The organism is Caballeronia sp. LZ032, assembly GCF_031451315.1.
In the GTDB taxonomy this organism is placed as follows: Bacteria; Pseudomonadota; Gammaproteobacteria; order Burkholderiales; family Burkholderiaceae; genus Caballeronia.
Genome location: NZ_JARUXP010000002.1, coordinates 1,169,502 through 1,224,916, shown reverse-complemented (window position 1 = coordinate 1,224,916; position 55,415 = coordinate 1,169,502). Strand labels below are relative to the sequence as shown.

The 55,415-nt window shown below is 63.1% G+C and carries 58 protein-coding genes (1 of these 58 only partly in view); 36 read left to right on the top strand and 22 right to left on the bottom strand.

What is annotated here, in order from left to right:
• Positions 1–430 carry the 3' portion of a Crp/Fnr family transcriptional regulator gene (locus QCE69_RS21205; RefSeq protein WP_309815229.1) on the top strand. 302 nt of this gene lie to the left of the window's left edge, so only the last 430 of its 732 coding nucleotides appear in the window; its start codon lies off the left edge, out of view; its stop codon occupies positions 428–430.
• Positions 431–544: 114 nt separating this feature from the next.
• Here QCE69_RS21205 and QCE69_RS21200 read toward each other — a convergent pair whose 3' ends face one another.
• Positions 545–1,738 (bottom strand): GNAT family N-acetyltransferase, encoded by a 1,194-nt coding sequence (locus tag QCE69_RS21200; protein ID WP_309922760.1) that lies wholly within the window; start codon positions 1,736–1,738, stop codon positions 545–547.
• A 270-nt stretch (positions 1,739–2,008) separates the two neighbouring features.
• Positions 2,009–3,436: an MFS transporter gene (locus QCE69_RS21195; protein WP_309932765.1), complete on the bottom strand. Its 1,428-nt coding sequence runs from the start codon at positions 3,434–3,436 to the stop codon at positions 2,009–2,011.
• Positions 3,437–3,737: 301 nt separating this feature from the next.
• On the opposite strand from QCE69_RS21195, the gene QCE69_RS21190 reads away from it, so the two are divergent.
• Positions 3,738–4,772: an alpha/beta hydrolase gene (locus QCE69_RS21190; protein ID WP_309932763.1), complete on the top strand. Its 1,035-nt coding sequence runs from the start codon at positions 3,738–3,740 to the stop codon at positions 4,770–4,772.
• 7 nt (positions 4,773–4,779) lie between these two features.
• On the opposite strand, the gene QCE69_RS21185 is transcribed toward QCE69_RS21190, so the two are convergent.
• Positions 4,780–5,622, bottom strand: a complete 843-nt coding sequence (locus QCE69_RS21185) for an EamA family transporter (protein WP_309932761.1) — start codon at positions 5,620–5,622, stop codon at positions 4,780–4,782.
• Between the two features lie 106 nt (positions 5,623–5,728).
• On the opposite strand from QCE69_RS21185, the gene gcvA reads away from it, so the two are divergent.
• Complete coding sequence (gcvA, locus tag QCE69_RS21180; RefSeq protein WP_309932759.1) at positions 5,729–6,640, top strand: transcriptional regulator GcvA; 912 nt, start codon at positions 5,729–5,731, stop codon at positions 6,638–6,640.
• Here gcvA and QCE69_RS21175 read toward each other — a convergent pair.
• Genes QCE69_RS21175 through QCE69_RS21165 form a run of 3 tightly spaced genes read right to left on the bottom strand, consistent with a single transcriptional unit; the run spans position 6,637 to position 10,318 of the window.
• Positions 6,637–8,157 (bottom strand): glycosyltransferase family 39 protein, encoded by a 1,521-nt coding sequence (locus QCE69_RS21175; protein WP_309932757.1) that lies wholly within the window; start codon positions 8,155–8,157, stop codon positions 6,637–6,639. The two genes, gcvA and QCE69_RS21175, sit on opposite strands and share 4 nt — an antisense overlap.
• A gap of 13 nt (positions 8,158–8,170) precedes the next feature.
• Positions 8,171–9,178: a trans-3-hydroxy-L-proline dehydratase gene (lhpH, locus tag QCE69_RS21170; protein ID WP_309922747.1), complete on the bottom strand. Its 1,008-nt coding sequence runs from the start codon at positions 9,176–9,178 to the stop codon at positions 8,171–8,173.
• Positions 9,179–9,196: 18 nt separating this feature from the next.
• Positions 9,197–10,318, bottom strand: a complete 1,122-nt coding sequence (locus tag QCE69_RS21165; RefSeq protein ID WP_309922745.1) for a branched-chain amino acid ABC transporter substrate-binding protein — start codon at positions 10,316–10,318, stop codon at positions 9,197–9,199.
• Between the two features lie 250 nt (positions 10,319–10,568).
• Between QCE69_RS21165 and QCE69_RS21160 the strand changes: the two genes are divergently transcribed.
• The 4 genes from QCE69_RS21160 (at position 10,569) to QCE69_RS21145 (ending at position 13,649) form a co-directional block, all read left to right on the top strand.
• Positions 10,569–11,294 (top strand): haloacid dehalogenase type II, encoded by a 726-nt coding sequence (locus tag QCE69_RS21160; RefSeq protein WP_309922743.1) that lies wholly within the window; start codon positions 10,569–10,571, stop codon positions 11,292–11,294.
• A gap of 10 nt (positions 11,295–11,304) precedes the next feature.
• Positions 11,305–12,030: a haloacid dehalogenase type II gene (locus tag QCE69_RS21155; protein WP_309932756.1), complete on the top strand. Its 726-nt coding sequence runs from the start codon at positions 11,305–11,307 to the stop codon at positions 12,028–12,030.
• A 34-nt stretch (positions 12,031–12,064) separates the two neighbouring features.
• Positions 12,065–12,562 carry an Lrp/AsnC family transcriptional regulator gene (locus QCE69_RS21150; protein WP_309932754.1) on the top strand — a complete coding sequence of 166 codons (498 nt, stop codon included), beginning with the start codon at positions 12,065–12,067 and terminating at the stop codon, positions 12,560–12,562.
• A 67-nt stretch (positions 12,563–12,629) separates the two neighbouring features.
• Complete coding sequence (locus QCE69_RS21145) at positions 12,630–13,649, top strand: alcohol dehydrogenase (RefSeq protein ID WP_309932752.1); 1,020 nt, start codon at positions 12,630–12,632, stop codon at positions 13,647–13,649.
• Between the two features lie 25 nt (positions 13,650–13,674).
• Here QCE69_RS21145 and QCE69_RS21140 read toward each other — a convergent pair whose 3' ends face one another.
• The gene (locus QCE69_RS21140) at positions 13,675–14,211 is read right to left on the bottom strand and encodes a YbaK/EbsC family protein (RefSeq protein ID WP_309932749.1); all 537 of its coding nucleotides are present in this window, start codon (positions 14,209–14,211) and stop codon (positions 13,675–13,677) included.
• A 72-nt stretch (positions 14,212–14,283) separates the two neighbouring features.
• The gene (locus QCE69_RS21135; RefSeq protein ID WP_309922728.1) at positions 14,284–14,664 is read right to left on the bottom strand and encodes an NUDIX domain-containing protein; all 381 of its coding nucleotides are present in this window, start codon (positions 14,662–14,664) and stop codon (positions 14,284–14,286) included.
• Positions 14,665–15,294: 630 nt separating this feature from the next.
• On the opposite strand from QCE69_RS21135, the gene QCE69_RS21130 reads away from it, so the two are divergent.
• Positions 15,295–15,777, top strand: coding sequence for an SLATT domain-containing protein (locus QCE69_RS21130; RefSeq protein WP_309922726.1), 483 nt, complete (start codon positions 15,295–15,297; stop codon positions 15,775–15,777).
• Between the two features lie 3 nt (positions 15,778–15,780).
• Here QCE69_RS21130 and QCE69_RS21125 read toward each other — a convergent pair whose 3' ends face one another.
• A complete protein-coding gene (locus tag QCE69_RS21125; protein WP_309932747.1) occupies positions 15,781–16,593 on the bottom strand; it encodes a CHAD domain-containing protein in 813 nt (270 codons plus the stop codon).
• Positions 16,594–16,739: 146 nt separating this feature from the next.
• Here QCE69_RS21125 and QCE69_RS21120 point away from each other — a divergent pair, with 146 nt between their 5' ends.
• A complete protein-coding gene (locus tag QCE69_RS21120; RefSeq protein WP_309932746.1) occupies positions 16,740–16,937 on the top strand; it encodes a hypothetical protein in 198 nt (65 codons plus the stop codon).
• On the opposite strand, the gene QCE69_RS21115 is transcribed toward QCE69_RS21120, so the two are convergent.
• Positions 16,889–18,559, bottom strand: coding sequence for a fibronectin type III domain-containing protein (locus QCE69_RS21115; protein WP_309932744.1), 1,671 nt, complete (start codon positions 18,557–18,559; stop codon positions 16,889–16,891). The two genes, QCE69_RS21120 and QCE69_RS21115, sit on opposite strands and share 49 nt — an antisense overlap.
• A gap of 161 nt (positions 18,560–18,720) precedes the next feature.
• Between QCE69_RS21115 and QCE69_RS21110 the strand changes: the two genes are divergently transcribed.
• A complete protein-coding gene (locus QCE69_RS21110; protein WP_309932742.1) occupies positions 18,721–19,461 on the top strand; it encodes a DUF2278 family protein in 741 nt (246 codons plus the stop codon).
• On the opposite strand, the gene QCE69_RS21105 is transcribed toward QCE69_RS21110, so the two are convergent.
• A complete protein-coding gene (locus QCE69_RS21105; protein ID WP_309932741.1) occupies positions 19,462–20,406 on the bottom strand; it encodes a cysteine synthase family protein in 945 nt (314 codons plus the stop codon).
• A 105-nt stretch (positions 20,407–20,511) separates the two neighbouring features.
• Between QCE69_RS21105 and QCE69_RS21100 the strand changes: the two genes are divergently transcribed.
• Positions 20,512–21,474, top strand: coding sequence for a helix-turn-helix domain-containing protein (locus QCE69_RS21100; protein ID WP_309932739.1), 963 nt, complete (start codon positions 20,512–20,514; stop codon positions 21,472–21,474).
• Positions 21,475–21,508: 34 nt separating this feature from the next.
• Here QCE69_RS21100 and QCE69_RS21095 read toward each other — a convergent pair whose 3' ends face one another.
• From QCE69_RS21095 to QCE69_RS21075, 5 genes are read right to left on the bottom strand one after another with little or no spacing between them, the layout of a single operon-like run.
• Positions 21,509–22,759: an MFS transporter gene (locus tag QCE69_RS21095; protein ID WP_309922710.1), complete on the bottom strand. Its 1,251-nt coding sequence runs from the start codon at positions 22,757–22,759 to the stop codon at positions 21,509–21,511.
• 22 nt (positions 22,760–22,781) lie between these two features.
• Positions 22,782–23,738: an N-carbamoyl-D-amino-acid hydrolase gene (locus tag QCE69_RS21090; protein WP_309932737.1), complete on the bottom strand. Its 957-nt coding sequence runs from the start codon at positions 23,736–23,738 to the stop codon at positions 22,782–22,784.
• A gap of 29 nt (positions 23,739–23,767) precedes the next feature.
• Complete coding sequence (gene hydA, locus QCE69_RS21085) at positions 23,768–25,267, bottom strand: dihydropyrimidinase (RefSeq protein ID WP_309932735.1); 1,500 nt, start codon at positions 25,265–25,267, stop codon at positions 23,768–23,770.
• 22 nt (positions 25,268–25,289) lie between these two features.
• Positions 25,290–26,030: an amino acid racemase gene (locus QCE69_RS21080; RefSeq protein ID WP_309932732.1), complete on the bottom strand. Its 741-nt coding sequence runs from the start codon at positions 26,028–26,030 to the stop codon at positions 25,290–25,292.
• Entirely contained in the window at positions 26,027–26,692 is a 666-nt protein-coding gene (locus QCE69_RS21075) for an aspartate/glutamate racemase family protein (protein WP_309922697.1), read from the bottom strand. Before QCE69_RS21075 ends, QCE69_RS21080 begins: the two co-directional genes overlap by 4 nt.
• 165 nt (positions 26,693–26,857) lie before the next feature.
• Here QCE69_RS21075 and QCE69_RS21070 point away from each other — a divergent pair, with 165 nt between their 5' ends.
• The 16 genes from QCE69_RS21070 (at position 26,858) to QCE69_RS20995 (ending at position 43,042) form a co-directional block, all read left to right on the top strand.
• The gene (locus QCE69_RS21070) at positions 26,858–27,808 is read left to right on the top strand and encodes a LysR substrate-binding domain-containing protein (protein ID WP_309932731.1); all 951 of its coding nucleotides are present in this window, start codon (positions 26,858–26,860) and stop codon (positions 27,806–27,808) included.
• A 95-nt stretch (positions 27,809–27,903) separates the two neighbouring features.
• Positions 27,904–28,566: a GntR family transcriptional regulator gene (locus QCE69_RS21065; RefSeq protein ID WP_309815137.1), complete on the top strand. Its 663-nt coding sequence runs from the start codon at positions 27,904–27,906 to the stop codon at positions 28,564–28,566.
• A gap of 147 nt (positions 28,567–28,713) precedes the next feature.
• Entirely contained in the window at positions 28,714–30,045 is a 1,332-nt protein-coding gene (gene argG / locus QCE69_RS21060) for an argininosuccinate synthase (protein WP_309815133.1), read from the top strand.
• Positions 30,046–30,257: 212 nt separating this feature from the next.
• A complete protein-coding gene (locus tag QCE69_RS21055; protein WP_309932730.1) occupies positions 30,258–32,591 on the top strand; it encodes an ATP-binding protein in 2,334 nt (777 codons plus the stop codon).
• A 9-nt stretch (positions 32,592–32,600) separates the two neighbouring features.
• Positions 32,601–33,335, top strand: coding sequence for a methyl-accepting chemotaxis protein (locus QCE69_RS21050; protein WP_409021223.1), 735 nt, complete (start codon positions 32,601–32,603; stop codon positions 33,333–33,335).
• Positions 33,332–33,868, top strand: a complete 537-nt coding sequence (locus QCE69_RS21045) for a hypothetical protein (protein WP_309922685.1) — start codon at positions 33,332–33,334, stop codon at positions 33,866–33,868. Before QCE69_RS21050 ends, QCE69_RS21045 begins: the two co-directional genes overlap by 4 nt.
• A 58-nt stretch (positions 33,869–33,926) precedes the next feature.
• On the top strand, positions 33,927–34,292 hold the full coding sequence (locus QCE69_RS21040) for a response regulator (RefSeq protein ID WP_309932727.1): 366 nt from the start codon (positions 33,927–33,929) through the stop codon (positions 34,290–34,292).
• Positions 34,293–34,376: 84 nt separating this feature from the next.
• Positions 34,377–35,234, top strand: coding sequence for a LysR family transcriptional regulator (locus QCE69_RS21035; protein WP_309932726.1), 858 nt, complete (start codon positions 34,377–34,379; stop codon positions 35,232–35,234).
• Between the two features lie 196 nt (positions 35,235–35,430).
• Positions 35,431–36,315, top strand: coding sequence for an alpha/beta hydrolase (locus tag QCE69_RS21030; RefSeq protein ID WP_309932725.1), 885 nt, complete (start codon positions 35,431–35,433; stop codon positions 36,313–36,315).
• A gap of 139 nt (positions 36,316–36,454) precedes the next feature.
• The gene (locus QCE69_RS21025) at positions 36,455–37,816 is read left to right on the top strand and encodes an amidase (RefSeq protein WP_309932724.1); all 1,362 of its coding nucleotides are present in this window, start codon (positions 36,455–36,457) and stop codon (positions 37,814–37,816) included.
• Positions 37,817–37,835: 19 nt separating this feature from the next.
• Positions 37,836–38,717, top strand: coding sequence for a polysaccharide deacetylase (locus QCE69_RS21020; RefSeq protein WP_309815111.1), 882 nt, complete (start codon positions 37,836–37,838; stop codon positions 38,715–38,717).
• Positions 38,718–38,743: 26 nt separating this feature from the next.
• The gene (locus tag QCE69_RS21015; protein WP_309922672.1) at positions 38,744–40,117 is read left to right on the top strand and encodes an MFS transporter; all 1,374 of its coding nucleotides are present in this window, start codon (positions 38,744–38,746) and stop codon (positions 40,115–40,117) included.
• 13 nt (positions 40,118–40,130) lie between these two features.
• Positions 40,131–40,886 (top strand): SDR family NAD(P)-dependent oxidoreductase, encoded by a 756-nt coding sequence (locus QCE69_RS21010; protein WP_309922670.1) that lies wholly within the window; start codon positions 40,131–40,133, stop codon positions 40,884–40,886.
• 24 nt (positions 40,887–40,910) lie between these two features.
• Positions 40,911–41,669: an SDR family NAD(P)-dependent oxidoreductase gene (locus QCE69_RS21005; protein WP_309932838.1), complete on the top strand. Its 759-nt coding sequence runs from the start codon at positions 40,911–40,913 to the stop codon at positions 41,667–41,669.
• Positions 41,670–41,687: 18 nt separating this feature from the next.
• On the top strand, positions 41,688–41,990 hold the full coding sequence (locus tag QCE69_RS21000; RefSeq protein WP_409017889.1) for a hypothetical protein: 303 nt from the start codon (positions 41,688–41,690) through the stop codon (positions 41,988–41,990).
• Entirely contained in the window at positions 41,987–43,042 is a 1,056-nt protein-coding gene (locus tag QCE69_RS20995) for a GTP-binding protein (protein ID WP_309932723.1), read from the top strand. Before QCE69_RS21000 ends, QCE69_RS20995 begins: the two co-directional genes overlap by 4 nt.
• Before the next feature lie 53 nt (positions 43,043–43,095).
• Here QCE69_RS20995 and QCE69_RS20990 read toward each other — a convergent pair whose 3' ends face one another.
• A complete protein-coding gene (locus QCE69_RS20990; protein ID WP_309932722.1) occupies positions 43,096–43,224 on the bottom strand; it encodes a hypothetical protein in 129 nt (42 codons plus the stop codon).
• Between QCE69_RS20990 and QCE69_RS20985 the strand changes: the two genes are divergently transcribed.
• Positions 43,219–44,262 (top strand): extracellular solute-binding protein, encoded by a 1,044-nt coding sequence (locus tag QCE69_RS20985; protein WP_309932721.1) that lies wholly within the window; start codon positions 43,219–43,221, stop codon positions 44,260–44,262. The genes QCE69_RS20990 and QCE69_RS20985 overlap by 6 nt on opposite strands.
• Before the next feature lie 75 nt (positions 44,263–44,337).
• Positions 44,338–45,360 (top strand): GntR family transcriptional regulator, encoded by a 1,023-nt coding sequence (locus tag QCE69_RS20980; RefSeq protein WP_309932719.1) that lies wholly within the window; start codon positions 44,338–44,340, stop codon positions 45,358–45,360.
• A 258-nt stretch (positions 45,361–45,618) separates the two neighbouring features.
• On the opposite strand, the gene QCE69_RS20975 is transcribed toward QCE69_RS20980, so the two are convergent.
• Complete coding sequence (locus QCE69_RS20975; protein ID WP_309932717.1) at positions 45,619–46,524, bottom strand: LysR family transcriptional regulator; 906 nt, start codon at positions 46,522–46,524, stop codon at positions 45,619–45,621.
• Between the two features lie 117 nt (positions 46,525–46,641).
• Here QCE69_RS20975 and QCE69_RS20970 point away from each other — a divergent pair, with 117 nt between their 5' ends.
• The 6 genes from QCE69_RS20970 (at position 46,642) to QCE69_RS39565 (ending at position 49,968) form a co-directional block, all read left to right on the top strand.
• Entirely contained in the window at positions 46,642–47,232 is a 591-nt protein-coding gene (locus QCE69_RS20970; protein ID WP_309932714.1) for a flavodoxin family protein, read from the top strand.
• A 74-nt stretch (positions 47,233–47,306) separates the two neighbouring features.
• A complete protein-coding gene (locus tag QCE69_RS20965) occupies positions 47,307–48,362 on the top strand; it encodes an aldo/keto reductase (RefSeq protein ID WP_309932710.1) in 1,056 nt (351 codons plus the stop codon).
• A gap of 94 nt (positions 48,363–48,456) precedes the next feature.
• Positions 48,457–48,747: a DUF1330 domain-containing protein gene (locus QCE69_RS20960; protein WP_309932709.1), complete on the top strand. Its 291-nt coding sequence runs from the start codon at positions 48,457–48,459 to the stop codon at positions 48,745–48,747.
• A 372-nt stretch (positions 48,748–49,119) separates the two neighbouring features.
• Positions 49,120–49,359, top strand: coding sequence for a hypothetical protein (locus QCE69_RS39575; protein WP_409021219.1), 240 nt, complete (start codon positions 49,120–49,122; stop codon positions 49,357–49,359).
• A gap of 122 nt (positions 49,360–49,481) precedes the next feature.
• Complete coding sequence (locus tag QCE69_RS39570; RefSeq protein ID WP_409021218.1) at positions 49,482–49,643, top strand: hypothetical protein; 162 nt, start codon at positions 49,482–49,484, stop codon at positions 49,641–49,643.
• A gap of 148 nt (positions 49,644–49,791) precedes the next feature.
• Positions 49,792–49,968: a group II intron maturase-specific domain-containing protein gene (locus QCE69_RS39565; RefSeq protein WP_409021217.1), complete on the top strand. Its 177-nt coding sequence runs from the start codon at positions 49,792–49,794 to the stop codon at positions 49,966–49,968.
• 365 nt (positions 49,969–50,333) lie between these two features.
• Here the strand turns inward: QCE69_RS39565 and QCE69_RS20950 are convergent, their stop codons facing one another.
• On the bottom strand, positions 50,334–51,206 hold the full coding sequence (locus QCE69_RS20950) for a helix-turn-helix transcriptional regulator (RefSeq protein WP_309932707.1): 873 nt from the start codon (positions 51,204–51,206) through the stop codon (positions 50,334–50,336).
• A gap of 135 nt (positions 51,207–51,341) precedes the next feature.
• Here QCE69_RS20950 and QCE69_RS20945 point away from each other — a divergent pair, with 135 nt between their 5' ends.
• Positions 51,342–52,040, top strand: a complete 699-nt coding sequence (locus tag QCE69_RS20945) for a class I SAM-dependent methyltransferase (protein ID WP_309932705.1) — start codon at positions 51,342–51,344, stop codon at positions 52,038–52,040.
• A 255-nt stretch (positions 52,041–52,295) separates the two neighbouring features.
• On the opposite strand, the gene QCE69_RS20940 is transcribed toward QCE69_RS20945, so the two are convergent.
• Genes QCE69_RS20940 through QCE69_RS20930 form a run of 3 tightly spaced genes read right to left on the bottom strand, consistent with a single transcriptional unit; the run spans position 52,296 to position 55,329 of the window.
• Positions 52,296–52,733: a tetratricopeptide repeat protein gene (locus tag QCE69_RS20940; RefSeq protein WP_309922635.1), complete on the bottom strand. Its 438-nt coding sequence runs from the start codon at positions 52,731–52,733 to the stop codon at positions 52,296–52,298.
• Positions 52,697–53,995 (bottom strand): tetratricopeptide repeat protein, encoded by a 1,299-nt coding sequence (locus QCE69_RS20935; protein WP_309932704.1) that lies wholly within the window; start codon positions 53,993–53,995, stop codon positions 52,697–52,699. Before QCE69_RS20935 ends, QCE69_RS20940 begins: the two co-directional genes overlap by 37 nt.
• Complete coding sequence (locus tag QCE69_RS20930; RefSeq protein WP_309932702.1) at positions 53,929–55,329, bottom strand: hypothetical protein; 1,401 nt, start codon at positions 55,327–55,329, stop codon at positions 53,929–53,931. The genes QCE69_RS20935 and QCE69_RS20930 overlap by 67 nt, the downstream gene beginning before the upstream one ends.
• Positions 55,330–55,415 lie beyond the last annotated feature (86 nt).

Here is a 55,415-nt window from a genome sequence, read left to right as displayed (position 1 = left end):
CGGCTTCGCGTATCGCATGAGCGCGGGCGCACTGCGCGAGCACTTCGGCCGCTCCGACTTCCTGCGCCGCGTGATGCTGCTGTATATGCAAGCCCTCCTGACGCAAGTCGCACAGACGGCTGCGTGCAATCGTCACCACTCGCTGTCGAAGCAACTGTGCCGCTGGCTCCTGATCCAGACGGACCGCACCCCGTCGGACCAGCTGCGCGTGACGCAACAGATGATCGCGGACATGCTCGGCGTGCGTCGCGAAGGCGTGACCGAAGCCGCCGGCAAGCTGCATGACGCGGGCCTGATTCATCACAGCCGCGGCTGCATCAAGGTGCTGGACCGCGCGGGCCTGGAAGAGCGTGCGTGCGAATGCTACGGCATCGTCAAGCGCGAATTCGACCGGATGCTGCCGCGTCGTCAGGTCGAAGCGCTGGTGTAAGCATGAGAGACCGTGACGGAGCGGCGCAGGCCGCTCGCGTCATCGGTGGATGAAGCGGATCCGTCCGTCGTAGGGCATTGAAGCCGGCAAAGAAGCAAGCGCGCCCCGCTCAGTTCACTTCCCAAGATTCTCCATCGTCGCCGTGCCGTCGGGCCCTTCGCCTGCGCGTGCCGTCGCGCCGCGCGTAGCGGGCATGCCGCCCTTGAGCCACAGGTACAGTTCGCGCAGCGCTCGCACGATGCCGTGGCCGATCACGCCCCACGCCGAGTTGCCGATCTGCATCGACCACGCATAGCTGCGGTTGCCACGGCCCCAGTAGGTCTTGAAGCGCTCCGAGCCGACGCCGAAGTCGATGTCGTAGTGCTGCTCCAGCGCCCACTTCACCGCGTGTTCCCACGCCACCGCGCCGGCGCCGAACTTGCCGTAGGCCGGATCGAAACTGGCGATCACCGCGTTGGCGAGCGGATTGCCGTGACTCATGATGGATACGGCAATCGGCTGGTCGCCGAGCATGACGGCAATCAGACGCGCAGGCGGTTCGCCCGTGGGAAAGCCGCCGGGCTTGGTCAGCGTCGCCATCAGGTAGGTCTGGTAATGCGACGAGAACAGCCACACGCCCTGCTTGCCGGTGCGCTCGCCCCACTGGCGCTTCCACGCGAGCATCGCGCGCACGCATTGATCGATCGTGCTTACATCGGACGGCTCGATCATCCGCACGCGCAAGTCACCTTCCTTCGCGAGACGCCGTTCCAGCTGCCCGGGCTTCTTGCCGTTCATGGTGCCGAGCGATCGGCAGTACGTGGCCCAGTCGGTTTCGTCGCGCAGCTGCGCGACCCATGACTCGTGGCGCGAACGTCCCAGCACGTGCCGTTCGCGAAGCGCGATGCGATGCAGCTCGGAACCTTCGTTCACATACGGCAGATGCACGAAGTCCGCCTTGCATTTCGCGCAGGCGAGGCGCCACGCCGCTTCGATCATGCCCGCTGCGCGCGGTCCGTCCTCGACGAGCACGCTGGTGTAGTCGGCGGCATCCGGGCTGAGCGGCAGCAAATAGGTCCAGAGAAAGCGCCGCCACGAAACGAGCGGCCAGACGAGCCGCAGTTCGCCGTTCTCGCGCAGCACGATGCAATGCAACTTCCTTCCCTGAGCAGCGGCGACGTGCCGCCAGGCGAGCAGGCAGATGTCGAAGCGCTGGAAATACCGTCCGTTTGCCTTGAGCCAGAGCGCATTCCATTCGCGTTCGAGCGCGAGGAAACCCTGTTCGTCGCAAACCACTTCAAGTCGTGTTTGGTCGTGATGGTCGTTCATTGAATCCCCGAGACCCGATGCGCGGGCGCGACTGCGCCCGTCACGGATGCTCCGGCGGCGGACGTCTCGCTCGCGTCCTTTCCGCCAGTTCATGCCTTTTACGAATTTACTCGGGGTGACGGCGACTTGTCGGCCAACTATCAGTGCTTTTCACGCAGAAAGCGAAAGATAATGGCATTTTGTCTTTGGAATAAACGAATTTACGCAATTATTCGTAAGCTTTTGTTTTTCTCTGCGTAATGCGTTGGTAAAGAGCGATGTCGCATGCCGTCAGGCGCCGGCATGCGCACCGCGCAGATGAATGCCGAGCGCGCGCCGTGCGCTCAATGCGAGCAACACACAGGACAGCGCGTTGAAGAGGAACAGCCCGCTCGGGCCGACGACCGTCATCAGCGACGACGCCAGCGCCGGGCCCGCCATGCCGCCGAACGAGAACAGCGCGAGCAGCGTCGCGGAAATGGCCACCCGATGATGCGGCTCGGTCCGGTCCTGCACGTGCGACACGATCAGGCCGTACTGCGTGAAAGTGACCGCTACATAGGCGAGTGTCGCGCACCAGGTGACCACGCGCACGTCGATGCAGAACAGCACGAGGCTCAGCGTCGCCGAGATCGATGCGGTGATGTACACCAGGCGACGCCGGTCGAAGCGATCGGAGAGGCGGCCCATCGGCCATTGCGGCACGAGTGCGCCAATCAATGCAACGCCCATGAAGGTCGCGAGCTCGCTCGTCGAGAAGCCGGCGCGTTGGAGGTAGACCGGCATCATCGCGTAGAAGGCGCTGTAGATGAAACCCGCGAGCACGCAGCCCGGCACGGCGAGCGGCGCGGCGGCCATCATGTCGCGCACGCTTTCCCGCCAGGTTCGCGCCGGTACGCGGTGCAGGGATTCGTCGGCAACCTTGACGGGCCAGCCTTCGAGCAGCGTCACCGGCATCACGGCCGCCGCGAACAGCGCGGCCGCGATCGAGAATTGCTGGCCGCCCATGCCCGCGCCGAAGTTCAGCAGGAACTGCCCGCTGCCCACCGCGAGATAGTTGATGGCCGCATACGTGCCGAAGACCTGTCCGCGCTTCTCGTTCTCGACCGTACCGTTGAGCCAGCTTTCGATCGACACATACAGGCCCATGAAGGCGAAGCCGGTCAGCAGGCGCACGAGCGCGAGCGTCCACGGCGATTGCGCGGCGCCGAACGCGAGCGCGAGGATCGATGCCGCCGCCGAGTACGCGACGAACGTCCGGTGCTGTCCGATGCGGTCGATGAGCCTGCGGTTGACCATCGCGCCGAGGATGAAGCCAGCGTAGTAACACGACTGAACCAGACCGATCACGATGGTCGGATAGCCGGACTGCATGATGCGCAACGGAATCAGCGTCTGGAACAGGCCATTGCCGACGATCAGCAGCGCATAGCTGATGAGCAGCCCTGCGAGCGCGCGATAGCTGCTGCCCGCGCCGGGCGGATGCACATGCGGTGCGGCCTCGGGAGGCGCGGGTGCGGCGGGCGGCGTCTGCCGGCCAAACAGCGCGGCTTCGGTGAGCGGCCCGGTGCGCGTGACGGCGGGCGCTTCCGGTTCCTGGCTCGTGTCGTTCTGTGCTGCGCTTTCTGCTTCGCTTGCTGTCTCTTCCTGTGTTCCGTGCGGCGGCTCTGCGGCATCGCCCGCCGGATCTCGTGCGATTGCGTCTTCAGCTTTTGACATGACACCCTTGAAGTTCGCTATCGGGCGGCCCTCGTCTTCGGGTGACAGGACTCGCCCGCGCTTGCTCGTGCTTGCTCGTTGTTGCTATTAAGCGCTCAGACAAGAATGGTAACCGGCTCCGCCGCTGTCGATGGCGTCATTTGCTTCTTGTTACCGTGGGCGGTTTTCTGTACCCCACTGTATCCGCCCGATCCGCCGACACAGTGCGTTGCACGCGCCGCGCGTCTCGACACACGGCGGATACGTACGGCGCTTCAAATGATCCCTCGCCGAATAGACCTGACAACGAGAGGAAAAGATCATGAAGGACCGCATCGATAACCGCCGCCGCCGTCTGCTCGGCACCGCCGTCGCCGGCATCGGCTTGCTTGAGATGGGGCTGAGCGGGCTCGTCGAGGCGGCGGAAGCGCGGAACGCTCCCGCACCCGCGTTGCCGGAAAGCTTCACGCACCTGAAGCATATCGCGACCCCGACGCTCAGCATCGCCTATGCCGAAGCGGGGCCGCGCAACGGGCCGGTCGTGATCCTGCTGCACGGCTGGCCGTACGACATCCACAGCTACGCCGAAGTCACGCCGATGCTGACCGCAGCGGGCTATCGGGTCGTCGTGCCGTATCTGCGCGGCTATGGCCCGACGCGCTTCCTGTCCGCCGATACCCCGCGCAACGGCCAGCAGGCCGTGCTCGCGCGCGATGTGATCGAGATGATGGATGCGCTCTCGATCGAGCATGCGGTGCTGGGCGGTTTCGACTGGGGCGCGCGCACGGTGAACATCGTCGCGGCGCTGTGGCCGGGGCGCGTCAAGGCGATGGTCTCCGTGAGCGGCTATCTGATCGGCAGCCAGCAGGCGAACCAGGCGCCACTGCCGCCGCAGGCCGAGCTGTCGTGGTGGTATCAGTTTTACTTCGCGACCGAACGCGGCCGCGCGGGCTATGACGCCAACCGGAACGATTTCAACCGGCTGATCTGGCAGACGGCGTCGCCGCAATGGCACTTCGACGACGCGACCTACGCGCGTTCAGCCGCGGCGTTCGGCAATCCGGATCACGTGGGCATCGTGATTCACAACTATCGCTGGCGGCTCGGGCTGGCGCACGGCGAGCCGCAATACGACGCGCTCGAGGCGCAACTCGCGAAGGGGCCGTCCATCGGCGTGCCGGTCATCACGCTGGAAGGCGATGCCAACGGTGCGCCGCATCCCGCGCCGGCAGACTATGCGAAGAAGTTCACGGGGAAGTACGAGCATCGGACGATCACGGGCGGAATCGGGCATAACCTGCCGCAGGAAGCGCCGCGCGCCTTCGCCGATGCGGTGATCGACGTCGCTCGCATGTAACGGCCGTTCAAAGCCCGAGACACACCGCGCCCGCGGCGACCACCACGCAGGCGATCCAGCGCCGCGCGTCGACGTTCTCGCGCAGGAACACACGGCCGATCAGCGCCGCGAACACGACGCTGGTTTCGCGCAATGCGGACACGGCGCCCATCGCGCCCGACTGCATCGCCCAGATGACGATGCCGTACGCGGCAATCGAGACGAGCCCGCCCGCAATCGACGAGACGACCGACATCGGCGCGGCGAAGACCGGCTTCCAGATGGCGTCGGCGCCGCGTCGCACGACGAAGATCAGCGGCATGAACCAGTAGAAGAGGAACATCCACGCCGTGTAGGCGAACGGCTGATCGCGCGAGAGCCGCACGCCGATGCCGTCGATCACGGTATAGACCGCGATGGTCACGCCGGTGGTCAGCGCCGCGAGCGCGCCCGCGCGCGAGACGTGCCGCCCGCGCAGCGCGAGCGCCATGATGCCGGCCGAGATCAGCGCGATGCCGAGCACGCGAAGCGCGCCGATGCCCTCATGCGCGAACAGCGCCGCGCCCAGGGTGACGAGCAGCGGCGACGAGCCGCGCGCGATGGGATACGCCTGCGCGAGATCGCCGCGCCGGTACGAACGCACGAGGCTCACGTTGTAGACCACGTGCACGAGTCCCGACGCGATCACATACGGCCACGCTGCCGGGGCCGGCAACGGCAGCCACACCACCGCGACGAGCGATACCGCGCCGATGGCGATGCTCATCCAGGTCATCGAGAAGAAGCGGTCGCGATTGCCGTGCAACATCGCGTTCCAGCTTGCGTGGAGCAGGGCGGCGAGCAGGACGACACCGCCGGTATAACTGAGCATGAGCGTGCTTTCTGGTTATGTTGGCGTATTCAAGAGAATAACTATCTTGTAAGCCGCTCACAAACCACTTATCTTCGGATGTCGCGTCAGAAAATCTCTCCTGTAAATGAACCGGACCTTGCCGCCGCTGAATGCGCTGCGTGCCTTCGAAACCGCCGGACGGCTCGGCAGTTTCAAGCAGGCCGCAGCCGAACTGCACGTCACGCAAGGCGCGGTGAGCCAGCAAGTGCGCTTGCTCGAAGCGTGGCTCGGCGCGCCGCTGTTCGAGCGCCATAACCGGCGCGTTGCGCTGACGCCGGCCGCCGAGGCTTATCTCGCGCAGATCGGTCCGCTGTTCGATCAGCTGTCGCAGGCCACTGCGCGCTATGGACTGTCCGAAGCCGTGAGCCGCACGCTCAGCGTGAATGCGCCCGCGACCTTCGTGCTGCGCTGGCTGGTGCCGCGACTCGAAGACTTCCGCCGCGCGCATCCGGATGTCGAAGTGAGGGTGGAGACGTCGAACGAACCGGTCGAGGCGCTGAAGGAGAGTCACGACATCGTGATACGCGGTGGTCCGGACACCTTCTACGGCTATGCGATGCAGCCGTTCCTCGCCGAAGAGCGCCTGCCGGTGTGCAGTCCGGCGCTGTTGCGCCGCGTGCCGCTGCGGGTTCCGCAGGATCTGGAATGGCACACGCTGCTGCACGCGTCGAGTCTGCCGCGCGTGTGGCCCGACTGGCTCGCGAAAGCCGAAGTGCCGACGCTGCGTCCGGCCGCCGTCATGAGCTTCGACCATTTCTATCTGACCTTGCAGGCGGCCGTCGACGGCATGGGCATCGCGATGGGTCCAACGGCGCTCGTCTCCGACGATCTCGCGTCGGGCCGGCTGATCGCACCGTTCGACGCGCCGCGCTTGCCGTCGCGTACGTACTGCACGTATGTCGCGGAAGGCCGTCAGGACGAACGGCTGATCGTGCTGTTCCGTTCGTGGCTGGAACGCGAGGGCGACGCGTGCGCGCGGGAACGGACGGCGCGTTAGCCGTAGCGCTTCACCGCGCGCCAGAACGCGGGCCACGGTTGACGCGGACCGTCGCAGACGTAAATGTCGCGCTGGCGCATCGAGCTGTTTGTAATGCCCAGCGGCGTGTCCGCATGCCCGGCGATCCGGCACGCGACGAGTTCGCGTTGTACGAAATCATCCGGCACACCGACGACGATCAGCGGTTGCGGCGGCGGATTGCCGTAGCCGCGAAACCAGTTCGTATTGGTGCCGGAGATCGCCGGCGGCAGGCCGTCGCGCGCGCCATAGAGTCTGAGCGCGGCGACCTGGGCCGAATCGGCGGCGAGAATGCCTGCGCTCGCGCGCTGCCCGGCGGGCAGCGCATCGCGGACGCGCACGACGGCTTGCGCAAGTTCCGGCCAGCCGAGTTCCTCGTTGAAGTTGCCGCCGTTGAGGCGGTCGGCGCTGCGCCACCATGCCGACCCCAACGGCGCGACCGGCAGCACGGGCGCCGCGCCCAGCACGCCGCCGAACCCGAGCAGCGTCCACACGCACATGCCGGCGATGCGTGCCCGACGCGCGTCCAGGGCGGCCAACGCGCGCTCGCCGCAGACGGCGCCGGCGGCCAGCAGCATCGGATAGGCGGGCGCCATGTAGTAGTCGCGGCCGTGCGCGACCACGAACAGGACGAGCGGCACAACGAACATCCAGCCGATTGCGCGGAAACGCATGCTGTCCGCGCCGAACAGCACGCTGTAGAGCCCGGCGAGCCACAACGGAAGCGTGAACGGGCTTGCCGCGATCCACAACTGGCCGGACACGAAGCCTGCGGTGCGGCCCAGCGCGACATCGCGTTGATGGATGCTTTGCAGGAAGTCGAGCAAGATGAAGTCATGCCGGATCTGCCAGACGAGATGCGGCAGCACGATTACCCCCGCGAGCGCCACGCCGCTCCACAGCCACGGACTGCGCAGATGCCGCCGCGCGGGCGTGAGCAGCACGCCGGCGACGATGCCCGCCGCGAGAAACGACATCGTGTACTTGGTCAGCAAGCCGAGCCCGACCGCGATGCCGACGCCGATGAACCCGCGCGGATCATCGGACGACAGCACGCGCAACAAACAGTACGCCGCCGCCACCCAGCACAGGTAGTCGAGGCTGACGTACTGGAACAGGCTGCCCGCATTCAGGGCGACGCTGCTGATTGCGGCGGCGAGCGCGGCCACGGTCTGAGCGAAGCGGGTTCCGCCCATGTGCCGCGCCATCAGTCCGGTGAGCACGAGCGCCACGCTCATCGCGAGCGAGGAAAAGACTCGCAGCCCGACGAGCGACGGCCCGAACAGCGTTGTGACCACATGCGCGAGGAACGGCATGACCGGCGGCACGCCGACATAACCCCACGCGAGCGCGCGGGCGTCTTCGAGCGTCGACAATTCGTCGCGATGAAAGCCGTAGCGGCCGTTGGTGAAGGCGTGCAGCAGAAACAGCGCAATGCCCAGCAGCATCAGCACGACGAAGTCGCCGCTTGCGCCGGGCTTGCCACGCGCGCGTTCCATCGGCCGACGCGCCTCAGCGCACCAGAAACCCGTAGGCCAGCGGATCGCGTTCGTCGATGATCCAGTTCGCGAAGCCGCAGATATACGCCTCGCCTTCGATCTCCGGAATGACCGCCGGAATGTCGTGCACCATGGTCTCCTTCAGCACGCGCCCCTTGAACACGGTCCCGACGATCGACTCGTTCACCAGCGTTTCATCCGCGCCGAGCTGTCCGCGCAGATAGAGCTGCGCGACGCGCCCGCCCGTGCCGGAGCCGGTCGGCGAACGGTCCACTTCGCGGTCCGCGAACACGCAGCAGTTGGCTTGAGTGGAGCCGGGATGACGCGGCGCATTGGCGATGATCGTGCCGTAGATGTGATTGATCTCCGGAATGTCCGGATGCGCGAGCGGAAACGCCTGGTTGGCCGCTGCCTTCACCTCCGCGCCGAAACGGATCAGCTGCTCCACCGATGACTCGCGCACCGGCAGGTCGTGCGGCGCGCCATCGGTGTAGAAGTAGAACGCGCCGCCATACGCGATGTCGCCCGTGACCGTGCCGAAGCTCGGCGTGTCCACGGTCACGTCGCGCTTCCAGATGAAGGACGGCACGTTCACGAAACGCACGGAGCCTGCGTGATCGCCATCCCACTTCACGAACGCTTCGATGAAGCCGCACGGCGCATCGATGCCCACGCGCGTCTCCGGGCTCGTGCGCTGCACCCAGCCCAGTTCGACCGCCGCCGTCGCCAGCGCGATGACACCGTGTCCGCAGTGATCGCTATAGCCTTCGTTGTGCAGGAAGATGATGCCGAAGTCCGCTTCCGGCGATACCGGTTCGGTCAGATAGCCGCCATACATGTCCGCATGGCCGCGCGGTTCGAACATCAGCGCGCGGCGGATGTCGTCGGCGTGTTCCTTCAGCCAGGCGCGGCGCTGCACGATGGTGTCGCCGGGCAGACGCGGCAGGCCGCTCGTGACGATGCGGAACGGCTCGCCGCCGGTATGGACTTCGACGGTCGAAATGGATCGGGAAAGTTTCATTGCGTTGTGCGGTGAGACTTATTGAGCATAGGGAACGGGCAGGCCATTGCGGATCATGTAGACCGTGGTAGGCGCGCCCTGCAGGTCGCCGCTGGCGTCGAACGAATAGGTGCCCGCGACGCCCTTGTACTTCTCCTTCGCCAGTTGCGCGATGAGCTTCGCCTTGTCGGTGGTGGTGCCGGCCTTGACCATGGCGTCGGCGAGCATCTTCACGCCGTCGTAGTAATTGACGCCGTAGACCTGCGTGTCCGTGTGATAGGCATCCTGGTACTTCTTCAGGAAGGCGCGGCCTTCCGGCGTCTTGTCCAGCGCCACGCCGCCCTGCGCGCAATAGACGATGGACGCCGCCTCGCCCGCGACCTTGCCCATGTCGGCGGAACAGATGCCGTCGCCGCCCAGCAGCTTCGCGCGAATGCCGCGCTGCTTCATCTGCTTGGCCATCGGCGCGCCTTGCGACGCATAGCCGCCGAAGAAGATCACATCGGGATTCTTCGACTTGATCGCCGTGAGAATGCCGAGAAAATCGGTGGCCTGTGAATTGGTGAACTGCTGGTCGACGATCTTGATGCCATTCGCCTTCGCCACCTTCTCGAACTGCTCGGCGACGCCCTGGCCGTACGCGGTGCGGTCGTCGATGATCGCGGCGGTCTTCGCCTTCAGCGTCTTCGCGGCGAATTCGCCCATGGTGCCGCCGAGTTGCTCGTCGCTGGCGCCGATGCGGAAGATGTTCTTGAAGCCCTGCTTCGTGAGCGCCGGGTTCGACGCCACCGGCAGCAGCGGAATGCCCGCCGTGCTGTAGACGCGCGAGGCCGGAATCGCGACGCCCGAGTTATATGGCCCGAGCACGGCGAGCACGTTGTGATCGGCAAGATTCTGCGCCACCTGCACGCCAACTTTCGGGTCGGCCTGGTCGTCCTGCGAATCCAGCTTGAAGGTCACGCTCTTGCCGCCGATGCTGATGTTCGCCTTGTTCAGTTCGTCGATGGCGAGCCGCGCGCCGTTCTCGTTGTCCTTGCCGTTCGGCGCCTGCGGGCCGGTGAGGGGCGCGGAGTGGCCGAACGTGACGACCTCCTGCGCGGCGGCGGACGCGGCCACGGAGAAAACGGATACGGCAGCCAGGGCAAGGACGGGATAGCGCATGGACTCGTCTCCAGACGGTTTCGAAGGAACACCAATGTAGTGCAGATGGATGGGGCTCTCAAGCAGTTAAAAATTCGACCGGTCGTTCTGGTAAGGTCACGAAGCCCGCTTGCGCACGTGCAGCAGAATCTGCTGCGGCACGGGCCACGAACCGCACAAGCTGCGGTTGCAGCGAGCAACATCGGCTCCGGCTGCCGCCACGTCTCACTACACTGACTGCTCCACCCCTCGCCATCAGACAGGAGCGACCGTGAAACTCACCGACTTCGACACCCTCACTTTCGACTGCTACGGCACGCTGATCGACTGGGAAAGCGGCATCTTCGAAGGGCTGCGTCCGCTGCTCGAACGCGTGAAGCCTTCGTTGACGCGCGATCAGGTGCTGGAAGCGCACGCGCGGCATGAATCCGCGCAGCAAAAGTACACGCCGGCGAAGCGTTATCAGGATCTGCTGCCCATCGTGTACAAGCGTCTGGCCGAGGAATGGGGCGTGCCGCATACGCACGAGGAATGCATCGCGTATGGCCGTTCCATTCGGCACTGGCCGGCCTTCGCGGATTCGGCGGAAGCACTCCAGTATCTGAAGCAGCATTACAAGCTCGTGATCCTGTCCAACGTGGACAACGAGAGCTTCACGCACAGCAACACGAAGCTGCAAGTGACGTTCGATGCGATCATCACGGCGGAAGACGTCGGTTCGTACAAGCCGTCGCCGCGCAATTTCGAGTACCTGATCGAGAAGCTGGGCGAGCGCGGCATCGCCAAGGAGAAGATTCTCCATACCGCCGAAAGCCTGTTCCACGATCACAAGCCGGCCAATGCATTCGGTCTGACGTCGTGCTGGATTTATCGGCGGCATGCGCAGCCGGGCTTCGGCGCAACCATGGATCCGGGCGCGCAGCCGACTATCGCGTTCCGCTTCAACAGCATGGCGGAACTCGCGCAGGCGCATCGCGAAGCGTTGGCACAGTCATGAGGAGAAAGGTGTGCAGCTGACCGAATTCAAGGCACTGACATTCGATTGCTACGGCACGCTGATCGACTGGGAAGCCGGCATCGCCGCCGGGCTGACGAAGCTGGCGGCGCGGCTTCCCGTCACGCTCACGCGCGATCACATTCTGGAAGCGCATGCGCGTCACGAATCGAAGCAGCAGTTGCTCACGCCCGATCTCGCCTACAACCGCTTGCTGGAAATCGTGTATAAGCGCGTGGCGGAAGAATGGGAGGTCGGCTATGCGTGGGACGAGGCCGTCGCTTATGGCGCGTCCGTCGGCGACTGGCCCGCGTTTCCGGACTCGGCCAGCACGCTTCAGTATCTGAAGAAGTATTTCAGGCTGGTCATCGTCTCGAACGTGGACAATGCAAGCTTCGAGGCGAGCAAGCGCAAGCTCGGTGTCGAGTTCGACGCCATCGTGACCGCCGAGGACGTGGGTTCCTACAAGCCGGCGCGCCGCAACTTCGACTATCTGTTCGACGTGCTGGCCCGGCTCGGCGTGGACAAGCGGGAAACGCTGCACGTGGCGGACAGCAATTATCATGATCTGCTTCCGGCGGAGGAATACGGCATGCATGGCTGCTGGATTCACCGGCGCTTCGAGCAGCGCGGCTTCGGCGCGACCGTGAAGACGCTCACGGAACCCGCCGTCGATTTCAAGTTCACGAGCATGGCGCAACTCGTCACGGCGCATCACGCCGAACTCGCCGAAGGCTGACGCAGCCGCGTGGCGCCCATCGATCCCGCACGACATGAACCACCGACAGAAGCTGGACCGCATCGACATCAGGATCCTGGCCGAACTGCAAAAGAACGGCAACATCACGAACGCGAATCTCGCGAGCGTGGTCGGGCTGTCGGCGAGTCCGTGTCTGCAACGCGTGCGGCGGCTCGAAGCGGCGGGCATCATTGCGGGCTATGGCGCGCATCTCGATCTGACGCGCCTCACGAGCACGATGACGGTCTTCACCGAGATCATGCTGCACGATCACCGCCGTGAAGACTTCGTGCGCTTCGAGGCCAATCTGCGCGATGTCGAGGAAGTCACCGAGTGCCATCTCGTCAGCGGCGGCTATGACTACCTGCTCAAGTTTCTCGTCAAGGATATCGGTCACTATCAGGAGGTGATCGAGAAGCTTGTCGACCGGAATGTGGGCATCGAGAAATACTTCAGTTATATCGTCATTCGCTCGCCGTTCGTCAGGCATACGGTGCCGCTGGCGTCGCTGCTCGCCGACGACGAGCGCTGAGCGCGCCCCCGAGCTTTCAAAACGCCGGACGGCATCCTATTCTGAAGTTCTTTGACGGGAGTAAGCCATGGCGAAGATGAAGGCAGTGCAGGTGGCGCAAGCGAACGGTCCGCTCGAAGTGGTCGAACGCGACGTGCCAGAACCGCCGGAAGGCCATGTGCTCATCAAGGTTCAGGCGTGCGGCATCTGTCATAGCGATTCGCTGACGAAAGAAGGGCTGTGGCCCGGACTCCAGTTTCCGCGCGTGCCGGGACACGAGATCGCGGGCGTGATCGAGAAACTCGGGGCGGGCGTAGAAGGATGGCAGCAGGGGCAGCGCATCGGCGTGGGCTGGCACGGCGGACACTGCGGTCATTGCGAGCATTGCCGCCATGGCGACTTCGTGCTTTGCCAGAAGGCGCTCGTGCCCGGCATCAGCTATGACGGCGGCTATGCCGACTACATGGTGGCGCCGCAGGAAGCGCTGGCGCGCATGCCCGACGATCTCGCCAACGTCGATGCCGCGCCGCTCCTCTGCGCCGGCATCACCACCTTCAATGCGCTGCGCAACAGCGGCGCGCGCGCCGGCGATGTGGTCGCGGTGCTGGGCATCGGCGGGCTGGGGCATCTGGGCGTGCAGTTCGCGCGCAAGATGGGCTTCGAGACCGTGGCGATCGCGCGCGGTCAGGACAAGGCGCCGCTGGCGAAGGAACTGGGCGCGCATCACTACATCGACAGCGAAGCGCAGAACGTCGCCGATGAACTGAAGGCGCTGGGCGGCGCGCGCGTGATCCTGGCGACAGCGACGAGCGGCCGCGCGATGAATGCGGCCATCGGCGGGCTCGGACTGAACGGCAAGATGATCATGGTGGGCATCTCCGACGAACCGGTCGAGGTGCCGATCACGCAGTTCATCATGGGGCGCAACTCGGTGCAGGGCTGGCCGTCCGGCACCGCGGCGGATTCGCAGGAGACGCTGGCGTTCAGCGCGCTGTCCGGCGTGAAGCCGATGATCGAGGAATATCCGCTGTCGCGCGCGGCCGAAGCCTATGACCGCATGATGAGTGGCAAGGCGCGCTTCAGGGTGGTGCTCACGCCGGGCAAGTGAGCCGGTAGCGCGTCTGTCTACGGGTTCAGGTGGCGAGCGGCGCGACCGTCGCGTTGGGCAGCGCGAGCAGCTGTTGCGGCGACAGCAGCAGCTTCGCCTCGCGCACGCCCGCGCCCATGACCACGCGCGCGCGCTCCATGACCGCGGCTTCCACCAGCACGAGCCATGAGGCCGGCACGCCGAACGCGGTGATGCCGCCATACTCCATGCCGGAGTGTTCGGTGGCCACTTCGCGCGACGCGAACGAGATGCGCTGCGCGCCGAGTGCGCGCTTGACCGCGCCGTTCACGTCGAGCCGCTTCGAAGCCAGCGTGACGATCGCCGCGTATCGTTCGCCGCCATCCTTCTTGTAGCGCACGACGATGGTGTTCGCGCAATCCTCCAGGTCGATGCCGAAGCGCTCGCTGCATGCGGCGGTGTCGGAGGCGTCGTCGGGAACGCGGAACACGGTGATGTCGGTGCCGTGCAGCGTGGCAAGCACGCTGGCGGGGAGCGTCGCCGCGATGTCAGCGGCGGACATGTGGTCGAGATTGAGCGCGTAGTCGTCTTGGGGCGTGTTCATGGGCGGTCAGGCGGGCGTGTGGGACGCAAAAGGTTCTCAGGGTAACCGATGCGCGTCCGCGACGCTTCTAAGCTACTTGCCGCGTGCGCCGTTGCGCTTCTCGCCGAGAATCTTGACGATGACCTTGGTAGGCGAACTGGTGGCGAGCCGCGCGATTTCGTCGACATGCACCCAGCGGCAACGCGCGATCTCATTGCTGGCCCGTGCCTTTGCGCTCTTCGAGATGTCGCAGAAGAACACGTGGTGATGTTTCTGGTCGCCGCGATAGTTGAACAGATGTTTGGCCGACTTGCCCGACAGGCGGGTTTCTTCCTTCAGCTCGCGGAGCGCGGCATCCGAAAGGTCTTCGCCGCGCTTGAGGATGCCGCCGGGCAGCGCCCATTTGGATTCGCGCCGCGCGACCAGCAGAATGCGTTTGCCTCTTCGGCAGACGACCGTGGCTCGTTTCCTCAAATTCGCTCCGATGTTTTTGTTCTCGCGTTACCGTTGGCAGGGTCTCGCCCTGTCGGGCAGCAGCTAGTGTACCCAAGGCGAATTTTCTTGTGGAGCACCTTGCACGATCTTTTGCACCGATAGCCGTGTTCGGCGCTGCATGACCCTTCCTTGAACGTAGAAGCCGTCGACCCAAAGAAAAGCCCCGGCGGATGCGCTCGGCCGGGGCAAGTTTTTTACGTCTACCGGTACGTCTGTGACACCTGCTGTTTTTGTGTTGTGACTGCTGTTACTGCTATCACTGCTATTGCTGCGACTTCTAAACGGCACATTCCCCGACAACGCCACTCCATCTGCTGCAACCACTCCGGTACTTCTGCGACTACGACACCTGCTGCAACCGGTAAGAAAGTTGAGGGTAAGCCGGTTTGCTCAGTGAATATCGCTTCGCTTTTGCTGGCGCGGTGCGTTGCGCCATGTAAAGAAGTGTACGCAGCCATGCGCAATTCAATTGCCCGAAGAAGCGTCGCTTTCGGCTTCTGTCCAGTGAATTCGCGGACGCCTTCGGGCACGCTTAAAGACGCAAGACAGGGACACGGTTTGTCCACGGTCGAACGCTACACTGGGTTTCACTCAAGCCCTGCATGGACCATGACCGAACCGTTACATCAAACCTGTGAGCCGCCGCAGGACGCGCGGGCGCTGGTGCTGAACTGGATCAGACGAGCCCGCGAATCGCAGATCCGTCACTACACGATGGCCGACCGTCTGACCGCAAGCGGCAGGAAGCTCGGACTGGCTGTCATCGGCATCACGACCGCTACGGGCACGTCGGCTTTTCTCTCGCTCGTCGCTACCGCCATCTCGCCGCAGTTGCGCATCGTGATCGGGCTGACGAGTATCGGCGCCGCCGTGCTCGCGTCCTTGCAGACCTTTCTGCGCTACAGCGAGCGCGCCGAATTGCACCGGCGCGCGGGGGCGCAGTACGGCGCCGTGAGACGCCGCCTGGAAGCGATCCACGCAGCGGATCCCTATCTGCACGACATGCGCGACATCGAAGGCGTGCGCGACGAACTCGATCAGATTGCGCAGAATGCGCCACATTTGCCGCGCGGGATCGTCGCGCGCGGATAAGCCTTACAGCAAGCGCACAGCGGCCTTCATGCGCCGCTTCTGCTCCTTCTTGAGCGAGCGCAGCGCTTTCTGTGCGGCCGCGCCATCCGGCAGCGCGTCGAGATGCTGTTCCAGCAGCGCGCGACTTGCGACGACATCGTTCAACGCCCCGAAGCGCTTCTGCATCCGCTTGAGGCCCTTCAGCGTCTTGCGTTGCTTGCCGCCGAGAAGCGGCTCGAAGAACTCGACCAGATAGCGTACCTTTTTGCCAGCCTTGCGTACATCGTGCAGCTGCGCGTAGTCCTTGCCCTTCGCCTTCGCGGCCGAGCGTATGCGTTTGCTCAGTTGTTTTTCCGCAGCCGTCACGCGCTTCCGGGCGAACTGGGTCAGCGGCGTGCGTTGCGCCGCCGTATTGAGTTCGCGGTTCGCCTCGCTCAGCGACTCGTGCAGCATCTGCTTGAGCTTCGCGTGCGAGAGCGTATCGCGGCTTTTTGCGGCAGTTGCGCTGCGTTGTTCGCGGAAGGCATCGAGCAAGGGCGCGCTGCTTTTCTTGTCGACGAGTTCGATCAGGATGTCCCAGTCGCGCGTATTGCCTGCCGCGCTGGCCAGATACTTCAGGAGGGCGCGCTGCTGGTCGTCGAAATCCTTCTTCAGAATCGGTCGATACGCCCACAGCAAGGTGCGCAGCCTCCGCAGTGCAACACGCAGCTTGTGCAGTTCCTCGGCGTCCGTGCTGTCTTCGAGCACCGTGGCCTGCGCGGACGCTTCGCCGATCAGCGGATTGGCATAAGTGGAGAAGCTCGATTCCGCTAACGCGCCATTGTTTCCCTTCTTCATGTCGGTGTCCCTAGTCTTGCGGAATGGAGATAAGGGCAAGAAACGTACCGAACGTTGCAGACAATGACATAGCAACAAACAGGGTGCCGCAGGACCGCGCCGGCGCCAGGGTGTCGGCTCGACTCCCCGCTAAAAGAGGTTCAGCCATGTTGCCGCTTCTGCCGCTTCACGCACTTTTCGCCCCGCGCGGCGATGGTGTCAAGCCTGAACTGCTCGTGTTGCTCGTCCGTCCGGCCGAAGCGGACGCCGGTCTCAGCGTCCCCCTTGAAGAGAACGACGTGACCGGCGTGGAGGATCAACGCCCGCGCCGCTTCTCCAGCACGATGGTTTCGAAAAGCGCGTAGTCCGCCGTGGGCGTCTTGTCCGCGCCGGGGGCGTGATAGTAGTTGATCGTGATGGAAGTGCGGCCGCCGTGCTCGCCCGGATCGTGATCGAACACGGCAATGCCATAGCCCGTGCCGGTGTCACGCTGCGCCGACCAGATCGCGTCCTCGACGGCATCCGCGACAGGCCGCACGAACGTGCCCGCCGTCGTGCCGGGTACGGGCCGGTTCGGCTTCGTGAAGACCTGCGCCTGCGGCAGGCCGGTACCTGTATCAGTGCCGTAGACATCGAGCGGCGCGCTGGTGCCGCCGCCGCCGAGAATCAGATGCACGGTGCCGTGCGAGGTATCGATCGGATCGTTGGCGCGCGGCGAGCCGTGTACGGGACGCGGCTGCAGCGTATCGACGCGTTCGCCCGTCACCGCGTCACGGCCCGCGTGATGATTGCAGCCGCGCACCGGATGGCTGCGTTCATAGTCGTGATCGTGGCCGCACAGCACGAGATCGACGCCATAGCGGTCGAACAGCGGCAGCCACGCTTCGCGGATGCCCTTGTCGGAACCGTTGCCCGTCTTCGACGAACTGAGCGCGTCCTGATGCATCTGCACGATGATCCAGTCGATGCCGTCGTCATGCGAGGCTTCGCGCAAGGTCTTTTCGAGCCAGCGGCTCTGCTCGCCCTGGCTGTAGCCGCGCACATAGAACGAGGTGCCGGGGGCGATCGGCGGATTGCCGGTGCTCGCGGCGGGCACCAGCGGATTGGGTCCGGCCACGAAGGCGGCGCCGTCCTGATAGACGACGTCGTCGGAATCGAGCGAGATGAACAGCACCGAACTCACGCGGAAGCTATACCAGCGGCCCGGAAAACGCGTGCCGTTGTCAGGCAGCGTGTAGCGCGTCAGATACGAGTCGAAGCCCTGCCGGCCGTTGTGAAACTCGATCTCGTGATTGCCCGGACACGGCATCCACGGACGGTTCGCGGCGGACGTCTGCGCGTTGTTGCCGAAGTCGCGCCACACGTCGGGCTGGCTCGCGGGGTTGAGGTTGGCGTAGCAGAGGTCGCCGTTGAGCAGATGGAACAGCGGCTCGAAGCGCTCCACCGCCTGCACCGCGAAGCGGCTCTGCGGCGACGACAGCACCCAGTTCGTGTTCGGCGTCGCCAGGTCGCCGTAGCTGGTGAAGCGGAACGCGTGCCGTCCGCGCGGCGCCGTGCGGAAGCTCGACGTGAAGGGCTGGCCGGCGTTGCTGTCGTTGTCGGCGGTGACTTCGTAGTGGTATTGAGTATCCGGACGCAGGTCGCGCAGCCGCGCATGATAAGTACACACGATCTCGCCGTTGAGGCCATCCGTGTAGGTGCGCTGCACGGCATGGATCATGTGGGCGTGGCCATCGTCCGATTGCAGCCGCACGCGCGGCGCAGTGGCCTGTGCGAGCGACGCCCAGCTGATGACCACCTCGCTCGACGGATCCTCGCCCCAAGTGAGGTGAATCTGTTCGGGCGTGCCGTCCGGCGTGTCCGTCGTTGCCGTAGCAGAGCGGCTCATTGCGCCTGCTGCGGTGGCGAGGCCGGAGGCGCCCGCGAACTTCAGGAAGCCGCGGCGCGAGGCGAGCGGTGCGGAGTCTTGCGGGTTCTTCGTGACCATGTGCGTATGTCTCGTCGTGGGGAAGATTCGCCGTGTCACGAGACATTATTGTCATCGGCATGACCGTGCCGTGACACTGCACGAGTTCATCCGTGCATCGAACGGAACGCTGTCATACGCGCGCGCTCCAATGAAAGCGGACCACTTCAGGAGTCATGCTCATGGCACGCAACGAATACGTTCTCTTCAAGGGCAAGGTCACGCTCGGCGTTCCCTTTCTGCAGGGTTACAAAGGCGATCCGCATTATGTGATCGTCAGCGAGGATCAGGAGGGCAATGAGTTCCGCATCGTCACCAACGTGAAGTCGGACAGCACGCTGACCGGCCCCGAAGGTTACTTCGTGCTGTATCAGTGGAACCCCTATTTCGAGCATCCGATGACCGCGGATCTCGAGAAGGTCGCGGCAGGCGTGTCCACGTCGAACTTCCCGAAGCTGGACTACGTGCACGATACGAAACTCGTCGACCTGAGTGCGATGCGCCCCATCGCGCTCGACGAGGAAGGCGAGCACAACGACATCAACGAGTTGCTCAACGAGATGTTGCAGCTCGACATGTCGGGCGACGGCGTGCCCTATGTCTATCCGACGCCGACGTATAAAGACAACCGGCGCGGCTGGAAGCCGACGAAGGACGTCACGGTGTACGGCTTCGGCTTCCTGTTCGAACCGGGCAAGGACGGCCTTCACGAAACGCACATGAACCAGGGCAATCCGAAGCCCGCGAAAGGCAGCAAGGTCAGGGACCACTCGAACGAGAACGGCGTCTTCCAGGATGGCGCCGTGATGGTGGAAGTGGACGGCAAGTTCCAGGCGTTGTTCGTCGCGTTCCAGACGCAGCTCGTGCCCACCGACAATCGCGGCTACCCGATCCCCGGCACATCGCATCCGATCCTGGGCTAGCTAAGCGGCATCCAGGGTTCGCGCGTAGGACTTCAGGTACTTCATGCCGGTATCGCACATGATGGTGACGATGTGCGCATCCGGCCCGAGACGCTCGGCCACGCGCAAGGCCGCCGTGACGTTCGCGCCGGTCGAGGCGCCGCAGAACAGCCCTTCCTCGGCGGCGAGGCGAAAGGCCATGGCGCGGGCGTCATCGGTGGAGACGCGTTCGAGTTCGTCCGCGATGCGGTCATGCCACAGCGGCACGACATAACCCGCGCCAATGCCGTCGATCTTGTGCGCGCCGCTCGGCCCGCCCGACAGCACGGCGGACTCCGCCGGCTCTACTCCAACCACGCGCACGCGGGCGTCATGGCCGCGCAAGGTCGCCGAGATGCCGCGCAGTGAGGCGGACGTGCCCACGCTCTGCACGAAGGCGTCGATGCGGCCTTCTGTCTGCCGCCAGATTTCGTCGCCCATCTTCGTGTACGCGTGAAGCTGGTCCGTGTTCTCCATCTGCGCAGTGATGTACGCGCCGGTTTCTTCCGCGATGCGATGCGCCTCGCGGATCATGTCGCGCGTGAGCTTCTCCGTCTGCTTGCCGTTCTCGCTCGGGACGATGGTCAGCCGCGCGCCGAGCAGCCGCATGTGATCGAGCTTCTCCTTCGAAAACGCGTCCGAGCTTACGAGATGCAGCGGATGTTGTATCACCGCGCACACCAGCGCGAGCGACACGCCGGTGCTGCCGCCGGTGTATTCGACCACCGCGCCGCCGGGCTTCAGACGGCCGTCGCGCTCGGGCGCGTCGATCATCGCCAGCGCGATGCGGTCCTTCATGCTGCCGGTCGGATTCTGGCTTTCCAGTTTCAGCGAAATGCGCGCGCCATTGGACGGCACGACGCGGCGCAGCGTCAGCAGCGCGGTGTTGCCGATGGTGTCGAGAACGGAATGCGGAGCGAGGTTCATGTGCGTGCCGGGGTCGGTGAGATCGAGCTGGAATACTTCGCAGTCTAGACGTCCGGGCACGCGCAGAATATAGTCGCAAATGACATTATCGACATCATTTGCGACATGCGACTTTCCATCCTGGCGCTCGATGGCGTGTTCGATACCGGACTGGCCGCGCTGCTGGACACGCTCGGCACGGCCAACGAGCTGGCCGCTGCGCAGGGCAGCACGGCTGCTCCATTCGAGTTCAACCTGGTCGGCGTGCGGCGGCGCGTGCGCACGGCGCTGGGCTTTTCGACACAGCCCGAACCGGTCGCCGAAGTGCGCCAGCCGGACTGGGTCGTGCTGCCCGCGCTCAACGCCAAGCAGCCCGAGCCGCTGCTCGCCGCACTGGCGCGCCCTGACGTGCGCGAAGCGATCGGCCATCTGCGCGGCTGGCATGCGCAAGGCATCGGCATTGCCGCAGCGTGTACCGGCACCTTCGTGCTCGCGGAGGCGGGCTTGCTGGATCACGGCATGGCCACGACGACCTGGTCGCTCGCGCCCGCGTTCCGGCAGCGCTTTCCGGCAGTCGATCTGGACGATTCGCGCATGGTGGTCGCGTCGCGGCGCGTCGTGACGGCGGGTTCCGCGATGGGTCATCTTGACCTCGCGCTGTGGCTCGTGCGGCAGGCCAGCCCCGAACTGGCCACGATGGTCGCGCGTTTCCTGCTGATCGACCAGCGCGCGTCGCAGGCGCATTACATCGTGCCGGATTACGTCGCCCATGCGGATCCGCTGATCGCGCGTTTCGAACGCTGGTCGCGCGAGCACCTTTCGGCGGGCTTCTCGCTCAATGACGCGGCGAGCGCGCTGTGCGTCGGGCCGCGCACCTTGCAGCGGCGCACGGAGGCGGTGCTCGGCAAGTCGCCGCTGGCGTTCTTTCAGGATTTGCGGATCGAGCGCGCGCGGCAGCTCGTGTCGGCGGGATGCGATCTGGAGAAGATCGCGAGCGAGGTGGGGTATGCGGATTCCGCGACCCTGCGCACCTTGCTGCGCCGCAAGCTCGGACACGGCGTAAGGGAGATGCGCGCGGATCGGCGCTGAAGGCGCGCATGGCGGCGCGCCTCCAGGCGTTACATCATTCGAGCTCGACGCCCTTCAGCTCGGGAATGAGCGTGAGAGTCGCGATGACATCGACGATATAGATGCACGCCAGCGCGGCGATCGCGATGCCGAACGAGTAGTAGCTCGCCACCGCGCCGATCGCCAGCGGTCCGAAGCCGCCCACGGCCCGCCCGATGCTCCACAGCACGTTCTGCGCGGTGCCGCGTGCATGCGTCGGATAGAGCTCGGCCATCAGTGCGCCGTAGCCGCCCATCATGCCGTTCACGAAGATGCCCACCACCATGCCGCCGATCAGCAGCGCCTCCGGCGTGGTCATGCGCGAGTAGATGAACACCATCACGAGCGCGCCGATCTGGTACATGACGAAGGTCGGCTTGCGGCCGATCTTGTCCGCCAGCTGCCCGAAGATCCAGATGCCGACGAGCATGCCGAGGATCGACGCCGCCGTCCACGTCGCCGACTTCGCGAGCGTGAAGCCGAAGGCCTTCGTCAGATAGCCGGGCATCCAGATGATGAGGCCGTAGTAGCCGAAGTTCTGCACCGAGCACATGATGATCATGCCGATGCTGCGGCGCGTGGTCTCGCGGTCGCGGAACAGCGTCTTGAGGGGGAACTCGTGGCGCTTGCGGGCGGCCTTCTCGATGAAGATCTCGGACTCGCCGATCGCCTTGCGGATCACGAAGGACAGCACGGCGGGCGCGAGGCCGACGAGAAACATGCCGCGCCAGCCGATATGCGGCAGCAGGATCGGCGTCACGATGGCGGCGATCAGCACGCCGATTTGCCAGCCCATGCCCACGTACGACGAGACGCGGCCGCGCTTTTCAGCCGGCCAGGCTTCGATGGCGAGCGCCATGCCGATGCCGAACTCGCCGCCCAGCCCGAGGCCCGCGATGAAGCGGTACGCGAGCAGGTCGTGATAGCCCTGCGCGAACGCGCACAGCCCGGTGAACACGGCGAACAGCAGGATCGTGTAGGTCAGCACGCGCACGCGGCCGAGATAGTCGCTCAGAATGCCGAAGCCGATGCCGCCCGCGACGCCGCCGACCAGCGTCCACGTCACGAGCGAGCCGGCCTGCGCCGAGGTGAGGCCGAGGTCCGCCGAAATCAGGCTCAGCATGAAGCCGAGGATCAGCAGGTCGAAGCCGTCCATCGCGTAGCCGGAAATGGACGCGACCAGCGCGCGGATGTGCGGCGGCCCGAAGATCGACTTCGGCGGGGCGCTGCGCGCGCCCTCGGCCGTGTGGTCGAGAGGTTGGTTCATGAGTGGTCTCCTCGTGGACGCATCAGTTGATTGCGTCGGGATCGTGCGGCAGCGGCTCGCCTGCGCCGGTGCGCTCGACGATCAGCCCGTAGTGTTCCGGCCGGCGATGCTTCGCGAAGTTGAAGACGTGTTCGCGGAAGGTGTCGCCGAGTGCGAGATCGATGTTGGCGAAGATCACTTCGTCTTCCTCGCTCACGCTCTGCGCGGCAATCTCGCCCGACGGCGCGACGATCACCGAGCCGCCGATCATATGGAAGCCGTCTTCCTTCCCGCACTTCGCGGCGGCGCCGATCCACATCGCGTTCTGATAGGCGCTCGCCTGCAGCGACACGAGATGCGTGTGCATGCGCAGATGCACCGGCTCCGGCCAGTGGATGTTCAGCGACGGCGTGTTGTAGCCGAGCACGCCGAGTTCCGCGCCTTGCAGCGACATCGCGCGCCAGGTTTCCGGCCAGCGGCGGTCGTTGCAGATGCACATGCCGAGCTTCGCGCCCATCGTCTCGACCACCGGGAAGCCCGTGTTGCCCACTTCGAAGAACTTCTTCTCCAGATGCTGGAAGGGGGCGTCCGGCTTGTGATCCGAATGGCCCGGCAGGTGCGTCTTGCGATACTTCGAGACGATCTTGCCGTTGTCATCGACGATGATCGCCGTGTTGAAGCACTCGCCCTTCGCGGTCAGTTCCGCATAGCCGAGATAGAAGCCGATGCCCGCATTGCGCGCGGCGTCGAAGAGCGGTTGCACGTCCGGGTTCGGCATCGAGCGCTCGAAGAAGCGTTCGATGGCCGCTTCCTCGCTCATCCAGTAGCGCGGGAAGAACGTGGTCAGCGCCAGTTCCGGGAACACGACGAACTTCGCGCTGCGGGCCCTGGCCTCGTTCAGCATCTCGACCAGGCGCTTGACGACGGCCTGACGGTCGTCGGCGAGATGGACCGGGCCCATTTGCGCGACCGCGAGACCGATTTTGCGTGACTTGCTCATGACTTCCTGTTTCCTTGTGTGATGCGGTTTCAGTGCTTGTCGGTGTAGCCGAAGCCGGCGTGGCCTTCGGCGTTGCCGTCGGCGAGTGCGCGGAAGAACTGGCCGCGCGCCGAGACTTCCCGTTCGTTCTGGAAGGGCAGCGGCGTCGAGCGCGGGACGAAGCGGCCGCTGCCGGGCTGTGCATGCAGCACGCCGTCATCGACGATCACCCGTCCCGCGCTGATCACGGTGCGCGGCCAGCCGGTCACCGTCATGCCTTCATACGGCGTGTAGCCGACGCGGTCATGCAGCGCCGGGGCCGTCAGCGTGACCTGATGCTGCGGGTCCCACACGGCGATGTCCGCGTCCGCGTCCGCCTGCACGAGGCCCTTGCGCGGCGCGATGCCGTACATGCGCGCGTGATTCGTCGCGCTCAATGCGACGAACTCGGGCAGCGTCATGCGGCCCTTGACGAAGCCTTCCGAGAACAGCAGCGGCAGGCGCGCTTCCAGGCCGGGCATGCCGTTGGCCATCTGCTTGAAGGTGGTGGCGTCGCCGTGCGGCAGCTTGCCGGTTTCATCGAAACGATAGGGCGCGTGATCCGACGACACGGTTTGCAGCACGCCGTCCTTCAACGCCGTCCACAGCGCTTCCTGTGCGTCCGCGTCGCGCAGCGGCGGGCTGCAGCAATACTTCGCGCCTTCCACGCCGGGCAGGTCCATCGCGTCTTCGGTCAGCAGCAGGTAGTGCGGACAGGTTTCGCCGTACACCTGCGCGCCCATGCGCCGCGCCGCGCCGATGGTCGCGAGTGCGTCGCGCGCAGACACGTGCACGATCAGCACGGGCACGTCGAACAGCTTCGAGAGCTGGATCACGCGGTTCGTCGCTTCGGCCTCGGCCAGCGCCACGTGGCTCGTCGCGTGATATTTCGGCGCGCTGCGGCCATTTTCCAGCAGCTTCTGCGAGACCCAGCGGATCACGTCGTTGTTCTCGGCGTGCACCATCACGAGCGCGCGTTCGCGGGCGGCGAGCGCGAGCACGTCGAGCATCTGATAGTCGTCGATCTTGAGCTGCTCATAGGTCATGTAGACCTTGAACGACGTGATGCCCTTGCGGATCTGCTCGACGAGATCTTCCTGCAGCGTCTTCTTGTCCGTCTCGGAGACGATCAGGTGATAGCTCCAGTCGATGACCGACTTCGCCGTTGCGAGCGCCGCGTACTCTTCCGCCACCTGCTTGAGCGAATGTCCGCGATGCTGCGCGGCGAAGGGCACGATCATCGTCGTGCCGCCGAACGCCGCGCCAACGCTTGCGGAGTACCAGTCGTCGGCGCCCATGATGCCCATGCCCGAGCGCTGCTCGACGTGGCAATGCGTATCGATGCCGCCCGGAAGCACGTACTTGCCGGTGGCGTCGATGTCGCGCTTGCCGGCGGGCAGGCCGCGCGCCACTTCGACGATCCGGTCGCCGACAATGCCGACATCCGCCTCGAAAACCGCTTCGTCGGAGGCGACGCGGCCGTTGCGTATCGTGAGATCAAACTGCTGCATGAACTGTCATCCGCTTGAAAATTCAGGGTTGCGCGGCAAGTTGCGCGCTGTCCGCGCGCGCCGCGAGCCACCAGTCGACGCAGGCGCGCGCGAGCGCGTCGGTCGGGTCGATCGCATGATAGGCGGCGCCGGCCAGCGCCACCGGGATTTCCGTGCAGGCGAGCAGCAGCGCATCGGCGCCGCGCGTGACCAGCGCGTCCGCCGCAGCGGACAAGAGCGCGCGGGCGTCGTCGAGCCGGCCGGCCTTCACTGCCGTAATGCCCGCCGATACATACATCGCCTGCATCGCCTCGTCCGGTTCAATGGCCTCGATGCCGCGCGCCGCCAGCTGATCGTGATAGATGCGCGCCTTGAGCGTCGCGGCCGTCGCAAGGATGCCCACGCGGCGCGCCCGCGGATAGCGGCGCGTCAGCGCAGCCAGCGCCGCTTCGCCGATATGCAGCACAGGCAGCGTGCTCGCTTCCGCCAGCCGCTGATGCCACACGTGCGCGGTATTGCACGGAATCGCGATCGCCGCGCAGCCCGCGCGTTCCAGCGTGCGCAGGCCGTCGAGCAGATGCGGCCAGGGCGCGTCCGAACCGGCGAGGAACGCCGTGCTGCGGTCGGGCACTTGCGGCACGTTGTGGACGATGACCGGCATGTGTTCCTGATCGGACGCGGCGGGCGTCGCCTGGATCAGCTTGACGAGGAAATCCGCCGTGGCGAGCGGGCCCATGCCGCCGAGCACGCCCAGTCGCGGCAGTGGCGCTGCGATGTCATTCATGCGTCACCCCGCTCGCGGCACACCGCGAAGGCCAGAGCGGCGGCGCTCGAACACGGATCGATCACCGGCACGCCGAGCGCCGCTTCGAGTCCGGCGCGCAAGGGCGTCATGCCGGCGCAGCCGAGCACGATGGCGTCCGCGCCGTCCGTTTCGCACAGGGCACGGCCGGTCGCGATCAGCTTGTCGAGCGCCAGTGCACGGTTGCCCGATTCCTCGACGCTCAGTCCGACCGCACGTTCGCCCGCCACCGCCGCACCGATGCGGGCAGCGTGATACGCCCGCCAGTGGCGCGGCATGCCGCGCGTGCTGGCCGCGATCACGCCGACGCGCGAGCCGAGTGAAAGCGCGCTCGCCATGGCCGCCGCACCGATGCCGATCACCGGCCGGCGCGTGATTTCGCGGGCGGCGTGCAGGCCCGGATCGCTGAAGCAGGCGATGACGAAAGCCGCCGCGTGCGCGTCGTGCTGCTCGACGAAATTCGCGACCGCGACGGCCGCGCGGTCCGCATCCCGCTGGGTCACGATGCCGCCCGGCACGGCGTGCAGCGTGTCGAACGCGACGGGCGCGTCGTCGCCGGCGCGCAGGGCGCGGACGGTCCGCTCGATGTCGCGCGTGACGTCGGCGAGACCATTCGGATTCAGGAAATAGATGGGAGCTGACATGACTCGGCGCCAAGAAAACGTGAATAGACCAACTTGATTCGCACGATATCAACGGGGCTCCGCGCTGTGAAATAGTCCAAATTTGGTATCCCATAGACGCAATGCATGGCTGCGTGGCGGGCGCGTTAAACTGCCGGGCCAACGCCACGCCGATGCTCACGAGAAATGAACTACGACGACGCCTCTCCCCATTCCCGCACGATGAGCATGCGTCAGATCGAGGTCTTCCGCGCGATCATGATGACCGGCTCCATCAGCGAGGCGGCGCGCTCGCTGTACGTGGCGCAGCCGTCGGTGAGCCGTGTGCTGCAAGTGACCGAGCGACGGCTCGGCTTCCTGCTGTTCGAGCGCACGCGCGGACGCCTGTATCCGACCCCGGAAGCCAAGCGCATCTTCGAAGAGGTGATGCGCGCGTATGAAGGCATCGAACGGGTGGACGATCTCGTGCGCGCGCTCTCGGATGGTTCGAGCGGCACGCTCAACGTCGTATGCAGCCCGAGTCTGGGCGTGCATCTGGTCCCGCTCGCCATCGCGCGCTTTCATGCCGAGTTCCGCAAACTGCCCGTTTCGTTCGAGCCGCTCACCCACAATCACCTCGTGCCGCGCGTGCTGTTCGGCAAGGGCACGATCGGCGTGTCGATGTTCGAGGTTCAGCATCCGAACATCGTCACCGTGCCGATGGAAAGCGGCCAGGTGCTGTGCGTCGCGCGCAAGGGCACGCTCGGGAAGCGGCGCGCGCTCGAGCCGAAGCAGATCGCGGCGCTGCCGTGGATCGACTATGAACACGACACCCCGCTCGGGCGCATTGTCGGCACGGTCTTCAGCGACGAGCGCAGGCCGGAGCCGGTCGTGCGCGTGCGCTCGGCCATCAGCGCCTGCACGCTCGCCAGGGAAGGCGTGGGCGTGGCGATCGTGGATCCGTTCTGTATCGACGACGCCATGCGCGACGCGCTCGATGTCGTGCCCCTGCGCGCGGAGGGCTCGCACCGGCTGACGGCGAGCCTCGTGTATTCGCATGTCGAGCCGCTCTCGAACGCGGCGCGGCGCTTCGTCGAGATCCTGGACGCGGTGCTGAAGCAGCACCTGGCGCCGCGGCGCGCGCCGAAACCCGGCTGAAGCCCGCCCGAGGCATCTTCACGGACGGCTCGGGCACCGTTTCATGCGACAATCTAGCCCGCAAGAAATACAGGCAATGGGTTCTGGAGATACACATGACCACCCGAGCGGACGAGATTTTGACGACGCTTGAGCGCGAAATCCTGTCGGGGCAACTGCCGCCCGGGTCGCGGCTGGAAGAAACGGAGCTTTCCGAGCGATTCGAATGTTCGCGCACGCCGATCCGCGAGGCGCTGCGGCAACTGGCGTCGGAAGCGCTGATCACGATGCGGCCGCGCCAGCCCGCGATGGTGGCGGCGCTCTCGGCCCGCAAGCTGCTCGAAATGTTCCAGGTCATGGCCGAACTCGAAGGCCTGTGCGCGCGCCTCGCCGCGCGCCGGGCAACGCCGCAGCAGATCCAGCGCCTGCGCGACACGCAAGCGGAACTGCGCGAGACGCTCGATTCGAACCACGTCGATGCGTTCTACGAGATCAACCGGCGCTTCCACGAGATCGTCTACGAGGCGAGCCAGAACGAGTTTCTCGCCGACCAGACGCGCGGCCTGCGCAACCGGGTGTCGATCTACCGCAAGATGGTCACGCAGAAGGTGCGCCGGCGGCTCGATACCGTCGATGAGCACGAGCAGGTGATCGGCGCCATCGAACGCGGTGACGGCGATGCCGCCGACAAGGCGATGTCCGCGCACGTCAATCTGCTGGGCGAACAGATGCTGGATTTCATCGCGCTGTTTCCGGAGCCTGCCGAGCTGGCCGAATAGGGCGTCATTGAGGAACCGGCGGCACGAGGTAGTTTCTACCGACCGGTTCTCGAGCCATTTCCGGCAAACTTGTCATCTGTCGGTGCTTCGCCGATACTCGGCAGTCCGCCCACGTTTTCCTTTTGTCGATTTAGACGGTATTTGCTCATGAGCACAATTCTCGAAAGTGTCCCCGTTGGCCAGAAGGTCGGCATTGCATTCTCCGGCGGTCTCGATACCAGCGCCGCGCTTCACTGGATGAAGCAGAAAGGCGCCGTGCCGTACGCGTACACCGCGAATCTCGGCCAGCCCGACGAGGACGACTACGATTCGATCCCGCGCCGCGCGACCGAATATGGCGCCGCCGGTGCGCGCCTGATCGACTGCCGTGCACAACTGGTTTCCGAAGGCATCGCCGCGCTGCAAAGCGGCGCGTTCCACGTCTCGACGGCGGGCGTCACCTACTTCAACACCACGCCGCTCGGCCGCGCCGTGACGGGCACGATGCTGGTCGCCGCGATGAAGGAAGACGGCGTCAACATCTGGGGCGACGGCTCCACGTACAAGGGCAACGATATCGAGCGCTTCTACCGCTACGGTCTGCTCGTGAACCCGGATCTCAAGATCTACAAGCCGTGGCTGGATCAGCAGTTCATCGACGAACTCGGCGGCCGCTCCGAGATGTCGGAGTTCATGCGCCAGTCGGGCTTCGCGTACAAGATGTCGGCGGAGAAGGCCTATTCCACGGATTCGAACCTGCTCGGCGCCACGCACGAAGCGAAGGATCTGGAAAGCCTGGAAAGCGGCATCCGCATCGTCAACCCGATCATGGGCGTGGCGTTCTGGCGCGATGACGTGAAGGTGGACCGCGAGGAAGTCACCATTCGCTTCGAGGAAGGCCAGCCGGTCGCGCTGAATGGCAAGACCTTCCCGAATGCCGTGGAACTGCTGCTGGAAGCGAACCGTATCGGCGGCCGTCATGGTCTCGGCATGAGCGACCAGATCGAGAACCGCATCATCGAGGCGAAGAGCCGCGGCATCTATGAAGCGCCGGGACTCGCGCTGCTGTATATCGCGTATGAGCGGCTCGTGACGGGCATTCATAACGAAGACACCATCGAGCAGTATCGCGAGAATGGCCGCCGTCTCGGCCGTCTGCTGTATCAGGGCCGCTGGTTCGATCCGCAAGCCATCATGCTGCGCGAAACGGCGCAACGCTGGGTCGCGCGCGCAATCACCGGCGAAGTGACGGTGGAATTGCGTCGCGGTAACGACTACTCGCTGCTCAGCACGAAGTCCCCGAACCTCACGTATCAGCCGGAACGCCTCTCGATGGAAAAGGTTGCGTCGACCTTCTCGCCGCGTGACCGCATCGGCCAGTTGACGATGCGCAATCTCGACATCACCGACACGCGCGACAAGCTGCGCATCTACTCGCAGGTTGGCTTGCTGACGCCGGGCGAAGCCTCGGCGCTGCCGCAGCTGAAGAGCGAAGAGTAAGTTTTTGCTGCCGCCGCAACGGCGGCAGCGGTAAGCGCAGACATACGGCCATCGGTCTTCGGACCGGTGGCCGTTTTTTTATGCCGATGCGCCGCGTGTCACGCACCTGTCACGCCCAGAACCAATAATCCCCGCGCCCGAACACATAAAAGTCAGGCCAGACGGGCGGTCGCTACAAGCGGCCTGTATTGCAACGACACGGGGATTCACAGATGACCATCAGGCAGCGTATTGCCTTGCTCGTCGTGCTCATGCTTTTGGCACTGGCGGCAATCGGCGGCTATGCCGTCAAGCGGACTCACGGCAGCGCAAGCGAAGTGCATCAGGTGACGCAAGGTGTGGTGCCAAGCGCGCTCGCCTCCGCGGATCTCGCCGCGCAAGTCAAGGACGTACAGATCGCGACGATGACGCTGATCTACGCACCGGACGCACAGATCGCCGCGCAGGCGCGCGAGCTGTTGACCGAACGCGAGCGCACCTTGAAAGCGGCGCTCGACGTGCAGGAGCGCGCCGCGCACAGCACCGCGCAAAAGGGCCTCGTCGTGCAGGCGCGCGAGAGCCTCGCGAACTACTTCGACGCCATCAAGCAAACCGAGCAGATGCAGGCAGAAGGCAAGAGCGCCTTCGCGCAGGCTTTCCTGTTCGCGAACGTCGCGCAGTACAAGGACGAGCTTCAGGGCATTGTCGAGACGCTGCGCATCGAGAAGAACCGCGAGAAGGACGCGGCCATCGGCACGCTGAACGACGCGCTCGCCACGACGAGCGTCATCATCGCCGCGGCCACGGGTGTCGCCGTGCTGATTCTGGTGGGCATCAGCGTGCTGCTCTACCGGCAGATCTCGCTGCCGCTCAGCCGCATGCAGATCATGATGAGCGAGATTGCATCGAGTCAGGACTTCACGCGCCGCGTACCAGTGGAGCGCATGGACGAGATCGGCCATTCGATCGTCGCGTTCAACGGCATGATCGAGAAGATCCAGGAAAGCTCGCAGCAACTCAAGCAGCGCACCGCCGACATCCAGGCGATGTTGCAGAACATGCCTCAAGGCATTCTCACCGTGGTGCCGGGCGCGACGATCCATCCCGAGTATTCGGCGTTCCTCGAAGCAATCTTCGAGACGGATCAGCTCGCCGGCCTGCGCGTGATGGATGTGGTGTTCGGCGCTACGGATCTTGGCAGCGATACGCTGGACCAGCAGGGCGCGGCCATCGATGCCTGTCTCGGCGAAGACATCATGAACTTCGACTTCAACCGGCATCTGCTCGCCGATGAAATCGTCAAGGACATGGGCGACGGCCGCAAGAAGGTGCTCGACCTGAGCTGGTCCGCGATCACGAACGAGGAAGGCGTGATCGTGCGCCTCATGCTGTGCGTGCGCGACGTCACCGAACTCAAGGCGCTGGCCGCCGAAGCCGGAGAGCAGCGGCGCAGGCTCGACATGATCGGCGAGGTGCTCGCCATCAGCCAGGAGAAGTTCGAGCGCTTCATGCAGAGCGCGGCGAGTTTCGTGGGCGAGAACGAGCGCATCATTCGCGAACACGACATTCCGAGCAAGGAAGCGGTCGCGCAACTGTTCCGCAACATGCATACGGTGAAGGGCAACGCGCGCACGTATAGCCTGCAACATCTGACGAGCGTGGTGCACGACACCGAGCAGCGCTACGACGCGCTCCGCCAGGACAGCGGCGACACGCTCTGGATTCGCGACGAGCTGATCGCCGACCTGGAGCGCGTGCGCGCGGCGCTGCAAAGCTATGCGACGGTCAATGAAGTGAGCCTGGGACGCAAGACATCGGCGGGACAGGTTGGGATCGATCGCGAGTTCATCCAGAAGAACATCGAGCTGCTCGAAGCCGCCGATACCAACGACGCCGAGGCGCTCGCCGCCGTGCGCGCTTCGCTGCATCGCATGTTGCGGGTGCTCGATACGGAAAGCATCGGCGATGCGCTCGATGCGCCGATCGGCTCGCTGCCTTCGCTTGCGAAGGAACTCGGCAAGCCTGCGCCGCGCGTGAGCGTGACCGATCACGGCTGCCGTATCGGCGGCGAACTGGCGGGCCGTCTCGCCAATGTCTTCACGCATCTTTTGCGCAACAGCATCGATCACGGCATCGAAATGGCGGAAGAACGGATGGCGCAAGGCAAGCCGGCGGCGGGCTCGATTCATGTCGATGCACGCATGCACGGCGATGATCTGCGCATCACGCTCGGCGACGATGGCCGCGGTCTTGCGCTGCACAAGATCCGCGAGCACGCGCTGCGGCGCGGCTGGCTGGATGCCGCGACGATTCCCGCCGACGAAGCCCTCGCCGAACTCGTGTTCCGCCCGGGATTCTCGACCGCGCAGAACGTGACGGAAGTGTCGGGACGCGGTGTCGGCATGGATGCGGTGCGGGCGTTCGTCGAGCGGGAAGGTGGCCGTATCGAGATGCAGTTCATTGATGAAGGTCACGGCGCTGCGTTTCGCGCCTTCCGGACGGTCGTGTGGCTGCCGGCGAGCGTGGTGATCAAGGAAGAAGCCGGCTTCGATGCCGTGATTGGATAACAGAAGGTGATGGTGATGGAGTACAAATGGATGGCGGCCTGCGTGGGCGTGATGTTCGTCGTGAGCGTGATGCTCTGGGCGCACAAGATGAGCAAGAGGCATCTGGGCATTCAGCTGCAACAGGACAGCGCGTTTCGCGAGCGGATCAGTGCGATCGAAAACGCCTGCCGCGATGAACTGGCGGCAAGCCGCAAGCGCATCGACGAACTGACGCAACAGGCGACTTCGCTGCAAGCCGCGCTCGACCGCGCGCATGCCGAACGCGATGACCTGCACGACACGCTGACGGCAGCACGAGCGCACGCGGGCGAGCGCCTGCAACAGGCGAGCCGTATCGCCGATGAAGCCGCGCGCCTCAAGGTGCTCACGCTCACGTTCGAGCGCTGGCACGAGCAGATGATCTCGCTGATGGCGCAGAACCGCGACATGCATTCGAAGAACCAGGAGCTTTCGGCGATCGTGCAGCACGTGCTGATCGTGTCGCTCAATGCGTCGATCGAGGCGGCGCGCGCGGGTTCGGCGGGACGCGGGTTCTCGATCGTCGCGAGTGAAGTGCGATCGCTGGCTTCGCGGTCGCAGGAGTTGTCGAAGAGCTATCGCGACAGCCTGCTGCGCAACGACCTGACCACCGCCGCCACGTTCCAGGACATCCAGGCGGGCGGCAAGATGATCACGGCGTCGCTCGGCAGCGTGGAAATGCTCGCGGGCCGGTTCCGCACGGAGATGGAACAGGTGGCCGCATGATTTCGGAAGAGGCACGGCGCAGTATCGGGCAGATTGTGGAGCAGGCCGTGTGTGCGCGATTGCGCGCGCGAGACGATGCGCCGATGGAGATCACGGAAGCAGACGAGCAGCAGCATCGCGCGACGTTGCCGCAGCATGCATTGGTGTTGACGATCTCGTCACTCACGTTTCGCCTGCTCTTCGTGCTGCACTTCAGCGACGACGACGCCACCCGCGCCTGCTATCCCGGCCTGAATCGCGGGCACGCGCTGGCGGACGTGCTGATGGAGCACGTCAACCTGTGTTGCGGCTCGATCAACCAGCAACTGGTCGCGCATTTCCCGGATCTGGGCATGTCGACGCCGTTTGCGCTGAGCAGCCGCTGCATCGACTTCATCGAAGAGCTCAAGCCGGATCATGTCTGGCGCTACGCCCTGCGTCCGGGCGGCGAAGCGCATCTGGCGGTCACGGCGTGCGTCTGCGCGCAGGCGCCCGTGGACTTCGCGGCAAGCGCCATGGAGGAACAGAGCGAGGGCGAACTCGAACTGTTCTGAACACGCGCGGGACTGTGTCAATGGCAATGAAGCGCCTCGGGCGCAAGGAATGAGAAAGATGGCAAAGGTATTGGTAGTGGATGATTCGAGCACGGTACGCGATGAGGTGGCCGGCTTTCTGAAGAGCAGCGGACTGGATGTGGCGACTGCGGTGGACGGCAGGGACGGCCTGGCGAAACTGCGCGCGGATGCGGGCATCCGTTTGATCATCAGCGACGTGAACATGCCGAACATGGACGGCCTGACGATGGTCGAGAAGATTCGCGGTGAACTCGCGAACCAGACGGTCAACATCATCATGCTGACGACGGAAAGCAGCCCGGCCATGAAGGAGCGGGGCAAGGCGGCGGGCGTGAAGGGCTGGATCGTGAAGCCGTTCAAGGGCGATGCGGTAATCGCCACGTTCCGCAAGCTGGCTTCATAGCGAAGTGAAGCGGGCGGTGTGAGGGACCGCGCTTTCTGGGAGAATCGATTTCTTCTCTCTACGCGTCGTCACGTCACTCAGGCTATGGGCCCACAACTCGACATCGATCTGCTGCGCAACTTCGTCGCCATTGCCGAATCTGGCGTGATGAGCCGCGCGGCCGGCGAGGTCGGGCGCACGCAGGCCGCATTGAGCCAGCAGATCAAGCGGCTGGAACTGATCGTCGAGAAGCCGCTGCTCGTACGCGGCGCGCGTGGCGTCACGCTGACCGTGCACGGCGAGCGACTGCTCGTGCATGCACGCAGGATTCTGCGTACGCACGATGACGCCGTGGCCGAACTCATCGGCGAAAGTTTGTCCGGATCGTTGCGGCTCGGTTGCCCCGAAGATTACTCGCAGGTCTTCGTCCCGCCGATTCTCCAGGGATTCGCGATGCAGCATCCGCAGGTGCTGATCGAAGTAGTCTGTGCGCCGACCGTGCGCCTGTTGCATCTGCTCGATCAGCATGACCTCGATCTGGCCATCGTGTCCGTGCCGGACAGCGCCCGCAGCGATCAATTCCTGCGCCGCGAATCGTTCGTGTGGGTCGGCAGCGGCGAAAGCGACGCGATGAATCACGACCCCTTGCAACTCGCGCTCTCCGAGCCGGGCACGCTGGATCATCAGGCGGCCATTACGAGTCTTGGGCGCATCGGCCGGAAATATCGTATTGCTTATGCAAGCGCCAGTCTCGCGGGACTGACGGCGGTGGTGCGTTCGGGACAGGCTATCGCGGTGCTCACGCAGCATGCCGTGCCGCCTGATCTCGTGACCTTGGCCGTATCGAACAGCCTGCCTGCATTGCCTTCCGTAGGCATCGTGGTGCAGCGGGGCCGTGGGCCTTCGTCCCGGTTGCTCGACCGCTTCGAAGGGCACGTCAAATCCGTATTGCCGCTGCTCTGACCCAGCGCGTCCGGGCAGCGCGTATGCCCGGTCATTCTTCTCCATCCCCGAATGGTGCCTTCTTGGTTTGAAGGATTCTGCCGTCGCAATCAATCCGGCAACATGGATTCAGTTGCGCTGCAGACATGACCCCGAGAGCCTCCATAGCTTCTGACGAATGCAGCGTTGTGATGTCCTTCCAACAGGAGATTCGATCATGACTTCGATTCCAGTCGTTCGCTACCAGTCCGAAAACATCGACGGCCTCAACGTGTTCTATCGCGAAGCCGGTCCGAAGGATGCGCCCGTGGTACTGCTGCTGCATGGCTTTCCCACTTCGTCGCATATGTTCCGCAACCTCATTCCGGTACTCGCCGGAACGTATCGCGTGATCGCGCCGGACTATCCCGGCTTCGGTCAAAGCGATGCGCCGGATCACAAGACCTTCAAGTACGGCTTCCAGGCCTTTGCCGATATCGTCGATACCTTGCTGGCGCGGCTTGGCGTCGAACGCTTTGCCATGTATGTGATGGACTATGGCGCGCCGGTGGGTTATCGGCTTGCGCTGAAGAATCCGGCGCGTGTGACGGGTCTGATCGTGCAGAACGGCAATGCGTATGAAGAAGGACTGCGTGAGTTCTGGAATCCGATCAAGGCTTACTGGAACGACAACTCGGCGAAGAATCGCGAAGCGCTGCACGGTCTCGTGACGCTCGATATCACCAGGTTCCAGTACACCGACGGCGTCTCGGACGTGTCCCGTATCAGCCCCGACAACTGGGTTCACGATCAGGCTCTGCTCGACCGTCCGGGCAACCGCGACATCCAGATGGACCTGTTCCTCGACTATGGAACGAACGTGCCGCTCTATCCGCAGTTCCAGGCGTTCTTCCGTGAACACCGGCCGCCGACGATCATCGTCTGGGGCAAGAACGACAAGATCTTCCCGGAAGACGGCGCGCATCCGTATCTGCGCGATCTGCCCGATGCGGAAGTGCACATTCTGGACACGGGACACTTCGCGCTGGAAGACAAGCTCGATGAAATCGGTCCGCTGCTGCTCGGCTTTCTTGATCGCACGATTGGCGCGAAGAAGGCCTGATTGAACTGAGTCATTAGCGAGTCTGTGAGGGCAAATCAGGGTAATCCCTGATTTGCCCTTTATTTTTGTTCCCGTCACTGTAAACGGATGTTGTTGACGAAGTACATTTTCAACATTCATTCGTTCAAGGTGACTTTGCTTGAGTTCAACGATCATCCAGGGCGTCAGCGCCCGAGCGCTTGCCGAGGCCTATGCCGAGGGCAGCGCCGATCCCGTCGAGGTCGCGCAACAGGCGCTGTCGGCCGCGCGCGGGGCCAATAGCGCATTCATCTCCTTCGATGAAACCCGCACGCTCGACGAAGCGCGCGCCTCAGCGCAGCGCTGGCGCGACAAGCGTCCGGCCAGCGCGCTCGATGGCGTGCCGGTCGCGTGGAAGGATCTCTTCGATATCAGCGGCAGCGTCACGACGGCCGCTTCCGCGCTGTATCGCGACCGCGCGCCCGCCACGGCCGACGCGCCGCTCGTCGCGGCCAGCGTGCGCGCGGGACTGGTCGGCATCGGCAAGACCAATCTCAGCGAGTTCGCGTATTCCGGGCTCGGCCTGAATCCGCATTACGGCACGCCATTCAATCCGGCCTACGAGGGCGCGCATCGCGTGCCGGGCGGATCGTCGTCGGGCAGCGCGATTGCGGTCGCGATGGGCGTCGTGCCGATCGCCATCGGCACCGATACGGCCGGCTCCATTCGTGTACCGGCGGCGCTGAACGGCATCGTCGGATATCGGGCGAGCCGGGCGCGCTATCCGCAGGCAGGCGTGACCGGCCTGTCGCGCTCAGCCGACACGCTCGGGCCGCTTGCGCGCACCGTCGCGGATTGCGCGGCATTCGACGCCGCCGTGCGCGGGCAGCCCGCCATCGCAGCGACGGCGGACGTGCGCGGTCAACGCTTCATCGTGCCGTCGGGATGGCAGACGCGTTTCGCGGTGACGGACAGCGTCGCGAACAACTTCATGCGCTTCGTCGCGATGCTCGTGCGGGCCGGCGCGCGCATCGACGAAATCCCGCTCGCGGCATTCGACCAAACCTGCGAACTGCTGAAGACACGCGGCTGGTTCGGTTCGCTCGAAGCGTTCGAGCTTTATCGCCCGGTGCTCGATTCCGCCGATGCCGAGCGTATCGATCAACGCGTGCGTAGGCGCCTCGAACTGAGCCGCGACGTGCCGCCTTCACGTCTTGCCGAACTGCTCGATGCACGCGCGCCCTTGATCGCGCGCCTCCGCGAAGAACTCGCAGACGCGACCATGCTGCTGCCGACCGTGCCGCACGTCGCGCCTGAAGTCGCGCCGCTGGAACGCGATCCCGACCTGTTCGCGGAGGTCAATCTCGCGACGCTCTCGATGACGATGCCCGGCAGTTATCTCGACACGCCCGCGTTCGCGATGCCGACAGGCGTCGACGAACAGGGACTTCCCACCAGCGTGCAGCTGATGCGCGCGCAAAACGACGACGACGCGCTGATCGGCGTCGCACTGGCCGTCGAGCAGACGGTCGCACTGAACTGAATTGCTCAAGGAGAACGGTATGGCCAAGGAAATACTCGTTGCATTCGGCATCGACGTGGATGCGGTGGCCGGATGGCTCGGCTCGTATGGCGGAGAAGATTCGCCCGACGACATCTCGCGCGGCTTGTTCGCGGGTGAGGTCGGCTCGATGCGGCTTTTGAAGCTGTTCGAGCGCGAGAAGATCAGAACGACCTGGTTCATCCCCGGGCACTCGATTGAAACCTTCCCGGAGCAGATGAAGGCGGTTGCGGATGCGGGACATGAGATCGGCATTCATGGCTATAGCCATGAGAATCCGATTGCGATGACGCCCGAGCAGGAAGAGGCGGTGCTCGACCGCAGCATCGAACTGGTGACGCAACTGAGCGGCAAGCGGCCGACCGGTTACGTGGCGCCGTGGTGGGAGTTCAGCAACGTCACCAACGAACTGCTCGTGAAGAAAGGCATCAAGTACGACCACAGCCTGATGCACAACGACTATCACCCGTACTACGTGCGCGTCGGCGACTCGTGGACGAAGATCGATTACAGCAAGCATCCGGACACGTGGATGAAGCCGTTGCAACGCGGTCACGAAACGGATCTCGTCGAGATTCCGGCCAACTGGTATCTCGACGACCTGCCGCCGATGATGTTCATCAAGAAGGCGCCGAACAGCCATGGCTTCGTGAACCCGCGGCATCTGGAAGAGATGTGGCGCGACCAGTTCGACTGGGTGTATCGCGAGCATGACTATGCGGTGTTCCCGGTGACGATTCATCCGGACGTGTCGGGCCGTGCGCAGGTGCTGCTGATGCTCGAACGATTGATCGCGCATTTCCGCAAGCATGAAGGCGTGCGCTTCTGCACGTGCGACGAGATTGCCGACGACTTCCTGCGGCGCAGCCCACGCAAGTCCTGACCCTCACCGACCCAAGGCCCCGACCCATGAACTCCTCTCCCTTGCGCGAAGGCGCGACGATGGACGGCCAAGCGCCGTCCGCTTCATCCGGATTCAAACTCGAGACGATCCTGCCGGCCGACGTGAAGCGCGCGACCATCGTCGCGTTCTTCGCGTGGGTGTTCGCCGTGTATGACTTCATCCTGTTCGGGACGCTGTTGCCGGAGATCGGCAAGCACTACAACTGGGATGCTGCCGCGCAGGCGGAGATTGCCACGCTCGTGGCGATCGGTACGGCGGTAATTGCGTTTGCGATCGGGCCGTTACTCGATCGCCTGGGCCGCAAGGCGGGCCTGCTGTGGACCGTGGCGGGCGCCGCGGTCTGCTCGGGACTCACGGTGGTGGGCGGCGCGATGGGACAGGTTCCGCTCGTGCTGATCCGCTCGCTTTCCGGCTTGGGTTATGCGGAGGAAACGGTCAACGCAACCTATCTCAACGAACTGTATTCGGCCGCCAACGATCCGAAACTCAACGCCCGCAAGGGCTTCATCTATAGCCTCGTGCAGGGCGGCTGGCCGATTGGCGCGCTGATCGCATCGGGGCTGACGGCGCTGCTGCTGCCGCGCATCGGCTGGCAAGGCTGCTTCGTGTTTGCGACGTTTCCGGCCATCGTCATTTTCTTCATGACGCGACGGCTGAAGGAAAGCCCGCAGTTCCTGCTGCACAAGCGCATCAAGCAATTGCGCGAAGCAGGGCAGGACAGCGAGGCGCGCGGACTGGCAAGCGCCCATGCGGTGGATTACGAAGAACATAGCCGCGCGGGACTTGCGGAAGCGTTTCGCGGTAGTGCACTACGCGCGACGCTCGTGCTCGGCGGCGGCATCCTGCTGAACTGGTCGGCGATCCAGGTCTTCAGCGTGCTTGGTACGACGGTGCTCACGCGCGTGCATGGCGTGTCGTTCGAGAACTCGTTGCTGATTCTCGTGCTGTCGAATGTTATTGGTTATTGCGGTTATCTGAGCCATGGCTTTATCGGCGACAAGATTGGCCGGCGCAATACGCTGGCGATCGGCTGGATGCTCGGCGGACTGGCGTTCGCGGGCATGTTGTTCGGGCCGAGCAGCTCGGCGGTGGTCGTCGCGTTGTATAGCCTCGGGCTGTTCTTCCTGATCGGACCGTATTCGGCGGCGCTGTTCTTTATCGGCGAAAGCTATCCGACTGCGATTCGCGGCACGGGCAGCTCGATTGTTCATGCGATGGGTCCGATTGGCGCGATTCTCGCGGGCGTCGGCGTCACGTCGATGCTCAATCATGGCGGCGACTGGCTGCATGCGGCGCTGTGGTTCGGCGCGGTGCCGTGCTTCCTGTCCGGCGTGCTCATTCTGTTCGCGCGGCATGTCGATCCCGCCGACGTCAAATAACCTGGAGGTCTTCGTGAAAGTTGCATTGGTGACAGGCGCGGCAAGCGGTATTGGGCAAGCGCTGGCGGTGGCGTATGCGGAACAGGGCGTGGCGGTGGTGGGCGGATACTTTCCGGGTGATCCGCACGATCCGCAGGCCACCGCGCATGCCGTGGAAGCGGCGGGCGGGCAATGCCTGATGCATGCGGTGGACGTGACATCGGCGGATGAAGTCGAGGCCTTTGCGCAGGCGGCGATGGCGCGCTTTGGGCGCATCGATTACGCGGTGGCGAATGCGGGCTTGCTGAGGGCATCGCCGTTGACGGACATGAGCGATGACCAGTGGCATCAGATGCTCGATGTCGACTTGTCCGGCGTCATGCGCACCTTTCGTGCGGCGGCGCGCCACATGACGGACGGCGGCGCGATGGTGGCGATTTCATCGATTGCGGGCGGCGTGTACGGCTGGGAAGATCACACGCATTACTCGGCGGCAAAGGCAGGCGTGCCGGGCTTGTGCCGGGCGGTAGCGATGGAACTCGCGCCGCGCAATATCCGCTGCAATGCGGTGATACCGGGGTTGATCGAAACGCCGCAATCGCTCGATGCCGTCAATTCGCTCGGACCCGATGGCTTGCGCGAGGCGGCGAAGGGCATTCCGCTAAAACGTGTGGGCGCGCCGCGCGAGATCGCGACGTTGATCCGCTTTCTCACGAGCGATGACGCTTCGTACATCACGGGCCAGTCGATCATCGCGGACGGCGGCTTGACTGTGCGCTGGCCGGGCTGAACACAACGTGGAGGCATGAATCATATGGCATCGACCTTTTCACTCGATGGCCGTCGCGCGGTGGTGACGGGCGCGGCGAGCGGCATCGGCGCGGCGATTGCGAAAGCGTATGCGGAAGCGGGCGCGCGTCTCGTGCTGGCGGACCTCAACGCGGCGCGTCTCGCCGCGCAAGCCGATTTATGCCGTGCGCAGGGCGTGCGTGTCGAGACCATTGCCGCCGATGTGGGCGACGAAGCGGGCGCGCATGGCATTGTGGACCGGTGCATCGAAGCGTTCGGCGGCATCGATATTCTCGTCAACAACGCGGGCATGTTGACGCAGGCGCGTTGCGTCGATCTCAGCGCGTCGATGTGGGACGAGATGATGCGCGTGGATCTGCGCAGCGTGTTTTTGTGCTCACGACGCGCGTTGCCCGCGATGACAGCGCAGCGTTGGGGGCGCATCATCAACGTAGCGTCGCAACTGGGCATCAAGGGCGGTGCGGAACTGACGCACTATGCGGCGGCGAAGGCGGGTGTGATTGGTTTCACCAAGTCGCTCGCGCTGGAGGCGGCGCCGGACAATGTGCTGGTGAACGCGATTGCGCCTGGGCCGATCGAGACGCCGCTCGTCGATGGCATCTCTTCGGCGTGGAAGGAGATGAAGTCGAAGGAGCTGCCGTTGCGGCGCTTCGGACGCGCGGAGGAAGTGGCGCCCACTGCGGTGCTGCTGGCGTCGGATCCGGGCGGCAATCTGTTCGTCGGGCAGACGCTGGGTCCGAATTCCGGCGATGTCATGCCCTGATGCAAGGAGTGGATGGCTATGTGCGGCATGTGCGGGTTGCTCGGCGGCGGGCGGCATTGGTCGAACACGGTGGCGGCGGGCGAAGGCGCGAACGCGCGGCGGCAACGCTATGTGCAGGTGGCGCATGCGAACCGCGTGCTCGAAGGGTATCGGCTGAGGCTCGCGGATTTTCATGGACAGTCGTTCGTGCTGTCATCGCCGACGGGTGCGCAGCTTATCGTCGAGGACTTCATGCAGATATGGAAGGCCGCTGAAACGATGCTTGGCAAACCGCTCGATCCGCTCGCCATGTTCGCCGATGACGACGAGGCGCGATCATGAGTCTCGCCTACGATGTCATTCCGGTCACGATCGTGACGGGCTTTCTCGGCAGCGGCAAGTCGACGTTGCTGGCCGATGTGCTCAAGGGCGATGCGGCGCGCGACACGGCCGTGCTCGTCAACGAGTTCGGTGAAGTCGGACTGGATCATTTGCTGATGGGCGAAGTCGAAGCGCAGACGGTGCTGCTCGACAACGGCTGCATTTGCTGTGCGATTCGCGGTGAACTGAAGGATGCGCTGGCGACGCTCTTCTCGCGACGCGCGCGCGGCGAGGTTCCGCCGTTCTCGCGTGTCGTGCTGGAGACGACTGGACTCGCGACGCCCGCGCCCATCGTCGCGACCTTGCTGGGTGACCGGATCGTGTCGAGTCATTATTCGATTGGCGCGATTGTCACTGTGGTCGATGCGCTCAATGCGGAGCAGCAACAGGCGCGTCATCCAGAATGGCTTGCGCAGGTTGCGGCGGCGGATCGGCTATTGATCAGCAAGGCGGATCTTGCCGGGGATGCTGCTGTCGATGCGCTCGAAGGCATGCTGGCACGATTGAATCCGGCAGCGCGGACCATGCGCCGCACGCAGCGTGACGATGCTTCGCTGGTGCTCGATGTCGCTGCCAATGTGCATGACTTCGCGGATTTGGTGCGCCGCTCAGGTTCGCGCGCTGTGCAAGCTGTTGACGATGCACGGCCGCTTGCGAGTTTGAATGCGCATCGCGGCAAGTTATCGGGTATCGAATCGTTTTGCATCGACTTCGATGAGCCACTCGACTGGCCCGTTTTCACGCTCTGGTTCACGATGCTGCTGAACCGTCACGGTGATAACATCCTGCGAGTCAAAGGCCTGCTTGCGCTCGAGGGCGCACAGCAGCCGGTTGTCGTGCATGCGGTGCATCATCTCGTGCATCCGGTCCTGCATCTCGATGCCTGGCCGGACGGCGTGAAGCATTCGCGTCTCGTGTTCATCGCGGAACATCTCGATGGCGATGCCGTCCGCGATTCGTACCGGCGTTTCAGCCGGCATCTTCATCCACACACAGCAGAAACCGTCGATTGAACACTGCTCGTTCGAGTCCTTCAGCACCCGCGGTGCATCCCTCCAAGGTCGAGTTACGCGTCCTGGGCACGAGCGTCACGCTTCAGGAACATATCCGCAAGCGGGCGGAACAGGATCTTGGCATCAAGCTGCGCTTTGTCGTGCAGGACGGCGGCAGCGTGCAGCGCGATGGCGTCATGCATCCGGATCGCTACGAACTGTACGACCAGTGGTTTCATAGCATCGATTGTTTGTGGCCGACGCATGCGCTTCAGCCTGTGGAGCTTTCACGCATTCGCCGCTGGGATGAAGTCAATGCGTTGCCGCGGACGGGTCGGCTCGCGAAGACGAAGGCTCAACCAGCAGGTGGCGCGGGCTGTGTGCCTGCCGATCGGCTGTTCGTGCAGGCGGATGGCACGCTTGCGCGCAAGCCAAGCGAGCGCATCAGCATGCTGCCGCTCACGCATAACGCGGATAGCTTCGTTTATCTGCCCGATTCGATGCCCGCTTCGCTCATCGATGGCGAAGAAAGTTGGGCCTGGCTTCTTGCGCCTGAACTCGCGGGGCGCGTGGCGTTGCAGGCGGATGCAGCTATCGGCGCTATCGATGCGGCGCTTGCTGTCGAGGCCAGCGGGCTGATGCGGTTTCGGGATATCGGCAACCTGGAGATCGAGGAGATCGACGGACTCATCGGGACGTTGATCGAGTTCAAGCGGCGCGGGCACTTTGCAGGGTTCTGGTCTAGCTTTGCTGAAGCGGCGCAGTTGATGATCGCCAACAAGGTCGTGATTCAGAGTATCTGGTCGCCGGCTACTGTGGAGCTTGAGCGGGCGGGGTTGAACTTTCGGTTGGCTCGGCCGCGTGAGGGGTATCGGGCCTGGTTTGGCGGCATCGGGATTTCGCGGCTGGCGCATGGACGCGTGCTCGATGCGGCTTACGAGTACCTGAACTGGTGGCTCGAAGGCTGGGCCGGTGCGACGATGGCGCGGCAGGGGTTTTATATCTCTAATCCCGAGCGGTCACGCGCGCAGATGAGCGACGCGGAATGGGCCTACTGGTACGATGGTGCGCGCGCTTCCGCCGAATTGCCAGGGCCTACGAGCAAGCATCTCGTGCCAGTCGGGCAAGTGCGGGATGGCGGCGGGTATGTCGCACGCATGAGCCGGATCGCAGTTTGGGATTCGGTGATGGATGAGCATAACTACCTCGTGCGCCGATGGACCGAGTTCATGAGGTCCTGATGGCGCAAGTGCTTCTATGCAGTTGCTTTCACGATGACAAGACGCGCAAGCGCTTCCTCGCATAAGGTTGTTGCATTGACCGACGCGACGCAAATCGCCGATACGCAGATCGAGGCGGATAGCCGGCTGCGATATCGCGTGATTCATGACCGGCTTAAGTCGGCTATTGCTGTTGGCGCGATTGTGCCGGGGCTCGTGTTGCTCGAAGGGCCTGTGGCGCGGTTGTTTGGGACTAGTCGGGTGCCGGTGAGGAAGGCGTTTGAGATGCTGCATGCCGGGGGCTTGCTGCATACGTTTGAAGGGCGAGGGTATCTCGTTGCTCAGGCAGATGGAGGAGTGCCGGAGCCTTTGCGCGTGCCTTTGTCCGAGGAAACGCTAGGGTTTGATCGCAGGCCGGAGCCGCTTTCGATTCCTTCCACCAGTGAGCGGATTCTTGATTCGCTCGAAGCGGCGATTTCGCTGGCTATCGTTTTTGGTCACTTCAGGATCGATGAGAGTGAAGCGGCTGAGGGGTTTGGGGTCAGTCGGGGGACGGTTAGGGAGGCGCTTAATCGGCTGCGGGATCGGGGGCTCGTGGAGAAGTCGGCTTACTCGCATTGGCTTTGTGGGCCGCTTACGGCAAGGGCGGTGGCGCAGGATTATGAACTGCGAGGGCTGTTGGAGCCGGCTGCGTTGGTGGCTAGTGGGCCTTTGTTGGGGGCTTTGGTGCTTGAAGAGGCTTTGGCGGATGTTGAAAGAGCTATCGCCGATCCGGATTCGGTTGATGCGGGGGAGTTGCATCGGCTCGAGACCACGCTTCATGACACGTTTCTAAGCCGAGCGCCTAATGGGAAGTTGCTTGCCGCTATTGGGCATGCGCATATGCCGCTTATCGTTAATCACGCGTTTTATGATGCTTTTCAGCTGCATCCGGATAGGGGGACGTTGGTGGAGCATCAAGTTGTGATCGAACGCTTGATCCGTCGCGAGTATCGAAAAGCCGCCGACGCGCTCGCCGAACATCTCCATAACGGGCAGGTTCGGACCAGGCAAAGGCTTAAGGTGCTTGCCGTGTTGCCGGATCCGGAATTGCCGGGGTATTTGCAGAGGGTGGCGTGAGGCGCTTTACTGCTTCGGGCGGTGGTAATGGCCGGAATTCGGCCTTTGCGGACGTTCGCCGGTCACGGGCGGGACGGCTGTTCAACTCTCAGCACCGGCCGTTGATACCACGGTCATCTCGAACGGTGGTTCGCCTCCCGACCAACGGGCAAAAGCGGCCAGTTTGGGGCACTCATCGATGATCAGCTGCTGACGCTCCAATGGCCGTTGTGTTCCAAATAACCGACAACCGCGTTCCCGCCGGTTTATGTAGCTTGCCTAGTCAAAATAGGGCTCTAAAACCCCTTCAATCCAGTTCATAAAAGCGCGTACACGCTGGGACAGGTTACGGCGATGCGCCACGACGAGTGACGCGGCGAGAGGCTCAGGACGTAGGTCTGGCAAGATTTCCATGAGCGCGCCACTTTCGATGTGATGCGCGAGCGCTGAATATCCCGCCTGGATCAGTCCGATACCTGCAAGCCCAGCTGCATGATAGGTCTGGACGCTGTTGACCTGCATCGAGGCGGGAAGCGGAAGCGACGCGTAGCCATCGCCGGATGGGTATTCCCAACCGGCATGCCTTGCACCGAGGGTTCGCGTGTAGCTGACCATCCGGTGCCTCTGGCTGCGCAGATCATCGAGTGTGCGCGGCATGCCGTACCGTTCCAGATATTTTGGACTCGCCGCATTTGTCATGCGCAACTTACCCAACGACCTTGCAATCAGCGTCTCATCCACAATGGGTCCCAGACGAAGCACGCAATCGAACCCTTCCTGAACCAGATCGACCCGCCGGTCGGTGCTGGAAAGTTCGAGTTCCAACTCCGGATGCGCCATCAACAGATCGGGGAGTGCGGGAATCACGACGCTTCGTGCCAATTCGGTAGGCATGTCGACGCGCAAGCGACCTCGGAGCGATGCTGCTTGACCGGAAAACATGGATTGCAACTCCTGTGCGTCGGCCAGCAAGTCTCGTGCGCGCAAATAAAAGGCGCGTCCGTCCTCAGTCAATTGAACGCTTCTCGTCGTCCGGTGCAGCAGAGCAACCCCCATCTCGCGTTCGAGGTCACGAACGACGATCGAGACCCGTCCTTTCTGAATTCCCAGACTGTCCGCCGCGCGCGTGAAGCTCGCCATCTCGGCCACACGGGCAAAAACCAGAAGCGCATGGAGGTCTTGCATTGTTATTTCAATGGATAACAGAGCGTCTAATTTACCATCATTTATCACCGAATTTGGTGTCAGTAGACTTGCTCTCCACGTCGCCCACATCGGGCAACCTCGAGAAAGGGAGCTTTTATGAGTCGACACACCTCTCAAGTCAGCGCGGTTGTGATCTACCACTCTGGCTATGGGCATACCGCCCGTATGGCAAGCGCTATCGCCGAAGGCGCCGGTGCGGCACCGATCGCGATCGACGCCGACGGAAACATTGGGGAGGACGCGTGGGCAAAACTTGCTACCGCAGATGCCATCCTTTTCGGCTCGCCGACCTATATGGGCGGCCCGAGCTGGCAGTTCAAGAAGTTCGCCGACGCATCTTCCAAACCCTGGTTCGACGGGGCTTGGCAAAACAAAGTCTTTGGTGGCTTTACGAATAGCGCGAGTCTGAATGGCGACAAGCTCAACACGCTCGAATATTTCTTCCTGCTTGCAGGGCAGCACGGAGGCATCTGGGTCGGCATGGATATCAAGCCCGCAAATGTGAAAGCCTCGACGCGTGACGACCTGAACCGCATGGGCTCATACATCGCACCGATGGCGCAGACCCCGGCTGACGCGTCACCTCAAGAAATGTCGTCAGGAGACCTCGAAACCGCTCGCCGCTATGGCGCGCGCGTGGTAATGATCGCCGGTCACCTGAGGCTTGGAAAATCTCAGATCATCTGAGATACGCGAGTGGGGAGCGCGACGGATTACAGCGCGCCGAATTTTGCATGAAGCTTGTCCCTTAAGGAACGACCTTGAAATATAAGCAGCTTGGCCGGACCGGCCTATATGTATCCGAACTGTGCCTCGGCACGATGACAATGGGCGGCAATGCCGACGCGGGCATGTGGGCGTCGATCGGCGCGCTTGGGCAGAATGAAGGGAACCGGTTGATCGCCCACGCGCTTGCTGCTGGCGTTAACTTTATTGACACCGCCGATATCTATTCTTTTGGCCAATCCGAACGCGTCGTCGGGCACGCGCTGAGAGAGCTTGGAGTGCCGCGCAGCGAGATCGTGCTGGCTACCAAGACAGCCGGAGTGATGGGCCCGAAACCCAATGACCAGGGGGCATCGCGCGGTCACATCATGGACTCCGTGCAGAAGAGCCTGGAACGGCTACAGGTGGACCACATTGACCTTTACCAAATTCACGCTAGCGATCCGGTCACGCTGGTCGAGGAGACGCTGCGTGCTCTCGACGACCTGACGCGGCAGGGACTGGTCCGTTATGTCGGCGTCTCGAACTGGCGAGCCGGCAAGATTGGTAAAGCGCTTGGGATGAGTGCAGCGCTTCACGCCACGCGCTTCGAGACGCTCCAGGCCTACTATTCAATCGCCGGACGCGACGTAGAACGCGAACTGGTGCCACTCATAGTCGAAGAGCAGATGGGACTGCTCGTCTGGTCGCCGCTCGCCGGCGGATTGCTTTCCGGAAAGTTCGGGCCCGGCGCACCCGCCGACCATGATTCGCGGCGCAGCACGTTTGATTTCCCGCCTGTGGATCTTGATCGGGCGTGGCAGTGTGTTTCGGTGATGCGCGCCATCGCCGATGCACGCTGTGTCTCGGTCGCACAAATCGCGCTGGCCTGGTTGCTCGCCAAGCCGCATGTCACGAGCGTCATTATTGGTGCCAGACGGGTCGAACAGCTCGAAGACAATCTCAGCGCGGTCGATATCGTCCTATCCGATCACGAACTCGCGCGTCTTGACGCCGTGGGTGCCCTGCCGCCCCACTATCCGGGTTGGATGATCGAGCATCAGGACGCGAGCAGGCTTCCTCGACCTTTCATGGCGGCCGCAACGAAGTAGAACCCGCTACCGCTTACCAACATCTCCGGTGAAGGCATTTCAGCGCCCCGACCCGGACGTGATTTAAATCTGCCAACTACCAATGGAGATATAGATGCCAAAAGGTTATTTAATTGCGCACGTTAGCATTTCGGATGCACATGCGTATGCTGCTTATGCTAAAGCTGCCGGCGATGCAATGAAAGGCTTCAGCCCAAAGGTCATTGCGTCTTCGGGACTTTATGAAAACCTCGAAGGCGAGGCCCACGATCGGCACGTGATCTTCGAGTTTGACTCGTTCGAAGAGGCCAAGCGTTTCTACCACAGCCCCGGATACCAGGCGGCCAGGGCGCTTAGGGCTGCGGCAGCGACAGGAACCTTTGTCATACTCGAAGGGAATTCATGACTCTCCCTGCATTTTTGGACGCAAGTACCGGGCTCTAAAACAAGCTCGGCAATACCTTTCGCGCGCACAGTTTCGACGCAGGGCGTTGCGTTTCGTTTAAGCCTGGCGACGTTGGACTATTTGGAACGGTCGCCGTCTCACGTGTCCGGCGAGTGACGGCTGCAACCTGGAAGCCGCCGGGTCGATCGGCAAGACTTCGTGGGGGTCGAAGCGTATGGGGTGCAGAAGTGGCTCGGCGAACTAGCGCTTGCGCTCAGGCAGGAGAGTTACCGGCCGCACCCTATCAGAAGAGTGTTTATCCCGAAGGCCAATGGCAAGCTGAGGCCGCAGGGCATTTCGACCTTGTGAGATCGGGTGTGCATGACAGCAGCGATGCTGGTGCTCGAACCGATCTTCGAAGCGGACCTTCCACAAGAGCAATACGCTTATCGCGCGGGGCGAAACGCCCAGCAAGTAGTGATCGAGGTGGAAGAGCGACTGCATCGAGGGCAGACGGACGTCGTTGACGCCGACCTTGCGGACTACTTCGGAAGTATTCCACACGCCGAATTGATGCTGTCGCTCGCGCGGCGCATCGTGGATCGGCGCGCGCTGCATCTGATCCGGATGTAGCTGGAATGCCCCGTTGAAGAAGCCGATAACCGAGGTCGGAGGAAACGCACGACAGGGGCCCGAATAGCAGACGTGGCATTCCGCAAGGCTCACCCATCTCACCACTGCTGGCGAATATCTATATGCGCCGGTTTGTGCTGGCATGGAAGACGCTCGGACTTCAGCGCAGTCTTGGTAGTCGAATCGTGACCTACGAGTATGATCTGGTGATCCTGTGCAACACGGGTAAGGCTGAGGAAGCCTTGCTGCGTCTGCGCGAGATCATGAGAAAGCTGAAGTGCTGAAGTTGACGGTCAACGAGGAGAAGACACGAATCTGCAAGGTGCCGGAAGGCGAATTCGACTTCCTGGGGTACACGTTTGGGCGGTTGTACTCTGCGACGACAGGCCAGCCCGTGTGGGCATGCGGCCGTCGAGGAAGGGTATCCGGCGCATGGTCGAAAAGATTCATGCGATGACCGCCCTCGAGACAGTGTGGCAAGAGACCACGGAGCTGGTGGGCAGGTTGAACCGCACGCTGCGCGGCTGGGCGAACTACTTCAAGGTAGGCTCGGACAGACGCGCGTATCGGGCGCTCGACAGCTACACCGCTACGCGGTTGCGTCGGTGATTACGAACAAGTACAAGGTTCGACGTCGAAGGGGCGGGACTTATCCTTCCCAGCACCTCTTCCGGCACTTCGGTCTCGTGCGTCGACTGGTCCATGGTTGTGAACCTGCCGTGTGTGAAGGCGAGATGTCCTGTCCGAGAGCCGGATGCGGGAGATCTGCATGTCCCGTTCGACGAGCGGGATGTGGAAACGGCGTTAGGGCGAGGTTATTCGGGCACCGCCGAACGAAAGAGGCGGCGACAGACAAACCGAACCTACTTCTACCGCGCCACATTTCGACTCTACCGACTTCGGCAATTCGATATTGACCGCGTCCGGCCAATATCTGACAATCGACCGCGATCACTTTGATCGTCAACAATCCGTCACGCGCGCTCGGCCATGTATCGCGCGGGAGGCGCGCCCAGCTTCTTACGAAACATCGAGACGAAACTACTCGCGCTTTCATACCCGAGGTCGTCAGCGACCTGCTGTACCAACGCACCGGAACCCAGCCATTGGACGGCTAGCATCAGATGAAGCTGCTGTCGCCAGTTGCCGAAACTCATGCCTGTCTGATTGTTCAGTGCGCGTGCCAGCGTGCGTTCACTCATACCGACTCGCCGTGCCCACGTCCCCATCGTACTCCGGTCAGCAGGGTTATTTTTCATCATGTCGACCATTCTTCGCAATCGCGTGTCGGTCGGCATCGGCAGATGAAGATTGCCCAGCGGCGCTATGGCGATTTCATCTAGAAGCAAGGTAACAAGATGAGACTCGATGCCGCCGCTCTCATACATCGATGGCAGGCTGGCAGAACGAATCAGCAGTTCGCGCAAAAGGGGGGTCGCGGTGAGCGCGCAGCTGGTCGTCGGCTGCGCCGACGCAATCCAAGGTTCGATGAAGGCGACATAACACTCGAGCGTGCCGGAGGCAATAAACTTATGAACGACGCCGCCCGGCACCCAGATCGCGCTTTGCGGCGGCACGATCCACAAGCCGCCATCGACTTCGCAAGTCAGCACGCCTTGCATGGCGAGCATGAGTTCAGCTTTGCGATGCTGATGAAAGCCCATCTCCTTCCGGTCTCGAAGGAGGGCGGCCGCTTTCTTATCTATCGATTTCATGTCGAAACCGACCGTGCCGAAGGTCACCACTGGACGAGGAACATCATCGGGGTCCAGCCATTCGGCTGGGTCTGACATCTGGCTGAGGACAGGCATGAGCAGGGGCGCAAACTCGCTTGGCAGGAATTCCACATATTTTGACCATATTTCCTGATGTTGCCGAGCGTAAGGTTCTCTAGCATTGCCTGAACGCTGACGACGCGTGCGTAAGAGGGGCGATTCGTCATCGTGCCTGACACTCCAAACCTTTTCCGATGGGACCAATCCATGAATTCTCTCAGTACCACGCGCGTCGCCCAGACCTTGCAGCAGATGTTTGTAGAGGCGGAACAAGCAGATCGCGCGTTGACGGCGCAATTTCAAGACGTCGAGAACTCCGAGCAAATGCTGGCAGACGTGATCTCCGCACATTTCGCCGAAGAGCAGAGGGACTTGCGTGGCTTTTACCATGGCTATGCCGACAACTATCTGAACGTGACCCAGGAATATGGGAAGTTTCTCTATCAATGCGCACGCGCTAGCAAGGCAACCCGGATCGTCGAATTCGGGACGTCGATGGGCATATCCACCGTCTACTTGGCGGCAGCGCTGCGCGACAACGGCGGCGGTCATCTGATCGGCACCGAACTGGAACCCAGCAAAGCAGCACGAGCGCGCGCCAGCCTGGAAGCTTCGGGCCTAGCGGACATGGTCGACATCCGAGTGGGCGATGCGCGTCAAACTCTCGCTGACATTCATGAGGAAGTCGACCTGGTATTGCTGGACGGCGCGTTCAGCCTCTACCTGCCGGTGCTGAAGTTGCTCGAATCATGTCTGAGAGCCGGCGCGCTGATTCTGGCGGAAAACGCGTTCGATCAGGACAATCCTTATCTGGACTACGTGCGCAATCCTGCAAACGGTTATCTGTCGCAGTCCATCCCGATAAGCCCGGGCCGGGGAAACGAATTCACCGTTGCTACCAAATGAATCGATGTGCTTTCAGTAGTTTCGGTCAATGAGATGTATTTTTCATCGCCTGAAAAGTCGGTTTGAACGAGTTGAACGTTCGCTTTAATGGATTGCGCTTGGATTGCGCGGCGCGGTTAATGTTGGCCGGACGCGATCGGCCGCCCGCGTCCGGCCAACAAGCGACCTTCGCTGGCGTCACTGATGCAACACCGGCGATGAATCCTCGAGCGGCGCGTCCAATCACTTAAAGGTCATTCACGTCTGTGTTGGGCGTTAGCTTCGTTTAAGTTTTGCCAAGCCCTCGCGAGCTTCGCGCGCCCAGCGATACTCAGGTCGCACGCCAAGTGCCTCGAAGGCGTCAAGCGCCTCAAAAAAATCATTGGTCGCCTCTTCGTTTTCGCCGCAGAGCGCATGAAGCTTACCTCGATCCACTAGGAGCCGAAGAATCGCCAGGTCGCGCGGCGGTAGGCTTGTTGAAAACCGTTGTTGCGCCAAGCCGAATAAGTTAGCCGATTCTGCATAGCGCCCAGCGTCGCGGTACGTGCACGCAATATTGGCAAGCATCGTAACGGTCCAAGGGTGCTCAGGACCAAAACTCTTTTCGTAGATCGCTCGGGCGCGCTTATGCAGCGCCTCAGCGTCCGCGTAGCGCCCGGTGTCGCTGCACACGTTGGCTATATTCGCAAGCATCGTAGCGGTCCAAGGATGCACTGGACCGAAAATTTTTTCGTAGATCGTCCGCGCGCGCTCAGCAGCGCCTCGGCCTCGGAGTAGCGGCCGCTGTCACTGTACACGTTGGCAAGATTAGCGAGCGTCGTGGCGGTCGAGGGATGTTCCGGGCCGAGGGTTCTCTCCTGAATTGCTAGGACGCGCTTATGCAGTGCTTCGGCCTCGGCATAGCGCCCGGTGTCGCGGTATCCGCAGGCAAGATTAGCGAGCGTCATGGCAGCCAAGGGATGCTCTTGACCGAGAGTTTTCTCCTGGATTGCCTGGACTCGCTTGTACAGCGCCTCGGCCTCGGCATAACGCCCGGTGTCGCGGAATACCCTGGCAAGATTGGCGAGCGTCTTGGCGGTCGAGGGGTGCTCTAGGCCGAAGATTTTCTCCTTGATCGCCCGTACTCGCTCTTGCAGTGCCTCGGCCTCGGCATAACGCCCGGTGTCAAGGTAAAGGCTTGCAAGATTACCAAGCGTCGTGGCGGTCAGCGGATGCTCCGGGCCAAGGACTTTCTCCCGGATCGCCCAGACGCGCTTAAACAGCGGCTCGGCTAGCGCATAGCGCCCGGTGTCGCCGTACACGCTAGCAAGGTTGGCGACCGTTGCGGTGGTCCAAGGGTGCTCTGGACCGAAAGTTCTCTCTTGGATCGCCTGGACGAACTCATACAGTGCCTCCGCCTCGCCGTAGCGACCCGTGTCGCGGTAGACCTTGGCAAGATTGGCGAGTGTCGTGACGGTTGAGGGATGCTCCGCACCTAGGGCTCTCTCTTGGATTACCCGGACGTGCTCATATAGCGCCTCGGCTTCGACATAGCGCCCAGTGTCGCCGTATAAGTTGGCAAGACTGGCGAGTGTCCTGGCTGTTGACGGATGATTCGGACCGAGAGTTCTCTCTTGGGTCGCCTGGACCCGCTTATACAGTGCCTCGGCCTCGACATAGTGGCCGTTTGATAATGCGGCGGCCGCGAGCCACGACCAGATGGTTGTTGTCAACCGGTGCTCTGCGCCATAATTGGTCTCTGCCAACGGAAGAACAAGCTGACACACTTCTTCCAAAATGCGCCATTTGCCTGCCTCATCAAGTCGAGGCATTTGAGTGCTGGCCCAATGAACCGCCTTTTTTTGGTCGAACTGAGATAAATGCCTGATCGCCGCCAATACGGCTGGCTCTTGTTCTTGCGCAACCGTGCTTAATTCGCTTGATCCGCTTCGAATATCGAACCAGTCAAACAACGCTTGATGGATGTCCCGGTACAACTCCGGTCTGTCGTCCTGCTCGCGTTTCTGCAGCGCTTTTCGCAACAGGTTGTGGACAAAGCGAAGCCCCTCTCTCTCTCTTCAGAAATTAAACTTCGGCCATAAAGACGAGACCAGTCTGTGCTCGCCCGACCACCAAGAAATTTGTCGCTTAGCATATCCAGCACCTCCGAATCGAGGGCGGATAGATAACTGGCAACGCGCAGGAGCTTATCGCTTTCGCCGTCAAGGTGTTCCAAAAACCGGGCAAGAATCTGTGGCTGATCGCTCCCAAAATCTTCGGGACGCGGCACTCTGCCTTGGGCTGTGATGTTCCGATAGGTCAGGGCCTGCAGCTCGAGATAAAAAGGCAAATAAGCTTCTGTCTGTTCATCTACCGTGTGGCTTTCACCACTAGAGGATCCAGCGATCATGCGTATTCGTATCGTTGATTCCTGAACTCGCCACTTGATAAGGAGCGCGTTAGCATCGCGCCGGTTCAAACCGCCGAGTAAATATTCACTAATGACATCATTCCAGCGCGCCTCCGGATCTATTTCGTGCCACCGCAACTTGTCTCGTCCAAAGATAATGAACATGACACCGGGCGAATCCTGGACCAAAAGCCTTACCCAGTCGTCGATGCGCAGGGCCCCGGGGCCATCTCTCAGGCCACGGCCGCGCCACAAGGCCTCGTAGGTGTCCAGCATGATAACTATCCGTGGCGGCCGCTTACGAGCTAGCGCGTCCATTAAGTCGGCGCCAAAACAACTCGGCAACCGACGAAGCAATGCATCCTGCGAAAGTTCGTCGATATCGTAGAGCGTCCGGCCGCCGCTATCATTCCACCAGTCGATGAACGTCTGCCCCGCTTTCCCTAGCAGCTTAGTACCATATTTGGTAATCAAGCTGAAGCCAGGTATGGCGTGCACCGCCCCGCCTAGCTCGCCCAGCGCGAACATCGCTTGAAGCAGGGAGTCGAGATAGGGCGCGCCTGCGGTGAAGAAGCGAGTTCGCAGGTCTTTGAGATCGACGTCTGGCTGGGTTAGCGCCAAGTAACGCAGGCAGGCGAATTCAAACGTCGGAAAGTGCAGTCCTGACGTCGCGTGAAGTTGTCCGCGGATCGCCAGCAGGGCGGTTGCGATGGCGCGATTGTTAGCGTTTTCAAAGTCAATGAGCGCGTGCGCGAGAGGAGGAATAGACCGCGCGGTCGCCTGCTTCGACTTCAAAATTCGATCGAACTCCTCGACCAGCGCGGTCTTGCCCTGGCCGCCGACTCCAAACCACGAAAGAATTCGATATTCCGCTGAAAGTTGAGGTTTATCAAGGTTCTCTTTAAATCTGGAGGGCGACAATCATTTTGGCCGGTGTAGCGGCGAAGGTTTTGGCCGGTGGGGAGAAGTCAGAGGCGGCGTAGCCGCCGGAGAGTTCTCCCCACCGG

Coding starts and splice junctions, on each gene's coding strand:
- QCE69_RS21200 (WP_309922760.1), bottom strand. CDS start 1,738: ATGAACGACCATCACGACCAAACACGACTTGAAGTGGTTTGCGACGAA.
- QCE69_RS21195 (WP_309932765.1), bottom strand. CDS start 3,436: ATGTCAAAAGCTGAAGACGCAATCGCACGAGATCCGGCGGGCGATGCC.
- QCE69_RS21190 (WP_309932763.1), top strand. CDS start 3,738: ATGAAGGACCGCATCGATAACCGCCGCCGCCGTCTGCTCGGCACCGCC.
- QCE69_RS21185 (WP_309932761.1), bottom strand. CDS start 5,622: ATGCTCAGTTATACCGGCGGTGTCGTCCTGCTCGCCGCCCTGCTCCAC.
- gcvA (WP_309932759.1), top strand. CDS start 5,729: ATGAACCGGACCTTGCCGCCGCTGAATGCGCTGCGTGCCTTCGAAACC.
- QCE69_RS21175 (WP_309932757.1), bottom strand. CDS start 8,157: ATGGAACGCGCGCGTGGCAAGCCCGGCGCAAGCGGCGACTTCGTCGTG.
- lhpH (WP_309922747.1), bottom strand. CDS start 9,178: ATGAAACTTTCCCGATCCATTTCGACCGTCGAAGTCCATACCGGCGGC.
- QCE69_RS21165 (WP_309922745.1), bottom strand. CDS start 10,318: ATGCGCTATCCCGTCCTTGCCCTGGCTGCCGTATCCGTTTTCTCCGTG.
- QCE69_RS21150 (WP_309932754.1), top strand. CDS start 12,065: ATGAACCACCGACAGAAGCTGGACCGCATCGACATCAGGATCCTGGCC.
- QCE69_RS21145 (WP_309932752.1), top strand. CDS start 12,630: ATGGCGAAGATGAAGGCAGTGCAGGTGGCGCAAGCGAACGGTCCGCTC.
- QCE69_RS21140 (WP_309932749.1), bottom strand. CDS start 14,211: ATGAACACGCCCCAAGACGACTACGCGCTCAATCTCGACCACATGTCC.
- QCE69_RS21130 (WP_309922726.1), top strand. CDS start 15,295: ATGACCGAACCGTTACATCAAACCTGTGAGCCGCCGCAGGACGCGCGG.
- QCE69_RS21125 (WP_309932747.1), bottom strand. CDS start 16,593: ATGAAGAAGGGAAACAATGGCGCGTTAGCGGAATCGAGCTTCTCCACT.
- QCE69_RS21120 (WP_309932746.1), top strand. CDS start 16,740: ATGTTGCCGCTTCTGCCGCTTCACGCACTTTTCGCCCCGCGCGGCGAT.
- QCE69_RS21115 (WP_309932744.1), bottom strand. CDS start 18,559: ATGGTCACGAAGAACCCGCAAGACTCCGCACCGCTCGCCTCGCGCCGC.
- QCE69_RS21110 (WP_309932742.1), top strand. CDS start 18,721: ATGGCACGCAACGAATACGTTCTCTTCAAGGGCAAGGTCACGCTCGGC.
- QCE69_RS21105 (WP_309932741.1), bottom strand. CDS start 20,406: ATGAACCTCGCTCCGCATTCCGTTCTCGACACCATCGGCAACACCGCG.
- QCE69_RS21100 (WP_309932739.1), top strand. CDS start 20,512: ATGCGACTTTCCATCCTGGCGCTCGATGGCGTGTTCGATACCGGACTG.
- QCE69_RS21095 (WP_309922710.1), bottom strand. CDS start 22,759: ATGAACCAACCTCTCGACCACACGGCCGAGGGCGCGCGCAGCGCCCCG.
- QCE69_RS21090 (WP_309932737.1), bottom strand. CDS start 23,738: ATGAGCAAGTCACGCAAAATCGGTCTCGCGGTCGCGCAAATGGGCCCG.
- hydA (WP_309932735.1), bottom strand. CDS start 25,267: ATGCAGCAGTTTGATCTCACGATACGCAACGGCCGCGTCGCCTCCGAC.
- QCE69_RS21080 (WP_309932732.1), bottom strand. CDS start 26,030: ATGAATGACATCGCAGCGCCACTGCCGCGACTGGGCGTGCTCGGCGGC.
- QCE69_RS21075 (WP_309922697.1), bottom strand. CDS start 26,692: ATGTCAGCTCCCATCTATTTCCTGAATCCGAATGGTCTCGCCGACGTC.
- QCE69_RS21070 (WP_309932731.1), top strand. CDS start 26,858: ATGAACTACGACGACGCCTCTCCCCATTCCCGCACGATGAGCATGCGT.
- QCE69_RS21065 (WP_309815137.1), top strand. CDS start 27,904: ATGACCACCCGAGCGGACGAGATTTTGACGACGCTTGAGCGCGAAATC.
- argG (WP_309815133.1), top strand. CDS start 28,714: ATGAGCACAATTCTCGAAAGTGTCCCCGTTGGCCAGAAGGTCGGCATT.
- QCE69_RS21055 (WP_309932730.1), top strand. CDS start 30,258: ATGACCATCAGGCAGCGTATTGCCTTGCTCGTCGTGCTCATGCTTTTG.
- QCE69_RS21050 (WP_409021223.1), top strand. CDS start 32,601: ATGGTGATGGAGTACAAATGGATGGCGGCCTGCGTGGGCGTGATGTTC.
- QCE69_RS21045 (WP_309922685.1), top strand. CDS start 33,332: ATGATTTCGGAAGAGGCACGGCGCAGTATCGGGCAGATTGTGGAGCAG.
- QCE69_RS21040 (WP_309932727.1), top strand. CDS start 33,927: ATGGCAAAGGTATTGGTAGTGGATGATTCGAGCACGGTACGCGATGAG.
- QCE69_RS21035 (WP_309932726.1), top strand. CDS start 34,377: ATGGGCCCACAACTCGACATCGATCTGCTGCGCAACTTCGTCGCCATT.
- QCE69_RS21030 (WP_309932725.1), top strand. CDS start 35,431: ATGACTTCGATTCCAGTCGTTCGCTACCAGTCCGAAAACATCGACGGC.
- QCE69_RS21020 (WP_309815111.1), top strand. CDS start 37,836: ATGGCCAAGGAAATACTCGTTGCATTCGGCATCGACGTGGATGCGGTG.
- QCE69_RS21015 (WP_309922672.1), top strand. CDS start 38,744: ATGAACTCCTCTCCCTTGCGCGAAGGCGCGACGATGGACGGCCAAGCG.
- QCE69_RS21005 (WP_309932838.1), top strand. CDS start 40,911: ATGGCATCGACCTTTTCACTCGATGGCCGTCGCGCGGTGGTGACGGGC.
- QCE69_RS21000 (WP_409017889.1), top strand. CDS start 41,688: ATGTGCGGCATGTGCGGGTTGCTCGGCGGCGGGCGGCATTGGTCGAAC.
- QCE69_RS20995 (WP_309932723.1), top strand. CDS start 41,987: ATGAGTCTCGCCTACGATGTCATTCCGGTCACGATCGTGACGGGCTTT.
- QCE69_RS20985 (WP_309932721.1), top strand. CDS start 43,219: ATGCATCCGGATCGCTACGAACTGTACGACCAGTGGTTTCATAGCATC.
- QCE69_RS20990 (WP_309932722.1), bottom strand. CDS start 43,224: ATGCATGACGCCATCGCGCTGCACGCTGCCGCCGTCCTGCACGACAAA.
- QCE69_RS20975 (WP_309932717.1), bottom strand. CDS start 46,524: ATGCAAGACCTCCATGCGCTTCTGGTTTTTGCCCGTGTGGCCGAGATG.
- QCE69_RS20970 (WP_309932714.1), top strand. CDS start 46,642: ATGAGTCGACACACCTCTCAAGTCAGCGCGGTTGTGATCTACCACTCT.
- QCE69_RS20960 (WP_309932709.1), top strand. CDS start 48,457: ATGCCAAAAGGTTATTTAATTGCGCACGTTAGCATTTCGGATGCACAT.
- QCE69_RS39575 (WP_409021219.1), top strand. CDS start 49,120: ATGCTGGTGCTCGAACCGATCTTCGAAGCGGACCTTCCACAAGAGCAA.
- QCE69_RS39570 (WP_409021218.1), top strand. CDS start 49,482: ATGCGCCGGTTTGTGCTGGCATGGAAGACGCTCGGACTTCAGCGCAGT.
- QCE69_RS39565 (WP_409021217.1), top strand. CDS start 49,792: ATGGTCGAAAAGATTCATGCGATGACCGCCCTCGAGACAGTGTGGCAA.
- QCE69_RS20945 (WP_309932705.1), top strand. CDS start 51,342: ATGAATTCTCTCAGTACCACGCGCGTCGCCCAGACCTTGCAGCAGATG.